The sequence below is a fragment of the Pseudoalteromonas sp. NBT06-2 genome (assembly GCF_002276045.1).
GTDB lineage: Bacteria > Pseudomonadota > Gammaproteobacteria > Enterobacterales > Alteromonadaceae > Pseudoalteromonas.
The window spans coordinates 1-43,428 of record NZ_NQMR01000075.1; the positions used below are offsets into that span (position 1 = coordinate 1).

Consider the following 43,428-nt stretch of genomic DNA (forward strand, 5'->3'; position numbering starts at 1 on the left):
ATTGTAAGGACGCTGATTTATTCTAGTTTTATTACTGTGTTATTAAAAAGGTTGATGGCCTATAGTACTGAAGCATTGAAATCGTTGTGGATATCAACTCAAAAAACAACAGGCACAGCACCAAACTGGTTGTCTTTCATGTTGAATAAAATAAGTCAGGGTGCTCAGGTAGAAAATGTGTTGCAGCAGTGCGTTGAAGTGATTTCCAAGCTATGTAAACGAGCCCACCCTAAACGGGATTTAAAGGACGGACTTTATCAATTTGGTGTTATTTCTTTGATTGATAATTATTCATATGGTTAATAAGTAAGCTTAAGAACCTACATATGAATTGGTATTAATCATTAAAAACAAAATATTATATCAGCGATAAAGATCTTGCTTTAACTATAGCGCTTGTTCTGTTTTTTACACCCAGTTTCTTATAAAGTTGATGTATATGCCATTTAACCGTTTGCTCTGAAATAAATAACTGGTCAGCTATACCATTATTAGTTTCTCCGGTTTTAATAAAATCTAACATTTGCCTTTCTCTCTTGGTCATTGGTTCAAGCAAAGTTTCAGCTAACATATCATGTGTGGTTTCACTTTGTTTTTTATTATTTTCTTTAAACAATAATTTATTTATTTTACCTAAAAACACAATTACAGATTCGGTTTGTTTACTCATATAATCTTTCACGATTAGACGCAACAGTTGATGTATTTCATCACCAGCATCAAGAAATAATCGATAAAAACCACCTTTGGAGGCAATTTCTAAAGCCTGTGATAAATCAGTAACCGCATCATCAGTTAGCTTTAGAGTGTAAAATGCTTTGGCACGGCTTAGTAAGAGTTTCATTAAATGACGATATCGTCCAACCTCTTTACACAGTTTAATCTGCGTATTTAATATACTCATCGCTTTTTTAGGTAAATGATTATACAGATTAAGTTCTACACGAACCTGTTCTCTTATTTCTTGAAAAACATGGCGTGAATCTTGATCGAATGCCGGCGCCCGTGATTCATCAAAACCACAATTTTTAGCAATTATTTGAGCATCTTTACCTCGGCCAGATTTTAATAAAAAATGAATTTCCAATGCATTAAGTAATGCTTTCAATCGCGGTAATTCTGCCCGGTCAGCTGACTCTTGCCCTAAATGAACAATTTCTAAAGCTTCATCAAGGCCTGTTTTTAAAAAGTGTAAGCTAGCCATTACTCTATAACCGATAAAAGCGACTTCCACCACAGCTTCACTATTGATATACTCAAAACGATTGTGTAATAGCTCTTCAGCTTTATCTATCTCATTTTGCTCAAAATAAACTTCAGCGAGTAATACGGTATTTAACGAGCCCATATACGAAAATTCATTTGCACCTTTGTTGTTAGAGTTTAGCCCCTTAATATATTGCTCTGCTGCTTTATTCAAGTTCCCCCGAATCCTATCTACCAATCCCGAAACTGTATATGTCCAAGAAACCAAGTAACCAATAGAGCATTGTTTCCCATATGCGATGGCCTTTTTCGCTGAATTTTCTGCCGCATTCAATTCAAGTGTAAATAATGAATTATAAGTCTGGAGTACATGGGTTATTAGTAATTCTTGATTCGTTGCAGAGGGATTTTCATGGATCCATTCTTTAAGTAATTCCCTAGCATAAATTGAGTTGTCACTGGCGGTTTCCATAAGGCATAACAGTAATTTTATACCACTGCTTATTTGAATTATTTTTTCCGGTTTGATCTTATCTTTATATTGTTCACAATATCGTTTTAGCATATCAACTTGTTCTCGTGCTAGACAATATTGTCGAGAAAATACTAATGACCAGATATAAGCGAGACTAATTCTTGGTTTATTCAATACAAACCCACATGGCAATTTTTGTATCCAATTCATTAGCGTCCAATTTTCACCAGATCCTAGTATCAGGTCCTCAGAAATTTGACCTATGAGTTCAAGTGCTAAATCGTAATTTTCTACTGATAGTGCATAATTAATAGCCTCGTGATTCAGGTCATGTTCAACACACCATGTGCATGCTCGTCGGCAAATTTTTTCTGCGATATTTGGATATTTTTTATTTAAGACATTTCGAAGAAAATCACCAAATAGGTGGTGATAACGATACCAAGTACGGGTTCTATCCAAAGGAATAATAAATAAGTTTCTATCTTCTACCTGTTCAAGCATCATCTGTCCTAACTCTATATTAAGGACATAGTTAACAAGATCAGAACACATACGTTCTAATACTGATGATAATAATAAAAACCTCCTAATTTCATCACTTTGCTGTGCAAGTATTACTTCACCGAGATAGTCGGTAACATCTCTGTCTGTTCCAGTAAATTCATTAACAAATGTTTCATAATCATCATTTCCTATCATAGCTAGCGAAGCCAGTTGTAATCCTGCAACCCAGCCCTCTGTTCTATTAGCCAATGCAAATACAAATTTATTATTAAGTCCTAATTGCTTTGAGGCATTAAGAAATTTTCCAGTTTCATCCAAATCAAAGGTCAAATCTTTCCTGGATAGTTGAAAAACCTCACCGCAGATCTTAACAGGATGCAGAGTCAAATCAGGTTTATTTCGACTTGCAATAACAAAAACGATTTGCTCCGATGAGTAAATAATTAACCGAGTAAGAATACTATGAACTTCAGGGTTATTGATAGCATGATAATCATCTATAAATATGGTGTGTTTAGATGTTTTTCTTTCTAAAACAGCAACTATATCAGCGATAATATAATCAATCGTCGCTTTACGTTCCGAGCCAAAATGGCGTGTAGTAAAATGACGTTCATGCAGAACTGGTGTGCATATCAAAGTAATTAAATGAGATAAAAAACGTAGGGGATCATTATCCTTATTATCAACACTTAGCCAATAACAATTATAATCTTTATTCGTCAAAACATCTGATGTTTGCGCTAAAAGTATAGATTTTCCATAACCTGCTGGCGCCACAACTAAAGCGGCTTTAATTCCCTGAATAATCTTAATGGATAATGTGGTGACAATTTCTCTTTGAACAAAGTTATCAAATACTCTAGGTTTTAGAAACTTCCCTCCAAAAATGGCAGGTTGACGTACAATTCTATCTTTTCTAGTTTTACTCATGAGCAACCACCTTTAATAAAAATTTAGCTACAACTATATTCTAGGTAATATTTGAGCACAGAAATCTTACGCTCAAATATTGCTTTTTCCAAAGTGGAACAATAATTATTTATCATCCCCATCCCACTGAGTAAAATTCATTCCATTATATGCTGTGTTTTTGAACTTAAAACATCTTTTTCCCCTACCGCATCACCGGTTAGAGCAAATCCAAGTTGCTTTCCTTCTGATGTGATGAAGCGCGCATGTACATTACAGCCATCCACTTTAACTAGCCATTCTCCATCAGAATATTTTGGTGGCGGTACAACAACCACTGGGCACAAAGTGGTTTTTATCATAATAGGCATAACACCATAATTCACTTGTGCTTGTTGACCACTGAGTACTTTTCCTAGCACTCTTGCACTTTCCATTAAGGGTGAAACATAAAATAATAAATTCCCATCAACCTCAGCACAGTCACCAAGCGCGTAGATATTTTCTGCACTCGTTTGTAATGAACGGTCGGTTAATATACCTTGGTTTGTTTTCAAATTAGCAACATTGGCTAATGTTAAGTCTGCTCGCACACCAATAGCAGATATTACAATATCTGCTTCAATAATTTTACCATTGGCTAAAGTCGCCTCTATTCCACCCCCAGCTTTATCTATTTTTTCAACAACACTACCGAAATTGTATTTCACCCCCGCTTTTTCAAGGCTTTCTTGAACTGCGAGTGATGCTTCTTGTGGTAATAGTGTGCCTAGAACAGTAGACATAGGTTCGACGACTTCAATAGAATAGCCTGACTTAACCAAATCGTTTGCATACTCAGAACCAATCAAGCCTGCGCCAATAATTAATACTTTTTTTCTACCAACAATTGCAGTACGAAAACGAGTATAATCTAATAAGTCATTTATATTATAAACACGACTTAGACCATCTCCCGAAATAGAAGATTCAACAAACTTAGCACCTGTTGCTAGTACCAGTTTTCCGTATTCAATAATTTCTCCATCAACCCTTAATAATTGGCGATCGGAATATATTTCCGTAACTTTGTTAAAAATTCTAATATCGGCTTGTAATTCATCAGCCATATCCGCAGCTGTAGCACTTGCAAGTTGATCAGGTTGTTTACCCTTAGAAAAAGCTACAGACATCATCGGTTTAGAATATAAACGGCCATCATCCGTGGTCACCATTATCAATGGTGTTTTTTGATCTTGTTTTCTAAATTCACGTGCCAAATTGTAACCAGACAACCCTGTTCCAATAATAACCACGGGCTTCCGATTCCAGTCACTTTCAGGTGGTTTTTCAACCACTGTTTCAATTACTGGTTCAGGTTTAACACTATCAATTACTTGTTCATTTACTGCGACTGCAATTCTGCTAATTGCTACCATTTCAAAGTCTGACTTCCCGACTCCACAATCTGGACACTCCCAATTTTCAGGAACATCTACCCAACGAGTTCCCGCAGGTATTCCTTCTTTGGGTAATCCTTTGCCTTCATCGTAGATAAAACCACAGACCATACATTCCAAAACGTTATAACTCATATTTTACCTCTAAATCTGTAGTACCCTAATAAATTAGTTGCTCTTTTGCTATTTCACTAAGACCTAAATTTTAATACTCTGGTACGTTATCACTTCTCAAGCCATTAAAGTGAAGAACTCAATAAATCACAGTGCTGCGATACATGTACCTACTGTAATTAATAAAAATCATGTCTGAAGATAAATAATGAAACAACAAACTAAAGTTGGATATAATTATGGATAGGTTTCAGAAAACAGCTTGAAAACAGACTTGCAGTTAAGACTATCTATAAAAGATATTCCATATGTACCACAGGCTTAATACTTTGTCCGCTTACCTGAGCTTTAACAGCTTCATTTAATGCGTTGAATGGAAAGTAATCAATAAGACGATTAAAAGGAAAGCGCCCCTCATTATAATATTTAATTAATTGAGGAATAAACACCTTAGGATCGGAATCACCTTCCACTATGCCAACAATTTTTTTTCCAGTAGAGAGCATTTCCATAATATTAATATTTACTTCGGCATCAGCTGGCGCTGCACCAACCAAAGCACAAGTTCCTAATGGTTTTAGTATGTCGATACACTGTTTGACTACTTCAGGAAACCCAGTCATCTCTAAACTGAAGTCGACACCACCCACAATATTTTTAATTTCTTCAACAATATTTTCTACCGAAAAAGGATCTATTACATAATCGGCACCAAGTTCTAACGCCAATACTCTTCTGTGGTGGAACGGTTCAATAACTAAGATTGGAGATGCGCCTACCAATTTTGCAGCCATCAAAGCACTTAAGCCAACAGCACCACCACCAAAAATAGCGATAGAATTAGCATCGGTAACAGATAGTGAATTCAGTACCGTTCCTGCACCAGTTTGTATGCCACAACCTAATGGTGCCAACATTTCGAGCGGTAGATCTTTGCTCACTTTTACTGTATTTCGAACATTGGCAATAGCCATTGTTGCGAAGGAAGATTGACCGAAAAAATTAGCATTCACTTGTTCGCCATTTTGTTCCATAGTACCTGAACCATCACTACGCCCACCGCTAAAATTATTAGCCATAAAATTATAACAATAAGAAGGCAATTCATGCTCACAGGACGGACATTCACCACAGGAATTAAACGATAAAACAACATGATCACCTGGCGATAAACCTTTTACCGCTCTTCCTGTTTCAACAATCACTCCAGCCCCTTCATGTCCTAATACGATAGGCATTGGGACGGGTAAAATCTGTTGCATGCAAACGAAATCGGTATGACAAAGACCAGATGCAACAATTTTTATCAATACCTCATCTTCTCTAAGAGGTTGCAATGTGATTTTTTCAAATGTTAATGGCTCAGAAGAGCCTCGGGCAATTGCTGCTGTCGCTTCATATTTATTATTTTTACTAATCATAATTAATCGCACCTATAGTTTGAGTCAAACTGACTGTAATTATTTAGGATAAGGAATATCTCCCTGGTACCAGCTATTACTACGTCCTGATAATAGTACTTAATGTTGTTATCACGACAATAGCCATTTACTGTAAAACCTATCCAAGCTTACAAGCCGATACAACCAACTTTCGTTGGTTTTCCCTAAGTAATTAATTCATTTAAAAAATTAATCTACTTTTATTTTGCAAATCCATCATTTTTAATTTCCCCAACTTTGGTTGGCTATTCAAGTAAAAAAGTATCCTTTAGGGTGATGTTATCCTATGCACTCAAAATTTGAATAACTGTAATTTTTACTGTTCAGGATAGGATTCAAAATAAATGAATATGTTGGTAATGCACAATAACTAAAAAATTTAATTTTCTGTTTAAGTAGACTAAATAATAAAAACTACAGGTAGAAGATAACTATGAATATTCTCGAAAAAACTATCGTTAAAGCACGTATCAAAAAGCCATCTTTAGCTGGACTTATACCCAAGCCACTTCAAAGTGCGAGTTTCAGTACTCCCCGCAGGGTTGGTTTATAAACGCTTTATGCTGCGTTATTAATTTTCAAAAGGGAGTAACCATTCTCTGCAATTAATGCCTTGTCTAAAGCGTTTATAACTCCAACTGAACCCTGCATCTTGAAGTGGTTTGGGTATATACACCAGCCTGTTATGGCTAGTTATTTACCAGCTGTAACTATTAACCAAGCGAATGCGTTGGAGTTGACGTTGACGTTAGATAATGGGGTTACATAGACTTAGATACTACTTTAACTTACGACGCTCAGTGGCGACTAGAAAGCATTGATAACACTATCCTCGATAATGGCGGTGGCGATCTCCCTAGCTTTTTGATTGATGATGGTAATAGAAGCTTTAAAGGAGGTGATGAAATAAATGGATACAACATGCTATTTATAACTCCTGTTCATAATATAACTTCTACGCAAGAAGGTCTTTTATTTACTAGTGGGGAGTTCGTAACACAAGATATTGCCTATACAAACCTCAGAAAATCTAACAGTTTAATCTTAACTTATAATTATTAATATTCTACAAAGAAAGTACTAAACCTAAAGATTATTACTAATAGATTTTGAAGCTGAATTTACATAGTTTTCTGTAAAAAATAGGTTAATAGAAAACGCTTTATAGAAAGGTTTCACTTTATTACTTTTCAATAAAATACGGATTACCTATTAATTAACCCGTAAATAAAGTTTGCAAATAAATAATGGATTATTCAAAAATAGATCGAGCAATGATCAACTTCATAATTTCTGAGGTTCCTGCAAATATTCGAGTAATTCGCGCATCTGTAAAGACGCGTGAGATTGGGTATTCGTCCATATATCCCGCGCCGCCATGTAATTGAACACCCTCATCGGCAGTATCACATAAAAGCTCACTGGTCAGTAATTTTGCTTCTGAGGCCGCAACAGAATCATTATCTCCACGATTAGTATTGGCGACTATGGTATCAATAAAAGCCTGCGCCATATCTATTCGAGCTCGCAATTCTGCCATTTTGAACTGTGTATTTTGCATGTATGAAAGCGGCTTACCAAACACTTTTCGATCAATCACAAAGTCCTTAGTTAAGTTAAAAGCATATTCTGCAGAGCCCGTGTTCCAAGCAGCGCAAATTAAACGTTCTTCAGCTAATCCATCCATTAAATAGTTAAAGCCTTGGTGCTCTTTACCTATCAAATTTTCTTTGGGTATTTTGACATTATCTAAAAACAGTTCGATAGTATCTTGAGATTTCATGCCCATTTTTTTTAGATTTGCACCGACTCGAACTCCTTGCCAATCACTTTCAACAACAAACAAACTAAGTGCTCTAGGCTGTTCAGGATTAGTCCGTGCAGCAACAATATAGATGTCGCCACAAATACCATTAGAGATATAGGTTTTATTACCATTTAATAGATAATGATCACCTTTATCTACCGCATTAGAACGTAAACCAGCCAAATCACTACCGGCATCAGGTTCGGTCATTGCTACAGATAGAATGCATTCACCGGTGATTGTCTTAGGAATATATTTTTCTTTAAGATAATCACTGCCATGATTTAAAATATACGGGGCGATAATGGTACTGTGAAGTTGAGGCATAAACCCTGTTTCACCACATCTACCAATCTCTTCAGCAACAATCTGCTGAAAACGAAAATCATTAATACCGAGACCGCCAAGATATTCTGGTGCTTGAGGAACCAAAAATCCGTTTTCACCCGCCTTTAAATAGACTTCTCTAGGCACAATCCCTGCTTCTCTCCATTCATCTTGAAAAGGAACTACTTCTTTCTGTAGAAACGCTCTGAACGCCTCTTGGAACATCAAATGCTCATGCTCGTAACAATAACGTTTCATCATTACTCCTTAATTTAAATTAGGCTTAAATATATAACGTAAGTTAATGGTGTTACTGTCTTTATAAGGCAATAACAGCTTCACCTATTAATGTTTGAGTGTTATCTTGTGTTACCGCTACAAGTTCTAATCGAGCACGTTGCTCGCCACTCTCTTCGAATAACTCAATTACCTTGCCACTGCAAGTAATCACAGTATGCAATTGAGTGATCGCGTTAAAGCGGTTACTAAACTTACGTAGCTGTGACTGAGGCTTCCAGTTAGTCAGAATTCGGCCCAAATAAGCCATAGATAACATGCCATGTGCGAATACATCAGCCATACCTGCTTTTTTAGCAAAATCACTATCAATATGTATCGGGTTATGGTCTCCAGAAGCGCCAGCGTAAAGCGCTAAGGTAAAACGAGAGATCGGCGGTAATGTTAATGATGGAATTTCAGTTCCTACTGTAATATCAGACATTATTATCTTCCTTTAACTTTTGGATTTCGATAAACCAGAGTGTTAGTTGCCTTTGCAACCAAGTCACTATTTTGATTTGTGTACGTGTTTTCCAACACAATAAATTCTAGCGCGCCAGATTTTTTATCAAACATATCTTTAATCTTGGAGGTTACTGTGATGTTATCACCCGAGTAAATCATGCCTAAGTATTCAAAATCCTGATTACCATGTAAAAGTCGACTAATATCCATATCCAAAAGGTTTAATACGGGTAATAATTCTGGTCCTTCCATATCCAGAATAAATGGAATGGTAGGTGCTGCTGGTATCGTTTTATAACCAGCATCACGTGCAGCCGATTCAGAAGAATACACAAGATTGGTTTCACCTATCGCCTTTGCGAAAAATTTCAGTTTACCCTTCTCAATATCAACATTAAATGAGTCAAATTCATGACCAACCTTACTACGATCTAACATAATGTAATCCTTCTTTTATACTTTACGATACATGGTCACAACTGCTGCACCACCTAGTCCTAAATTATGTTGTAATGCCACACGCGCACCGGGTACCTGTCTATCACCAGCTGTACCACGTAAATGCCAAACCAGTTCAGTGGCCTGTGCTAAACCAGAAGCCCCTATTGGATGACCTTTCGACATTAATCCACCTGAAGGGTTAACAACGAATTTACCGCCATAAGTATTATCAGCATCGTTTATAAACTTCTCCGCCTCTCCTTCGCCACATAAACCTAGCCCTTCATAAGTGATCACTTCATTAGGAGTAAAGCAGTCATGCAGTTCAACAACTTGAACATCGTTTGGACCCACACCAGCTTGTTCGTATGTTTCTTGAGCAGCTTTGGCTGTCATTTTGGCACCGATCAAATCGATTGGGTTATTCCAAGTATCAGCTAAATCGGTTGCCATCGACTGACCAATAATTTCAACTCCGGCCGCTATACTATGTTTTTTAGCAAATGCAGGACTACAAATGATAACTGCTGCTGCACCACACGTTGGAGGACATGCCATAAGTCTGGTTAAGTAGGGGGCAAAGATAACAGGAGCCGCCATGACTTCTTCAAGCGTCAATGGATTATTAAAAAGTGAATAAGGATTTCTCACTGCATGGCTTCGCGTTTTCACAGAAACTTTACCGAAAATATTTGGATTAGCACCGTATTTTTCAATGTAATGAGTACCCGCTTGCCCGAATAATCTTAAGGCTAACGGGCCTTTAGGTGATCTAGGTGCCGCTTTTTCTAACGCTCCAAGCATACTAGAAAAAGGTGATTCACGATCTTCCCAATGACTGCCTAATGCACCTGCTTGCATTTCTTCAAAACCAAACGCTAGCGCGCATTCAACAGCGCCAGAAGCAACCGCTTGACGAGCTAGAAACAACGCAGTCGAACCAGAAGAACAGTTATTATTAACATTGATCAGTGGAATACCTGTTTGACCAACATCATAAAGACCGTGTTGGCCACAAGTACTGTCACCATATATGTAGCTAGCGTAAGCCTGTTGTACTTTATCGTAGTTAATACCGGCATCAGTAAGCGCTAGCTTTATAGCTTTAGACGCCATTACACGATAAGGTTCTTGTTTTCCAGGTTTGGTAAACTTAATCATCCCAACACCAGCGATGCGTACATTTTTCATTTTATATACCCTAAAAAAATTTTTTTATTTCTTGGCATTCAAAAGGTCAATACCAACATATTTACTAACGGCGTTGAATGTATCAACAATTGAATCAGCCACATCTGCATCGGTAAAATCACAAATTTTGTTCCATTGTTGCGCAACTTGTTCGGCGCTTATTGTTTTTTTTGTACCTAATGCAAGGCCTTGTGAACGCTGATATCTAAGCTTGCTAAACCAGCCAGCGCCAACTTCAATTAAAGAACCATTTTCGGTACTGTCTTGTGCACACAGCTTTACTACTAAAGGCACGACAAAATTTGGACTTGTTGCTTTCAATACTTCTTCTGGCCAAATGGTTTCAGTTAATCTAGAACCAGCGATAGGAGCGATAATGTTTGATAAAATATTCTTACGTCCGCCTTCAATCGCTAGCGTGCGGCCCAAACCAGTCAATGCCGATTTAGCAGAACTGTAGTTCGCTTGACCAAAGTTGCCATAAATGCCTGCTGCTGAGGTGGTAAATATAATGCGACCAAAACTTTGTTTTTGCATATATGGCCATGCAGCTTTAGTTACTTTATAAGCGCCGTCAACATGCACTCTATAGATTAAGTCCCAGTCGCTATCTTGCATTTTGGCAAAACTAGCATCACGTAAAATACCGGCATTATTGATCAAAACATCTACACGACCGTAGTTATCAATTGCTGTTTTTACGATACTTTCTCCATTTTCCACAGAATCATAGTTAGCGACAGCTTGGCCACCAAATTCCTTGATTTCATCGACCACTTTATCTGCAGCCGCTGAGTTTGATCCTTCACCATTACCCGTACCACCAAGATCATTTACTACAATAGACGCACCGCGCTTGGCAAATTCAAGTGCATACGCACGGCCTAAGCCTCCGCCGGCACCAGTTACAATTACAACTTTTTTATCAAAACGGATATTAGTCACTTTTCTCTTCCTCTTATTACTAACTGAGTTATTCATTATTAAACTTATCTAGTTTCAGCTATAACTTTACTGAGAGACAATGATTGAAAATCATATTTAATTTCGTACTACTTGTTTAAAAGCATTAAGGAGCAAGTTTTAATTAACTAAGTATTTTCAACAAAGATTTTCGTTCATCTGATAAACTCAAACAACAAACTTTCGTTGGTTCTCTGCACTAACTTTAACTAGCAGGTTATTTTTACTGGCTATATTCAACTGATTTTAAATAAATTATTTTTATCTGGAATATATCGTAAATTTACAAAAATAGTTTTATGCAGAGAAAATAAGTTTACTAGAATAGTAATTACGATTTAATTCCTACATTAATTGAGTTTTTCAAAAAGATGTTCTATGACAGGGAGCTTTTCAAGATTTAGATTCTATAAAAGCTAATAGAATATCTGAGCTATAAGCAAATTTGCCATCGTTATTGTTAATATGAATACTCCAAACTTGAATCGCGTTGCTAGTATTAATGGGTATTTACCTCAAGTCCACACACTCTTTTTTTGACCGCACAAGTACCCGCTATACTGCCCAAGGTTTCAGCTAGAGTGACTGACACTCCTTCATACAGAAGACCAATTGGTTAACATATAATCATATTAGTATCTTAGTGCTCTGAAAACTTTTTAATGAGTTGTTGAGCTTGATCAGTTTGCACTAGCGCTCCCTGAATTTGAGCTTCGTACTCAAGAGATTCTGATAATGTAGCAGTGTCTGCAAATTTTATCTGAGCTTTAAGTGCCTTCAGAGCTGGAATTGACTGGCAGGCAATTTGACCAGCAAATTCTAACGTTCTTGTCATTAAATTATCATCAATTACTACTTCGTATGTAAGTCCCCATTGTTGCGATTTTTCCGCATTAAGAAAGTCAGCTGACATGGTTAATGCAGCCGTGCGCATAGATCCTATTCTTCGGTTAAGCATCCATGATGCGCCCATGTCCATAGCCATACCAATTTTAGCAAAACTAAGAAAATAACGAGCAGATTCAGCAGAAAAAATAATATCGCAGGCCAGCGCAAGACTAACGCCTGCACCAGCAGCAACACCATTAACAGCAGCGATTACCATTTTGGACATTGATTGTATAAACGTTACAATCGGGTTAGCGTATTGCCTAATCCAATCTTCCAGTTTATCTGCGTTTTCTTGTAATAAACCTCCGGTCAAGTCGGCACCCGAACAAAAGCCTCGACCAACACCAGTAAGTATAACTACGTGAACATCATCGTCACTTTCTACCTCCTTAAGTTTTGCTAACAATGCAACCATTAGATTAACATCAAGCGCGTTAAGTGTTTTGTTCTTAAGCATAGACAAAACAGCGACACCGTTAGGGTGACGCTCAAAACCAATTACCTTATTAAGTTGTGCCATTTAAAATATCCTCTTTAATTATGATTTTTATTTTTAACATGAGCTTTTATCAGCAGGCTAAACAGTCGATTCAAGTAAATTATTGACGCGTTCAAGACACCTGAACTTCACAATCTTTCCAATAAGGTTTACGTAACTCAGTTTTAAGTATTTTACCTGCACCAGAAATAGGCAAAGCATCAATGAAAGCAAAAGACCTAGGACATTTATATCCTGCAATATACTCTTTACAAAAACGGCGTAATTTTTCGATTGTCAAGCTATCATCCTTTTCAATATTAGGATCTGGTACGATAACAACGTGAACTGTTTCTCCCCACTCAGTAGAGGGAATACCTATTACCGCACATTGAGCAACATTTGGGTGTTGTGAAACAATTGTTTCCACTTCAGATGAATAGATATTTTCTCCGCCAGAGATGATCATATCTTTGACACGATCAACAACAAAGATATCTCCTTGTTCATCGATATATCCTCCATCTCCAGTGTGAAGCCAGCCATTAATAATAGTTTTTTGCGTCAATTCTGGTTTTCCCCAGTAACCCGCCATAACATTTGGCCCACGAACCGTAATTTCCCCAACCGTTCCAGCTGGTACCGAGCAGCCTTGCCCATCTACTATACGAACTTGTTGGACAATCCCTGGAATGCCAGCACTTCTTATTTTTCCTGATTCAATTGCTTCATAAATGTGATGGCTTTTCGATGAAATAGAAATTAAGCCACACTCAGTCATACCATAACCTTGAACAAAACCAACTTTAGGTAATTCTTCCAATGCTTTTTTAATCGTCCCCAGAGGCATAGGAGAAGCACCATAAATAATGTTTTGTACACTATTAAAATTATCTTTATTGAAAGCAGGATCATCCATCAACATTTGCAACATGGTAGGTATAAGTAACATATCGCTTACACGCTTTTCTTGAATAATTTTCATTACCTTAGCAGGAATAAACGCAGATAATATAATTTGACTGCCACCCAAAAGAAAAGACATCAACAACATGCCAAGGCCAGCTATATGAAACAGTGGAGCACAATTTAACCAACGAGGCTCATTAGACAATCCAGTCATTTGAGCACCTGTAATTGCAAATACCATTAAATTGGTATGACTTAACATAACGCCCTTAGGCGAACCTGTTGTGCCGCCTGTATAAAAAATTCCAGCAAGATCATCGCCATTGCGATACATATCCTCAATCGGATCTGATTCTGCCATCAAACCTTCATAACTGACCATACCTTCAGGACATTCATTATCCCCAGCATAAATTACACATTCTAACAGTGGTACTTTCTTTTTTATTTCTGTAACTATTGGCGAAAAAGTGTCATCAACAACAAGAAATCGAGCACCTGAATCAACTAATGAATAGGCAATTTCAGCAATACTCCAGCGAGTGTTGATTAAATTATACACACCTGCAGCCCAAGGGATTGCAAATATATATTCTAAATAGCGGCAAGAGTTCATTGATAATAAAGGTAAGCATTCTCCTTCTTTAAGGCCAATATTTCGTAGACCACCAGCCAAGCATGCGACTCGCTTCGTCAGCTCACGGTAAGTCAAAGATTGATTTTGATAACATATAGCTTCTTGCTCAGGTCGAAGCAATACATTACGGTGTAAAAGCTGTGTTAGGTTCATTTTATAACGCCTTTTTTGTTTTAAACTGAAGGCTGTAAAACCTTGTTCAGATCACAATCAGCCTAGCAAGAACATTGCTCTTTTCGCTTCAATTTTAAATAAGCATTAAGCAATGTATCGATATTTTTTTGCTACAGCACATCAATAAAACAGACGTACAAAACAAATTTATAATAGTAGATAGCTTGCCTAGCTAGAGGGAAATAATGAACAAACTAAAGTTTGTTTTTATAGCGGTTATAGTTAGCCGTGTGATTTATAGAGATCTTTTATGGTTTGATTATTACGAGGTACATAAAGATCTTTCACTTTGCCATAAAACTATTAAAGCTTTAGAACACAAAAATCATTTGAATTGAATGTCTGCTTTCGGTAATTTCAATCAAGATTAAATATTGATTTTTCAAACTTCACGTTGAGAAATTGAAATGACTTTATTGTATTCTTTACTGTTCAGAGCATTTATAGGGTTGTCGTGTAAGGACTGGTCTGTAGAGTAACAAAATTATAAGTAGAATTTCAGGGTAAATTATCTGGAGTATACTTATGAATACACGTACTGGTTTATTAGGTGGTAATGACAGCGGTTATTAAATACACACTCATTTATTTATCACATATATCATAAAAAACCCGCTAGTCAGCGGGTTTTTCTTTAAAGTTTATGTAAATAAAATCTTAATTAAAAGAAGTTAACTTTAAATTCAGCACCAACATAGCGAGGTTCATTAACCATACCTGAGTTATTGTTGAAGTCTACACCACCGATGATCACTTGTTCATCAGCTAAGTTACGTATAAAGGCTGATACTTGGTATTCGTTATTACCACTTTCCCAGTTGTAGCCTGTACGGAACCCACCTTCAAGTAATGCTTTACCGTTAAATTCTTCAGCATGATATAAGAAGAAGTTAATGTCGCTACGGTAAGACCAATCTGTGTAAGCAAAAAATTCGCCATCGGCTACTTCAGTTGCATAACGTAAGGTAAAGTTAGCAATCCACTCAGGTGAGTTAGGTAAGCTATTGCTATCAATATTAGCTCTGCCATCTGCATTTAATGCATTAGTCACAGTACAAGTACCTGAACCACAAGTTGCAACAGATAAGCTTTGATCTTGAATTTCTGTGCTGTTATAACTGATATTAAATGATGCATTGATTTCATCAGTTAATATCCATTGTGTATCTAGTTCAAATCCATAGCCAGTCGTTTTATCTGCATTTAGCAAGGTATTTGAGTTAGCGCCACCACCAACAGCTGTTAATTGCTGATCTTGCATCTCAAAGTAATAAACAGTGGCATTTACACGACCACGGCCATCGAATACATCAGATTTAATACCAGTTTCAAATGAATTGATAGTTTCTGAATCGGCAATACTTACCTTTTGATCGTATAAAATACGACCTTGAACACTTGGTGCACGGAAGCTATTAGCTAAACGTGCAAAAACGTTAACATCGTCATTCAGTTTATAAACACCGCTTACATCCCAGCTAACATGACTATCACTTGGGTTTGCTGATTCTTTAAAGTTAGTTTCTTCTTTATCGGTATTTGAAAATGGGTGATTTATTAACCTTGCAGTGAAGTCTTTTTCATCATGAGAATAACGAATACCCACAGTCATAGATAAGTCTTCAGATACATCATAATCTACAGAACCAAATACCGCATAGGCAGTAGTTTGTTGATCTTGAGTCGAATAACCTTTTTCATCACCATGGCTTAAATTAGGAAAGTCAGGGTTTTGGCCAGTTAAAAAATCATAAGAATCAATCGTTAAATCTTCGTAGTAATAAAATACACCGGTTTGGTAATTTAATGGACCATTTAAATTACTAGATAAACGAAGTTCTTGCGTATATTGGTTGTGATCTGGTATGGCATCAGCAGATTGAGCGCCCCACCAAACGGCATTTGAATCTTCAAGTGGATTACCTAAGTAACCACCATCAACATCGGCACGAGAATAAATCTCTGCGCTTTCCCATGCTGTAATTGCAGTTAAAGTATGTACATCACTTAAATCCCATTCAAGCTTTAAGTTAGCGCCCTGTGTTGTTACTTGTTGTGTAGCAAACTGAGCTGCATCTTGATAGACCACGTCAGCATCAAAGTCATCACGGATTTGGTTAGTGCCAGGCTTAGCGATATTTGTATGGAATACAATTGGCGTACCATCTAAATCACGGTAATGGTAGTTTAATAAAGCCGAGAAATCATTTGCTTCATATAAAAACTGAATACGCGTTGCGTTTTCTTCGTAACCACCTAAAACGTCATCTTGCTCAAAGCCTTCAGCACGGTTATCAATATAATCATCTTTTGTTTGATGAAGACCAGAAATTCGAACTGATAAATTATCAGTTAGCGAAGTACCAACAGCACCTTCAAAATCGATTGCACCTAAAGTACCGTAAGATAAAGCAGCATAACCACTTGTATCTTCAGATGGTTTTACTGAATCAAACTTAACTAAACCAGCAGGTGTATTACGACCAAATAAAGTCCCCTGTGGACCACGTAAAACTTCTACACGCGCCATATCAAATACAGGGAAACCTTTTAAAATTGGGTTTTCTTGAACAACTTCATCAACAACTAAAGAGACAGGTTGTGATGCATTTAAATCGAAATCGGTATTACCTAAACCACGAACATAAAAACGCGGAAAACTACGGCCAAAAGAAGACTCAACAGCTAAGCTTGGAATTTTGGCATTCATAAAACGAATATCCATACCTGCAGAGCTATATGCATCTAAGTTATCACCTTGTAATGCAGAAACTGATACTGGAATTTCTTGTGCATTTTCAACGCGTTTACGTGCTGTGACTGAGATAACTTCTAATTGATTAGCTTTTACTTGATTTTGCGTTTCAGCGTCAGCTGCATAACTGGCAGCAGAAAACAAAGTAGTATTGATCAATACTGCTAAGGTTGTCTTTTTCATTGCTTTCATTTCGGGTTTAACCTTTTTTCACTCTTAAATTTCAACGGTAATATGTAGCGCCATATTACATTGGCGGTGCAAGGTTCAATTTTGCGCAAATAATGCGGACCTAATGGGTAGAGTGGGTGACGCCGTTAGGTTGAACCTTACGGGAGGGAATTATAACACAAAAAAAGAACAAACAATGCAAAAAATGTAAACTTATTGATATTTTTAGCTTTATTGATAATATATTTGCATAAATAATACATTATGCATTAGAGTTTTTGCTCTATAAGCCTATGATTATAATATAAACTTTTTATGCCTTTTACTCACAGGACAAATGTCCGCTAATAATATTTTTTTTATTAACTATTAAATCCGAGATTTTTCAGCATTTTCAGGAGTAAATTTTCAGTTAGATGCTGCCCATCACTAATTGTTAATACATTAGTACGCTGAAAAAAAAGCATAGTTAAAGAGTGTTTGGGTTTTAGCGCGGTTTGTATTTTAAATTAGGAGAGTGGGCTGACAGATCCTTTAATGCTCTTCTGATTTTATACTCAATAGGGCGCTCTTTAAAGTATTGTGGATACCTGCACCAAATCTAAATGATCAAGATCCTTTGTAGAATACGATGCCATTATTTTTTATTTTTCGAAGGTTTGTAATAGATTAAATATAGAGATTTGCGCCCATCGATTTTTAATGCTACGCCCTAGAGGAAGATCGTACTTGCGTTGAAATTTGACTAAATATGGTCTACATATTGAACTCATACATATCAAATTGAGATGTATATTATAAATGCCGATTCATATGCAGAGAATTAACTTTATAGGAACAATATATGAATGTAATTAAAATATTAAAGCCAGCTATTTATTGTATGAATCAACTAAAATTTGTTTTTAAATTTCTCATTATCTGCTTTATATTTACGTTACCTTTATCTATTTTAGGCTGGGCCTTAGTTCTTGAAGTTAACAACAGCATCTCTACATCAAAAAATGAATTAAAGGGGCTAAACATTCTTAAAGAGACTTATCAAATACTTTTCACCGTAGCTGAATTTAGAGATTATTCAATGCTTCAACGGATTAATTTATCAGAAGATTTTGAAAATGAAATAGATAATAAAAAAAAAGTAATCACAAAATTTTTATCTGAATATACAACAAAAATAAAAAAATCGAGCATATCAAGTCCTGCTATTGAAAAACAAATTTATGAATTAATAGATCTATGGTTGATTCTTTCTGCCACTGGGGCAGGGGTGCAGGGGGCACCTGAAATACAATTTACTTATTATGACAAGATAGTTCAAAAAATAGAGCTTTTAGCTCATTTAATATCATATGAAAGTAAGTTGGCATATGACCCAGAGTTATCAAACTTTTTTTTAATAAAGTTATTGCTTGAAGATATTCAAACTCTAAATAGGGACTTTGGGAAATTACGCTCTTATGGTAGTTTCGCTTTAGCCTCGCCCACAATTGATAGTTACACCTATACATTATTAGAAAATATTTATGAGGAATTGCTTAAAACGACTTCCTCAGTGAAAATAAATCTACTTTATACAAACAGGCTTAATGTCGATATAACTTTAAAAGAGTATATAGAAAATATAATAATAAAATCCGATAATAGTTTAGATTTTTTTTATGATAAAGTAATAGAGGGGGAGGTAAGTAACAAAAAATTAACATGGCAAGCGTTTTTTCAATATACAAGTAAGCATATTAATTTAATAGAGGAGTTTAGTTTCGCAATTCTGCCAACCATCGAGCATAAGTTAAGAACAAAAATTAAAACGCAACAAACAAAGTTATTAATTTTCATTTCATTGTCAACATTTTTATATTTATTTGTCACTTATCTTATCATAGGCATGTATTACTCTTTAAAGAGTGCAACTGATGACTTCTTAGATAAAGCAGGTGAAATAGCTAAGGGTAATTTAGATGTGCAAATAAAAAAACATAGTCGTGATGAATTGTCTTATATAATTAAAGCTTTTAATAATATGGCACAACAATTAAAAGGTAAGCAAGAAAAGTTAATACATCGTACTCTTGAACTTAACAGAGAAAAACAATTTATCGTCTCTGTTATGGATACGCAAAATAATATGGTTATCACACAAGATAATTTAGAGATAAAAACAGCAAATAAAGCATTTTTTGATTTTTTCAAAGTAAGCAATGTAGCTGAGTTTAATACTAAGGTAACGGATAATATTGCAACATTATTTAAAAACCAAGAATTAGAAGGATATAATGCTGAGTTAAATGAAAAAACATGGGTAAATTATATCAATGAAAGAAAAGATACTTTGCATAAAAAAACAATTGAAATAGATGGCCAACAATATGTTTTTAGTATATTTATTGATAAATTTACTTTTCAAGATGAAAAGTTATTTACGATTGTTTTCAGTGATATTACCGAATTAGAGCAGATTAGAAATACAATAGAATTAATTAATAAAAATATTAAAGATTCTATTAGATATGCTTCTTTAATACAAAATTCAATAATACCTTCACCAAGTGATTATCAACACTTTGTAAAAGATAGTTTTGTATTTTGGCAACCGAAAGATATTGTTGGTGGTGATATTTATATTTTTGATACCATAAGAAGTAACGATGAATGTTTATTTATGGTAATTGATTGCACAGGTCACGGTGTGCCTGGTGCTTTTGTAACTATGCTAGTTAAAGCAATAGAACGACAAATTATCGCTAATATCTCTATGAATAACCAACAAGTAAAAGTTTCTGAAATTTTTTCAGCTTTTAATAAAGAATTAAAGAAAATTTTGAAACAAGGAGATAATAATTCTACTGTTTTATCTAATGTAGGTTTTGATGGAGGTATTGTATATTATAATAAAAATAAGAAAATTATTAAATATTCAGGTTCCAACACTTCATTATTTTATATCAAAGATAACAAATTAAATATCATCAAAGGTGATAAAGAATCTATCGGTTATAAAAGCTCTGATGTTAATTTTAAATTTCAGGAATATTCGATTGATACTCGTGGCGGTATGACTTTGTATATAACGAGTGATGGTTATTTAGATCAAAATGGAGGTGAGAAGCTGTTTCCCTTTGGTAAAACTAGATTTAAAAATATTATAAAAGAAAATCATGATAAACCACTACAGCAACAAAAGGACGTTTTTGTGAGTGAATTTAATGCTTATAAAGGGGACGAAGAGCAGACTGATGATATCACTTTATTAGCAATAAAATTCACAGATTAGTTTAAATTTAAGTAATATCACCGATAAGTGCTTGGTTTTTCTGCTCTGCTGTAAAGTATTGCAGTTGAGTAATCACATTGATTTTTCTTGGCGAGCACTGTTACTTTTAATCGGTGTACTGTTTTATGTGTAGCTTCAATCCGACATCGCTTGGCTAGTTAGTTTCATATCAATTCCAATTGTTACACAGCAGTACAAGTTAATTGTAATTAAACTGTATTATCATTATCTCAGAAATAAATATAATGAGGCCATCTTTTAGTCATAAGTTAAAGTTAGTTGAGTTGGTGATAGTGAGTAATAAATCACATGTTATAAAATTATTATTTACTATCAAAGGTTCTATTATCTCTTTAATAGCACCTCAAATTGTTTTATCACGCTAATAAGTGCCGCTATTGTTATATATCATGAATTTTATTGTGAAATTTTACTCGGTTATCCATTGGTACTTTTTGCATTACTGGAGGTTGCGCTTTCACTTTCACTCTGTTTAGGTTTTAGATATTTTGGATGAAAAAATTTACCTCAAGTGTTACAAGCAAAAATCATTTTTTAATTTAGACATTATATTTGTAGGAAAGGCAATGAAAAAAACATTCGATATATTAAGATTTACTAGCTGGATAGCCATCGTTTGCTCGCTAGTTGGTTCATTTTTATTATTTATAGTTGGTGCAATTAAAACCCACTATGCCTTAACAACAGTTTTGCTAGGTAGAGTACCTAATGAAAGTTTAGCCCATTTAGATTCTTCTGATATTGCAACGGCCTACTTAATTAAATCTTTAGATACTTTTTTAATTGCTTTAGTGTTATTTATATTTGCCCACGGGGTATATACTTTATTTATTTCTGATAAAAGTATTAAGAATCCAAAGCCAGTTTTAAAATGGATTAAAACACCTAATATTGGTCATTTGAAAAATATATTAGGTGAAGTCATTGTTATCATTTTATTTGTTAAATTTTTAGAAATTATTTTGATTAATTTAAACAGTTTAACTTGGGAAGTATTGATATTGCCTTTCTCCATTTTATTATTATCGCTGAGTCTAAAGTTCTTAGGATTAGGTCGTGAAAATCATGATTAAATAATCAGACTTTAAGCTAAATAAAATGCCCGCATTATGCGGACATTTTTACTTGATTGATAATGGACATGAATACATGCCCACTGTAAGGTTTATATAGACAAACTTTTATTTTTTGACTCAATTTTTGCCAACCATAATAAAGGTGCAATAATAAAAATAGTTCCTATTGCCATGGCTAAATCAGGTAGTTCATCAAACCAAATTATACCCACTGCAACGGCACATAATAGGCCACTGTATTCAGCGCTGGCTATTTTACTTGCATCACTTGAGCGATAAGCTACTATGCAAATACCTGCGTAGATTAAAATAAAACTACTTGAGCCCGCAGCTGTGATCATAGGTGTAAAATCCCATGGTTTTGCTTCATATAGCGCTAAGGAAAATGCAATTGGAATTCCTACAATGTTTGTCATAAAGAGCGTTTGAAATACATTTTGTTTATTTGGTAGCTTTCTAATTAATAAATTATTTAAAGCCATAGTAAATGCAACTATAAAAGCGGCAATGGCAGCCCAATCGATATGTGTAGGGCGAATAACAATTAAAACGCCTATAAAACCTAGAATTGCAACGCCAATAGCATGTTTAGATAAGGTTTCATTAAATAGCATCATGGCTAATGGCAACATTAATAATGGTGCAGCATAAAAAATAGCATTAACCGTAGCTAATGGCATAGCGCTTATTGCAATTACCATAAAAACAGCGCCGATGAGCCAGATATGACCCCGAATAACATGCCATTTTAAACCTTGACTAAATGAAGTTTTTTTACCAATAAAACACAAAGGTAATAATATTAATGCAGCTGTAATTTGTCGAAATAAAACAAATTGGTAAATGGCAATATCATCAGAAAGCGTTTTGATCAAAGCGTCAGAAAATACCGCAACTAAATTACCTATCACAAGTAAAGTCATGGCTAAGCCTACAGATATATTTTGCATTCGATCTCTCCTATATACTCGTGCTGTGATTTGAATACGAGAAGTGTATTGCAAATAGATTGATTATGTATAATGATTAAAATACTTTTAGTATGAACTAAACTAATAATGAAACTACCGCCGTTACGCGCATTACAATGTTTTGAAGCCGTTGCTAGACTGAATAGTTTTTCACAAGCAGCTGATCAGCTTAATGTCACACAAAGTGCTGTGAGCCATCAAGTAAAGCTATTGGAAGAATATTTAGGCGAAGCGATGTTTAGTCGACATGGTCGTTCATTTGCTTTAACTGAAGTGGGGGAGCGGTATTTTGAAGAAGTAAGTCACTCACTTAGTAATTTATCTAATGCTAGTCAATTAATTAGAGAGGGGCAGACGGGGAAAATCAGATTGGCTTTGTATAGCTCTGTTGCAGTGAAATGGTTGATCCCTCGGTTAGATGATTTAAAACAACAATATCCAGAAATTGAATTATCTTTAAATATGATGGCTGATGAACCTAACTGTAGCGATCAAGTGGCTGATTGTTTTATAACAGTTGCACCACCTAAAGCAAATTTTGTAGTTGAGTTTTTATATGCTGAGCGACTTTATCCGGTGTGTGGCCATAAGTTGTGGCAACACATAAAAAATAAACCTTTGCCTGAAGCTTTATGGAGCCAACCATTGTTGTCAGTTCAAAACTTGTTTCCTGATGATAAACAGGGGGAAGATTGGCGTCGTTGGTCGATACAAGGAGGCTTTGAAATGCCGAATAATACTAAAATAAATCACTTTAGCCATATGTTATTGGCTGCAGAAGCTGCAAGATATAATCAAGGTATAACATTAATTAACCATTATTTAATGTCAGATCAAGACAGACAACATAACTTTGTACGCATTCCTATGCATGAAGTAGTAACAGGTGATAATTTTTATTTTGTTTATAAAAAAGCCCGCGCGAAACAAACAGATATTGTAAAATTAGGACGTTGGCTGAAACAGCAATGTTTGGAGTAATCAGACTGTAAACTCAATAAAGTAAATATTGATTTATATGGATATAAAGCTGCTTTAGGAGTCTCTTTAAATCTACAAGTAAATTAATTAACATTATCAATTAAACCTCTTTTCGAGAATTACATTTTTTCACAATTAAAAACCTAAATGTTTATATTTTTATGTTACATTTCAATGCATTAATTTCAATTTTAATATTTGGTAACAATTCCCTATGAAATTCTTAATCAACAGCATTTTCTTAATATTAGCTACAATGTCTTGTTTTGCATTGAGTAATGAACAAAATACTTTTAGTTATTATGGTATTGCATTACAGAAAAGCAGTTTTGAAGATATTCAGTTTAAACAAAATCAAACTGAATTTAACGAGCCGCTTAAATACAACAAAAGTACTTCAGGAGTGGGTGCTCGCATTTTTACAGGTTTTAATTTTAATGAATATATAGCTGCTGAAGCTGGGTTATCTCAGTTTGCTAAGCCTGATTTTTCTGTGACTGAGAAAATTACCAATGCAGATCAAATAACTAAAATAACAACACATAATAAAGGAGATTTTAGTACTTTAGGGCTGGATATTCGCGCGATAGCTTCTTACTCATTGACTAATGATATATTTTTAAGAGCACAAGTTGGCGTTTTAGGTTGGGATAATAAATCTGAGTCATTAGTTTCATCAGAAAATGACACATTTACAACTATTGAAGCAAAAGATCGTGGTATTTCGCTATTAACAGGGTTAGGCATTGGTTATGGCATAAATAAGAAAATGGCTTTTACCTTTGATTATGAATCGACAGAAGTGGCAGATATTCCCGTAAAAACATTAACTTTAGGCTTTTCATTTAAGCTGTAACCGTTTGAGAAATAAAATAAATACAATGTATCAATGACTCATACAATTATTTCTTTTATTATCTTAAATATTATAATCAAAAGGTAAAAAATAATGTTTAAGATATTCCATGCTATGACATTAGTAGCGGTAGTTTTTATAAGCGGTTGTAGTGAACCAAGCCAAAATGGGCCGTCAGCTAAAAGCGAGCAAGTGGAATCGCGCTATGAGGAAGGTAAACATTACCGCATAGTGAATAATATCAATGTTGGAGCGCTTAAAACACCATTTTTAGTAGAATATTTTTGGTTAGGTTGCCCTCATTGTCAAAACTTCGAAAAACCATTACAGGACTTTAAGTCAGTTAATCCAGAAGTGGGATTCATCAGAAAACATGCTGTTTTATCTGAAAGTTGGGTAAACGATGGACGTATTTTTTACGCCCTTCAAGAAACAAAAAATATGGCACACTTCGCTGAATTATTTGATTTATATAAATCAGGCATTAATGATGAAGACTTTGATGCGTTTTTCACTAAAAATAACATCGATAAACACTCTTTTTTAGCAGTTGCAGGGAACAATGAAAATGTTATTAACAATATGAAAGAAAGTTATAAAGAAATGAGCGAAAATGAAATGACGAGTGTGCCATCAATAGTTGTTAATGGTAAATACCTGATCATAGCTTCAGAAGATACGAATAATAACGAAAAGTACTTTAAGCTTGTAAATTACTTACTCAAAAAGTAACAAATAAAGGGGTCAGAGTTAATTAATTTGGGTACATATATATGTACCCAAATTAATTAACTCTGACCCCTTTTTGAACTAGCTGATATTACTTATCTTTTATAAATGCTTGGGTGATTTTTTGATAAATCTGATCTAAGTTTGGACGTTCCTTTATATTATCAAATAAGCACGAATGCACTTGTGCTTGAACACGTTCTGTTTTTTCACATATCTCATAACATAAATTTACGGGCTTAATTAACTCATCTAATAAGGCGTCTATTAATATAAAAGCTTGCGCTAATACGACTTTACCTCCGCCTTTTTTAAGTATCACCCGCTGAGCTGTACCAGCTATTTTTCTACCATTTATATTGAGGTTATAGTCACCATCACAATATGAAAATTTAGTCGCATGGGCTTTACTTTTTAATCCAAAATCTGCAAAAAAAACATTTAAAATATCACACAAATCTTGATAAGCCTGGGTAATTGAATAAGGTTTATCGTCAGGCCAAACGTATATATGAGATAAATTGATAACACCTGGACATTGTGGAACAGGTGCGCCGCCTGTTTTTCTAGAAAGTAGTTGCCAGTTTTGTTTTGCCAATGCATTTGTAAGTTTATAAGATTCAGGCCATTTATTACCTGCGGGTAGCACTAGTGTAGGGTTTTTAGCTTGCCATAACATCAGGCATTGATCGAGTTGGCCATTTTGTATTTGTATTAATAGTTCAGCTTCTTTGTCAAAAGCGTTGCGTACTTCAATATGATTATAACGAATTAATTTATTGTGTGTTTTACTCATGTGTCGTTAGTGATATCTTAGTTACATATTTTTAATATACCAATACTATACCTTTAAACTTAAGTGAGGTTAAATGAGTTTTCTCATCAAAAAATAACTAAGGCACTATATTTGATTATTAAACTTTATTTATGAGTTCGTTAGTTATGTTAATAAATCGCTTTGAAAAGGAGCTTTGAGAACTTTCATTTTGTTGTGATATCCGTTCTAAATATTTCACTGATATATCTAGAATGATAAACCTCATAGAGTCTGAGCAGACATTTCGTTTCAGGGATTGCTATTGTTAAATGTAATCCTAAACTCAGCGCCTGATAACTCACTACATTCTCCAATTTCTATATTAGCGTCACGCCACAAAGCAATACGCGATACAATCGCAAGCCCCATTCCAAAGCCTTGTTTACCTTCTATATTGTCGCCTCATGATTGCTACCGATATTATGTTTAACTGAAACTTGTTTATTCAGCTGCCACCATAAAAAAGGGGCTGTTAGCGTTATTAAAATTATGGCATAAATCATTTGCCAGCCTAGGCCCCATGCAAGTATTACACAAAACAAACAGCCTAAAATAATGACAGGAACGTATTTTTTATTCAAGATTTTAAATGCTGCAAACATAGAGGCTAAATAAATAACAACAAATACCCCATTTACCAAGGAAATCAATTCTTCTATATTTTGATCTGTCACAAATACAGTTATTAGCACAACTCCCATAATAAGTAACACTCCTGATAAAGATCTAGCCGGTACTTGATAAGTATTTAATTTAGAAAAATAACTTGGAAGAACACCATCATTACTAAAACTCCATACCAAACGTGTAACACTTGCTGTATAAACATTGACAGTTGCAAGGCCTCCAGCAATACCTAAAATACCAATTACTTGGGCGCCGCTGTTGCCTATAAATTCTCCCAATAACTTATTAAATATACCCACCATGGCAAGATCTGTATTTGTAGGCACCTCAATCATAATGTGCGTACACGCTAAGTAAATTAAGCCAACTAAAATAGTGCCAATCATCATAGCAGGTATGAGATCTTTTTTTGGGTTATCAAAGTCATTAGCTAAGTGACTCATCGCTTCAACTCCTAAAAAGCTCCAAAATGCTATACCCGCAGCGGACATTACTAAATTAAAATCAGTATGAGGCAAAGTGGTATTTAAATGTGTGTTTGTTTGCAATTGACTTGCACCGAATAAAATAACAACGACCGATACAATTGCTAAAGTAAGTATAAATTGCAATTTGGCTGAAACTTGAATACCACGATAATTTAAAATAAAGAGTAAAACTAATACGCTTAACTCTGTTAGTAATAATATAAAACCAGCTAACTCAATGAGTGTGCCGACAAATTGAAAGGTCATTAAAATAGCTGCTGTAGCACCTAATGGTACAACAAATAAAAAAATAAGCCCAATAGTTCTACCAGCAACAGGACCAAAAGCTTGTTCTACAAAAAAAGCAGGGCCAGCACTATGCGGAAGTTTTGCTGACAACTTTGCAAAAATTAACGTTAAGGGAATAATCGCTATTGTGAGCATAAACCAAGCAAAAATGGCACCTTGCCCCGCTATTGTGAGTGTCATTTGTGGCAATATAAATACGCCAGTGCCAAGTAATGTGGTTGCCATTAAACCTGCGCCTTGCCAACGACCTATTTTTTTACAGTGATGATTCATCTTGATTTCCATTGTAATATTAATAGGGGTATTATACGTATCAATTAAATGGCAATGTGTCATGCTTCTAATACAAAAAGGAATATTGACCGACAAAATGACGGTAAATAGACTTAAGTCCGACATTATGATTTTAAGGGGAGTTAATGGATAAATTTGATGAAGCTATAATCGCGCAGTTAAGAGTAAATGCGCGGGAAAGTATCTCTAATATCGCGCAATCAGTAAGCTTATCTCGATCTGCTGTATCAGAACGTATAAAAAAATTAGAGCAAAAAGGCATCATTCGCGGATATCAAGTGCTATTGAGCGAATCTCAAAAAGAAGGGGTATCTGTATATTTTGAAATTCAACACCGATGTGCTCTATGTTCTGATGTGGTTCATGTATTTAAGACGATACCTGAAGTTATTACCTGTAGTAGTATAACGGGAGATATGGATTTATTAGTACATGTGCAAGCTGACTCTATGCGCAGAATTCATGAAATAAGAGAACAATTAGATGCACAAATTGACATAGTAAAAATTAAAACACATGTCGTAATGAGTGAGTGGATAGATAATCAGCGCAGATAAACTATAAAAAATAAAAGATTAGATAATTTACTTATTACTGAGAGCAACTTTTATTTGCAGATTTTTGTACCATTAAAGTTATTACCCCTGCAATTATCCCCCATAATGCAGAACCAATATTAAATAGTACTAAATCAGATGCAGTGACCAAAAATGTAATGATAGTTGCTTCAGATAATGCAGGTTGAGATAATGCTTGGTTTAAACTTGATGCAATTGTAGAAAATAAAGCAATGCCAGCTAAAGCTAAAATAAATGCAGTAGGCAGCGCGTCAAATATATTGATTAAACTTGCTGCGCATAAGCCCATGATAATGTAAAACACCCCCGCAAAAATGGTTGCGTAATATCGCTTGTTTTTATTTTTATCTACTTGCGTACTCATACATATGGCTGCTGTGATTGCAGCTAAGTTGATGGCATAACCACCAAAAGGTGCTATTAAAATATTACTAAAACCAGTAATGCTGATAATTTCGGAAATTTTAGGTTGATAATTATGGGCGTATAATACAGCGACCCCAGGGACATTTTGTGAAGCCATAGTGACAATAAATAAAGGTACAGAAATACTAATAATGGCAGACATAGAGAATTGAGGTGCAATATAGTTCAATTGACTCATTTGCCATTGAAAACCAGAAAAATCAACTAAATCGCCAAAATATGCAAAACTAGCACCTGTTATTAAAACAATTAACATGGAAAATTTTGGTATGAAAACTTTAGTTATTAGATAGCTCACTAACATAGAGGCAATTATTAATAAGTTGTGTTCAAACAAATTAAATACTTCAATACCAAAATTTACCAGAATACCTGCAAGCATTGCATTGGCGATAGGTTGAGGTATTTGGTTGATTACTCTTTCAAATATTCCGCTAATACCAGAGAAAAAAATAAAGACTGCGCAAATAATAAATGCCCCTATGGCTTCATTGATATTAAAGCCTTGTGTACTAGTGATAAGCAATGCTGCACCTGGAGTTGACCAAGCAATTAAGATAGGAATTTTATAATATAAAGAAAGCCCTATAGATGTAATGCCCATAGCTAAACCTAAAACTAAAAGCCAGCTAGATACGATGGCAGAGTCGCCACCTAAATTAATAACCATTTGATAAATCAAAGCAATAGAACTCGTCATGCCAATTAATACGGCAACAAATCCAGGGGTCGCCCAGTTTAAAAAGTTTTGGATCTTTAGCATAGCTGTCTCAATATTATTAGTGAACTCTACATTCGTGCGTTAAAACGCACGAGACTAAATTAACATTGTATGTTATAACGCACAAGAGATTTCAATTTATAATTTGAAGATATGTCTGAGACTAAAATTATTACTGATGTAAATGTACATTTAGCTAAAAATCTAAAATATGCTAGAGCTAAAAAAGGGTGGAGTTTGGATACCTGTGCTAAAAATACAGGCGTATCAAAAGCCATGTTAGGACAAATCGAGAGAGAGGAATCAAGTCCTACAATCTCAAAATTATGGCAAATCGCCAGCGGATTTGAATTACCTTTATCTTATTTTTTGACTGAACAAGTCTTGTTTGATTCAGTATCTGAAGCTTTAATTAATGAAGCTGAGAACCCTAAAAGTATCAGCATAAAAACGGTTTTTGAGTTTGATGAAATAACAAAAATGGAAACTTTTGAAATAACTTTGAATCCACAACATGAACACATGTCTGAGCCGCACAATAAAAATGTATTTGAGCATATTATTGTGCTAAAAGGAGAAATGGCTTTTTTTATTGATGATCATTGGACTAATCTAAAAGTGGGAGATAGCACTAAGTTTAGGGGTAACCAAATACATGGATACCAAAATGCAAATAAAGTACCTGCTATTTTTCACAATATTATTTGTTATTTATAAGCTATTTTGGCAATTTTTTTCCCATTGAATTGCCCAATCTCTGAGTGGATCTAGTGTTTGCATAAGAGATGAACCCAAAATTGTTAGCTCATAACCTGATGATTGTGAGGAAACTAATTTTGCTGTTGTTAGTTGTTTTATTCTAGTATTGAGCACTGATGGAGACATACCTCCACATTTTTCTTGTAATCCTCTAAAACTTAATGATGTATCGCGTAATTCCCACATAATTCTCATATTCCATTTTCGACCAAGCAGATCAAAAAGAGCCATGATCGCGATACCTGAAGTTGAGCCTTTAACTGGGTTATTTGGGAGTGGAGTTATCATAAATGTTGCGCTTCTAAAAAAGTAGCGGTATGCTACGAAATAAGTAGCGATATTATATCAATTAATTAAAAAAGCGAGAAAAATATGTTTTTAGTAGATATGACTTTTACGGATATCAATAAAATAACACCAGAGTTAACGAGTAATCATAAACGTTATCTTGAACAAGAATATCAATCTAATAAATTAATGTTTGGTGGTCGAAAAGTGCCAAGAAATGGCGGGATTTTAGTATCACAACACACTAATAAAGAAGAGTTACAGTTAGTTCTAAATTCAGATCCTTTTATAGCAAGTGGTGCCGTTACTTATTCGATTACCGAATTTATTCCTGTTATGGCTTCAAAAGAATATGAAAAAATATTAGCCTAAAACATCTTGTGCACGGGCTATATTACTTACTACAAAGGGGTCGTATAAAGGGGTCGGAGTCAATTAATTTGATCTTCCCTTTAAGAACACCACATCTGCACTATACTTGTTTTTATGGAGATATTATCTGGAATGAGTCATGCCAAGGAAAGTCAGGTTTTACACTGCAGGGATCCCAAGCCATATTGTACAGCGGGGCAATAATAAACAAGTATGTTTTTTTTGTGATGACGACTATGGCTTTTATATGAAAGTATTAAATGAAGCATTAATCGCAAATAATGTAAAACTTCATGCTTTTGTTTTAATGACTAATCATGTACACCTTTTAATGACTCCAAGTGATCATGAAGGGATCTCAAAAGTAATGCAAAATGTTGGTCGTAAATACGTTCGATATATAAACCGTATTTATAATCGCACAGGCACTTTATGGGAGGGAAGACATAAAGCTAGCCTTATAGATAGTGGGCGTTATTTTTTGATTTGTCAGCGCTATATTGAACTTAATCCTGTTAGAGCTAAAATGGTCGATTTACCACAAGAATATAATTGGTCTAGCTATCAGCATAATGGGGTAGGTAAAATTATCGAATGTATTACACCTCATGATGAATATTTAAAATTGGGTCAATCGAAGCAAAGTCGGTTAAATAATTATCGAGATTTATTTTTACATCATATTTCATCTGAGCAAATTCAACATATAAGAGAGTGTTTAATTCATAATTATCCGTTTGGTGATGAAAAATTTAAAACACAATTAGAGCAAACATTAGAGGTTAAAGTTGGTCAATTTAAGCAAGGACGGCCAGTAAATAATGACAACAAACTGGTTAATTGACTCCGACCCCTTTTTACCTTTTTATTAGGAATGTTATGTTAGAGCCAAGAATGGTACAAACAAATGCTGATGCTAAAAAAATTGTTGAGCAACGAGAATTGTCTTATATCAAGGTTGGGTTGTTTGATATTGATGGTGTGATGCGTGGTAAATATATGAGTAAAGAGAAATTTTTTTCATCTTTAGATCATGGTTTTGCTTTTTGTGATGTGGTATTAGGTTGGGATTCGAATGATCAGCTTTATGATAATACATCTTATACTGGTTGGCATTCTGGCTATCCTGATGCACAAGTTGAGATCATTCCAAATACATGCCGTGAATTACCTCTTGAAGATAATATGCTGTTATTTATAGCAAAATTTAGAGGACCAGCTGCAAGTATCTGCCCTAAAAACTTACTTAATAAAGTGATATCTCAAGCAAAAGAAATGGGCTTTAGCGCTAATGCTGCTTTTGAATATGAATTTTTCATGTTTAATGAAACACCAGAGTCTGTAAGAGAAAAAGGCTTTAGAAATTTAACTCCCTTAACTCCTGGAAACTTTGGTTATTCTGTGTTGCGAAATAGTACTCATGCTGATATTTATCAGCAAATTTTGCAACTCGGTGAAGCGATGGATTTCCCAATTGAAGGTTTGCATGCAGAAACAGGGCCTGGCGTCTTAGAAGCCGCGATTAATCATGATATAGCTGAAAATGCCGCAGACAAAGCTGCTTTATTTAAGACTTTTATAAAAGTGTGGGCACAACAAAACCATTTAATGGCAACATTTATGGCTAAATGGTCAAACAAATTACCTGGGCAGAGTGGCCATATTCATATCTCCTTAAAAAACCTAGAGGGTGAGCTTATCTTTTATGACTCAACCAAAGCATTTAACATGAGTGATATACAAAAGCATTTTTTAGCTGGTCAGCAAAAATATATGCCTGAATTTTTAGCGATGATCGCACCTACAGTTAATAGCTATAGCCGAATCGTGCCAGGGCTTTGGGCGCCTTTAGATGCGACTTGGGGCGTTGAAAATCGTACTACGGCATTACGTTTAATTCCTGGCAGTAAAAAATCTCAAAGAATTGAATATCGTTTAGGTGCTGCAGATGCAAACCCATATATTGCTTTGGCTGCTGCTTTAGGTTCAGGTTTATTAGGTATCAAAGACAAGTTAGAGCCCCATGAACAAGTAAAAGGTAATGCTTATGAACAACAGCATCATAAATCTTTAACTTTACCTCAGTCCCTGCGTGAAGCTGCAAACAAGCTTAAGAATTCAAAATCAGCCAATGCATTATTTGGAAAAGAGTTTATTGATCATTTTGTGAAAACTCGATTATGGGAAGAAAGAGAGTATCGTAAACACGTTTCTGATTGGGAACTTGAACGATACTTTGAAATTATTTGAGGGAGTACCTTATGTTGTTAAATACAGATGAAGACCTTCAAATAACGCGCACTCCAATTGATAACTCAATATATGTAGAACGAGTTTTAGCAAATGCTCAAAATATTAATCAAACGCTTAAACTTGCTAAATCAGCTCAATTAAAATGGAAAAAAACAACTTTAAACCAACGTAAAAAAATGTGCCTCGCTATGGTGAATGCTTTTATCGAAAACAGTGATGAAATTGCCTTGCAATTAAGTTATATGATGGGCCGACCAATAAAATATGCTTTAAGTGAAGTGTTAGGTATGGCACAGCGTGCTCGGCATATGATCAGTATTGCAAAGGATAGCTTAAAAACGATAAAGGTTTCATCAAATAGAAATATGACTACCTATATAAAGCGAGAGCCACTAGGTATTGTATTTGTTATTGCTCCTTGGAATTATCCTTATTTAACAGCTATAAATAGTCTTATTCCGGCAATAATGGCGGGAAATAGCGTTATATTGAAACATTCAGCACAAACGCCTCTATGTGCGGAGCAATTTGAAAAAGCATTTGAGCAGGCAAACTTCCCCAAAGGTGTTTTTCAATATTTACATTTAAGTCACGAAAGTACTGAAGCGATTATTAAGCACAAACAAGTTGATTATGTGTCGTTTACTGGCTCTGTTGCAGGGGGAAAGGCGATTGAAAATGCCTGCAATGGCCATTTTATGGGATTAGGTCTAGAGCTTGGTGGAAAAGATCCAGCTTATGTATGTGACGATGCTGATCTTAAATATGCTGTTGAAACTTGTATAGAGGGTGCCTTTTTTAACTCAGGCCAATCATGTTGCAGTATTGAGCGAATATATGTTGCTGAACAGGTTTTTGATGAATTTGTTGTAACTGCAACAGAACTTGTTAATAAATATAAATTAGGCTCTCCTCTTGATGTCGATACCACACTCGGTCCTATGGTAAATGCCAAACCTGCAGATTTTATTCGTGATCAAATACATCATGCGGTTAATGCGGGTGCAAAAACACATATTAAGCCTGAAAACTATCCATTAGATAAAGAAGGCAGTGCCTATTTAGCGCCGCAAATATTAACAAATGTTGATCATTCAATGGATATCATGACTAAAGAAAGCTTTGGCCCAGTTGTTGGCATAATGAAAGTCCATAGTGATAAACAAGCAATTGACTTAATGAATGATTCTGAATTTGGTTTAACCGCATGTGTATTTACTAAAAATGTAAATAGAGCAATTACAATTGGCGAACAGCTAGAAACAGGCACCTTTTTCATGAACCGATGTGACTACTTAGACCCCGCACTCGCTTGGACAGGTGTTAAAAACTCAGGTCGAGGATGTACGTTATCTATTTTAGGTTATGGCGCATTAACTCGACCAAAATCATTTCACTTAAAAACTAAAACTTAAATTATACAGGTGGAACTATGAAGCTTGATCATTTAAAAGCCGATTGGAATTACCCAACCAATATTAAACAAGGTATAGGGCGAGTTACTGAGTTACCTGAATTATGTAAAAATATCGAAATGAAAAAACCTTTATTAATTACAGACCCTTATTTAGCCCAACAACCTATGGTGAGTAAGATATTAACTCATTGTCGTGAGCAGGGTTTAAATTGTGATATTTTTAGCAAAATTGTCAGTAATCCCACAGAGCAAAATATAATAGATGGCGTAATGGCATTTAATAATAGTAATCATGATGGGGTAATTGCATTGGGTGGTGGCTCTGCGATCGATGCTGCCAAGTCAGTTGCTTTAATGGCGGGGCAAACTTTACCATTATGGAGTTTTGAAGATAAAGAAGATAATTGGAGTCGTGTCAATACAAGTGAAATGGTATCTGTCATTGCTGTTCCTACAACATCAGGTACTGGCTCAGAAGTAGGCCGTGTTGCAGTGATCACAGATGTTGAAGCTAAAATAAAGCGGCTTATTTATCATCCTAATATGTTGCCTAAAGTTGTTATCTTAGATCCAGAACTTACGCTTGATTTACCAGCCCATTTAACTGCAGCAACAGGAATGGATGCATTTTCACATGCATTAGAGGCTTATTGTGCACCAAGTTATCACCCTATGGCGCAAGGCATCGCTTTAGAGGCTATTAGATTAATAAAAGATAATTTATTAAAGGCAACACTTAATGGGCAAAACCTAGAGGCAAGAGCACATGTTATGGTGGCGTCAACTATGGGCGCAACGGCATTTCAGCGAGGATTAGGTGGCATGCACGCGTTAGCGCATTCTTTAGGGGCGCTTTATAATTGCCATCATGGTTTATTAAACGCGATATTGATGCCATATGTGCTAAAAGCAAATCGCTCTGAAATTGAAGGCCGAATAAGAAGATTAACGCGTTATATTGGATTAAAAGATGCGTGTTTTGACAGTTTTATAGCGTGGGTGATCAACTTACGTCATGAGTTGAATATGCCTCATACTTTAAGTGATATCGATATAACAGTCAAAGATGCCAGTTTAATTGGTGAAATGGCTTTTAAAGACCCTTGTGCTGGTTCCAATCCAATTCAATTTAGCAAAAATCAATATACTGACATTTTTATGAATGCCTTAAACGGTGAAATATAAATATTTATGAAATTAGGTATTTTAATATGTGACCACGTTCAAACACACTTACAACATGAGTTTGGTGATTACCAAAATATGTTTATTAACACTATCATTAAGTCTAACTCAGGCATTAAAAACCTTAAGTTATCATTTTATGATGTTCAAAAGGAGCAATATCCTATTGATATCAATGAGTGTGATGCCTATATGAGTACAGGCAGTCAATATAGTGTTTATGAAAAACAAGTATGGATCATTCAATTATTATCTTTTATTAAAACGCTCTATTTAGCCAAAAAACCTTTTGTAGGCATTTGTTTTGGCCATCAATTAATTGCACACGCTTTAGGAGGATTAGTTGAAAAATCAGATAAAGGCTGGGGATTAGGTGTAACTTGCGCAAATGTATTACAAAAAAAAACTTGGATGAAACCCAATTTAATTTCAGTTAAATTAGTTGTAAGCCATCAAGATCAAGTTATAAAACTACCAAAAAATTGTCAAATATTAATCGGAAGTGAGTTTTGTCCAAATTATATGATTCAAATTGACAAACACTTTTTAGGCATACAAGGGCATCCAGAGTTTGCTCGAGAATATTCAAAAGCTTTAATGCTTTCGAGAAAAGATAGGATCCCTAAATGTGTATTAGATACAGGTATTAAATCATTAAACTATGTTCCTGATGGGCTCATTATTATGCATTGGATTTTATGCTTTTTGAAGAAGAGCATAAATTAAGATTCTGTCGTTATTTAGTCTCACATTCTTATTTTTTAGAAACATATTGACTGATAGATGACGCTTAACTTCGTAAATAAACAGGTTGTATCTTAGATAAACCGGGAGCAGAGGTAATGATCGCGGGAATTGAAATATGGTAAATACTCAGAAATGGTCAAATGGAACAACCCAGATACATGACTCTTAAGAAACAATTTTATTCATTAGTGGCTTAACTGTGTTTGAAAGAAGGTGTTTTGACTTTAATTCTAAGATGCGACAGAGTAAAAAATACTAAATGTAGTATGGTTCTCCAACTACAGCATTTTATTAGCTGAAGATAATTGGACTCCCCTACACCTAAAAGCGTAGGGTAATATATCATTACCGCGTAATTTGATTAAAAAGAGTCCTTAAAATGAATAAAACTATAGTTGGCGTTGATTTAGCAAAAAAAGTTATTCAAGTTTGTATACCCAAACCACTTCAAGATGCAGGATTCAGTTGGAATTAGAAATACTTTAGGCAAGGCATTGATTGAAGAACATGGTTATTCCCTTTTCAAAATCAATAACGCTGCATAAAGTATTTATAAACCAACCTTACAGGGACTTCTGAGCAAATCATGCTCGTTGTTGCCTGCATGGATGTAGGTACTAGAGCAATGCAGGAGCATATTGCCGGTCCATCTTTTTTTAAGGGAGTAACCATTAATGCAAAGATGCGCCTAGATCATGAATTGCTCAGCAGTCCTGAACCTCACATCTTGAAGTGGCTTGGGTATATATACAAAAACAAAAAGGTGCAGTCTAATACTGAAATGACACCGGATGAATTTCTTTGTTGGCTTGTCACTTCAAAAGCGGTTTTAATTGTATTTGAGGCATGTGGAATTACTGGAAACAAAGAGCTATTGAAGCTGGGCATGATGCTCGTTTAATATCAGCTAAATTAGTCTCTGCTGTAAGGCAAAATCAAAAAACAGATAAGAATGATGCCCTCGCAATTGTGCAAGCTTCTTTATTACCTGAAGTCAGGTTTATTTCAGGGAAAAGTGTTAAGCAACAGCAGCTACAATCTATAAAACGCTTACGAGAATTAGCCATAAAGCATCGAGACGCACTTAAAAAACAGATATTGGCACTTTTGTTAGAGTTAAACATTGGCTGCCAAATGGAAGTGCCCGTTTAATCAATAAAATAGATGACATATTGGAAGATGCTGAAAATGAATTGTCGGCCGAATTCAGGCAAGTTCTTCAGGTTGGACAACAACAATTAAGTGCAGCGATCAAATCCGTTTTGATTTACGACGACTGTTCGGAAAAATTAAAAACAGTACACTCAGGAGCCAACTAATTTCAGGCGCAATGTCAGTAGTAAAGCAAATCGTTAAGCGAGAAGCTAGAACGAAAAAAGAAGTTTGGCTTAAAAGCTTGATCGAACGCAGGGGAAACAAGTGTGCAGCGGTTGCACTGGCAAATAAAACAGTGAGAACAGCTTTCGTCATGCTTACCCAAGGTACATAATACAAAGCTGAGTTACTTGCAGCTTAATAACGAGTTCAGACAATAAAAATGCACTAACGAAGATAAAAATCAGCAAACTAAGTCAGCTAGCCACATAGAGCAATAAGCTCGCTTTGAAGATTTGACAGTTTGTTCGCGTAAATATCATGGAGCCTGAGTTCGCTACTCAATTAGAGCTCGTACATAAGTACGCATTTATTTCTTTGACTAAGTCATTTTGTTGTTGACACTGGGGAGTCCACATAAGTGGCATAGTATTGCGAAGCAATCGATTTGCCCCCTTTGTTCTTTGTTTCACTTAATAACTGGAACAATGAAAAATTTCAGGTTTTAAAACCTGCACTTTGAATGGAGATGGGTATACACCCCTTTGTTTACCTTAATACTACTGATATCGAAACTTTTTACAGAAAAGCTAAAAAATTAAAGAATACTTAGAATATATTTAATCCAAGACATGATTTCTAGATTAAATATGAATTTATTGAGGCATAAAATTCTAAATCAAAAAATCGGCATATGAAATAAATATTTAGATTAAGGTATTGATTTTAAATTCACTTATTGAAAATATAATTTTACATCACTAAGTTATTCTACTATCCTACCACCGCAAAATTATTTAAATATTACAAAATTTAATTAATAGTGATTTTATCACGGCAAGAGCATTACGAATTTTATACAAGTTTAGTTTGAAATTTAATCTAAACAGACTTGTGTGGAGCTTAAATCTGTAGATTTTTTTGAACCAGCATATAAAAACAGTTTATTTGATTTGTTTTTTTCAAAAAGGCGATGTCAATACCATTTATAATGCTCTTGCCCTGGTGATTTTATATCTAGCAGGGAGAACTTTGTTTTTCAGGATCCCTTCGTACTTTTTAAATGGCTTTTTGATGAGAGTATTTTTTATTGCTTCTGCTTTTATATATCAAGACATTTTCAGCAGTAAAAAATTAAGCGCTTAAATATTGTTACTGGTGTGGTACATTTTTTCGATTGTAGAGTCAAAAAAATTATAGCCCAAGTTGTGTGGTTGCTAAAACACGTTAATTTTTGTTATTACGCTCAGTACATCAGAAGGGCGAGCTATGTATTCACTCTTAACTTCTGTATTGGCGGGTAATTTAAATCATCAGAAGATTTAAGTGCTTGTAGTGATTTTGGCTTAGCGATTGAAGTTCTCTGTATGATATTGATTTTAATTATGAGGACGAAACTATGTGGCAGTTCACCTTGTATTATCAAAGCAGAATAAATTTCCAAAAAATAAAGGAATGCATCTTAGTGAAAAAACGATTAACTATACCTCTATTACTTACCTGTTTTCATATATCTGCAGCAGCAAAAGTGGATTACTTAAATGTTGATGGTGATATTGTTTATTTTACAACCACTGAAGGTAAGGCGACAGCTAGCCCTAGTTGCGTAGTGAATGATACGCAAAAACAGTGGAGCGTATCATTAAATTCAGGTAGTGGACGAGCCTTGTATTCATTATTGGCTACTGCGTTGGCGGGTGAGTTAGCTGTTACAGTTACAAGTGCTCAAGATTGTGGTGATACACCTGGAATAGAAAGGGCGTCAAGCATTGCTATTGCAGCAAATTCAAATGTTACAACTGGCGCCAAATCGTTTTACTTGTATAAAGGAGATGGTACTACGCAACTGGGGAGAATTATTTCAGTTGCAAATGGTGCTGTAGTCTATTTATCATCAGGAGATAATACTAGATTCCATTATTATAGAAAAAATGCAGGTGTCCCACACTTAAGGTATTTAGAGGCAAATTGTCAAGGAACTGCATTTACAGGTTCTCCAAACGAAGTATCTGTTCATCCATTGGTCAATAATGGCCACTACATGAAAGCAGAAAATTATTCAAATCAGAGAAGAATACTATCCAATAGAAGTATTTCAGGGGAAAAAGATACATGCTATAACATGGATGCTTATTTTGATGTTTACAATCTAAATTTAAATCATGAAGATAAACTATGCGGTACAAAACCTTGTATGATCAAAGATGAATAACTTATTTATTAGCAGGTGCTTAATTTACATTTTAGCTAGTTGGTACAGGTGAGATACCCTTGGCTTGACGTTAAAAACAATGCATTCATAAGTATATTAATTAAAAGGATTTTAAAGTGAAAAATTTAATGACTATGTTTTTATGTAGCTGCGTGGCTGCATCTCAAACACTTATGGCAGCCAGTCAATTAACTGAAATAAAAATTGAAGATGATATTGTATATTTTACGACTAAAGAAATATTAACCACCACAGTAACGTGTGTACTAACTGAAAATATAGGTCGATGGGCTTTTACTCTTCGTTCTACTAATGGCAAAGGTATACATTTAGCATTAATGACAGCTGCGACTTCAGGGCAAAAAATATCCGTTACATCCGCCAATGATTGCCATGATAAAAATGGTTTTGAACGACCACTCTCTGTCAGTGTTTTTAACCATTAATTAAAATATATAAAAGGAAAATAAATGAAGTTGTTAGTTAAGCTTAACTTTATCCTAATCAGTGTTTATATGCTGTTTTTACCTGTCGCTAATTCAGCTGAAATACAAGGGTATATTGAATTTATAAAGCTGGAGGATAATGTTGTTACTTTTAAAACAGATTCAACAGCAGCTTATACTCAGCCTGATTGTGCTCTAGCTGAAAATAAAGGGTTATTTACTCTAACTTTAGATACAACTATGGGGCGCGCTATGTATGCCGCTTTAATGAGTGCATCGTCAATTAAAAAGCCTATTTTAATGAATTCAAGTGGCAGTTGCATTGAGTTACAAGGGGTTGAAACGGTAACAGGGCTCACTGTCACTGAATTAAATTTAACAGATACTCCAAGCCAATCTGCTGCAGCTAAAAGTTTAAAATTAGTTGGAAAGGCGTTTAGTTATTATGGTAGTAATGGCTACGACTGTCGCATAACTATTAGTGCGCGCAATTCATCTGGTCAGCCTTATATATTTAATGAAAACGGTAATTGCAGATGTCGTGATAGTAAGCCAGCTCATATTAATTTAGTTGATCCACAACGAAACAGAAACGTAGGTCCAGCGGGAAATGGGACAGAAATAAGTTGTTACATTGAAGAATAAATCAAAGGATAAAAAATGAAAAAAATAATGTTATGTATCATAGGTATGTTGAGTACAATATCAAGTAGTGTTCACGCAGGTGAGAAGTTATGTAAAGGTGTGTATATAGATACAGTGGCAATTGAAGCCCGCCGTGTTGATGGTGCAAGTCAAATCGGTCAAAGTTTACTTGTCAGCTTTAAAGATGCTTCAGGGAATTTTTATAACTGCGGTGGCGCAATGGATAGATATGTATATTTAAAAGCGGCTGCCAATGAAGCTGTTTTTAATGCCATGGTATCAATGGCATTTATGGCTAAAGCTAATAATTATAAAGTTAACTTCACGATAAATGAAGGTTCTCGCATATATAGTGCTGATGAACTCGCTTTTATTCATATAGTTGAAAATGCAGCGTTACCAAACGTAAATTAGTATTTTTACTTTACTGTCACACATGGACGTGTAAACGCCTTTTTATATAACAACTGGTTTATTTATGTTTCGTACTTATATATTTCGTTCTTTATTTTTTATTTTTATTACATTATTCAGCACAGTACTTTTAGCATCTCACTCAGCTTTGCCTGTGCTAATTCACTATATATTAGAAGAGGTAGAAGTCGAATCAAACGGTAATATTTATGTTCCAAAAAAGAGTGATAGTGGTAAATACCGAATTTCTTGGCACTTCGAAGAGCAAGGCGGCGAATTTTCAGTTGAAGAACTTATTTTAGGGTCGGTTCAAGCGCAATGGCAATCAATTTATTCGGGCACAGAAACAGAATTAGAACTAAATAAAATAACCAAGGGTTATTATAGATATAGAGTGAAGTATTGTACTGGGGATGTATGTAGTCGCTTTTTAGTTTCGGATTATATTGAGGTTGATATCCCGCCAATCGGGCCTCGAAATGTGGTTGCAACACAAGTTGAAAAAATAAATACGGTTGTTTGGGATGCTGTTTCATTGGAGCAAGCAATTGCACCTCAATCAAAAAATATGCAACGCAATGTAGCTCAAGCAAATACGAACACGACATACCTTATTGATGTAAGTATTAATGGCAGTAGCTTTGTTAGTTTAGATGAAACCCAGGGAACACAATATATACATAATGTTAATGATGAAAAAACACGCAGTTACCGTGTCAAAGGCTGTGATTCAGAGTATTGTACTGAACCATCACTACCGTCGGTTCCTATTGGTGGCATTAGAGCGCCAGATAGTTTTTATGGCGCATTAGATAATCAGGGTAATATTCTCTTTAATTGGCACGAGGTTGCTACTGCTTCATTCTATAAAATAGAAATCAGTATTGATGGTGGTTCATGGATTACATTAACGACAACTGATTTGAATGAATACTTATTAGAAAATCCACCTGAAGGCGAACTAAACTTTCGTATTAGTAGTTGTACACCTAATGATTGTGAGTCATCCGCAGGGTTATCTATCTTGTCATTTACTGTGCCAGTTTCAACTGAGTGTAAAAACTTAGTAAAAAAACTAAATGTTTATCATAATGATAGTGACTACTTCTTTGAAAATATAAAATATGTAATCGGCATCATTCCAGGTGTTTCTCTATTCTCTATTGGGCCCAAGGAGGTGTCGATTGAACAATATTGGAAGCTCACATCTCAACAAATGTACCTTGAAAATTCAAATGCAATAGATTTCAAGCACGCAGATGTTGTGAGTGGTGGACTATTTGGTTTTTGTAATAAAAATAAAGTAGATAACTCTGTTGATATAACTTACCGTAATATAGATAGCAGCATTTCTTTTGTTCTTAATGTGAAACCTGATGGTGATCATAAGCTGAAATTAACTTTATTGGAGCAACAACCATTAGTGTATGCCGATACCGCAGGTAATTTATACCTTAAAATAGATAATACCTATTTAAAACTTCAAAAAGATGCTTCCAACAACTGGTCTGTAACCACACTTACAAGCGCAGAGTGGAATGAATTAACACTAATACCCAGTGAATTTAGTCTTGAGGTAGGTGATTTTAACAGTGATGGTTTAGATGACTTTAAGCTTATTAGTAAAGATAAAAATGTAACATTGA

At 34.9% G+C, this 43,428-nt stretch carries 35 protein-coding genes and 1 pseudogene; 20 read left to right on the forward strand and 16 right to left on the reverse strand.

Annotated elements, in window-relative coordinates:
* The coding region (locus tag CJF42_RS14970; protein ID WP_212668825.1) for a hypothetical protein at nt 1-303 on the forward strand (303 nt) is incomplete at its 5' end.
* Between the two features lie 55 nt (nt 304-358).
* Here the strand turns inward: CJF42_RS14970 and CJF42_RS14975 are convergent.
* The 11 genes from CJF42_RS14975 to CJF42_RS15030 all read right to left on the reverse strand — a co-directional run bounded on the left by CJF42_RS14975 (nt 359) and on the right by CJF42_RS15030 (nt 17,604).
* Complete coding sequence (locus CJF42_RS14975; protein ID WP_095367468.1) at nt 359-3,121, reverse strand: winged helix-turn-helix domain-containing protein; 2,763 nt, start codon at nt 3,119-3,121, stop codon at nt 359-361.
* A gap of 137 nt (nt 3,122-3,258) precedes the next feature.
* Nucleotides 3,259-4,674, reverse strand: a complete 1,416-nt coding sequence (locus tag CJF42_RS14980; protein WP_095367469.1) for an FAD-dependent oxidoreductase — start codon at nt 4,672-4,674, stop codon at nt 3,259-3,261.
* 269 nt (nt 4,675-4,943) lie between these two features.
* Entirely contained in the window at nt 4,944-6,074 is a 1,131-nt protein-coding gene (locus tag CJF42_RS14985; protein ID WP_095367470.1) for an NAD(P)-dependent alcohol dehydrogenase, read from the reverse strand.
* Nucleotides 6,075-7,347: 1,273 nt separating this feature from the next.
* A complete protein-coding gene (locus tag CJF42_RS14995; RefSeq protein WP_252097621.1) occupies nt 7,348-8,454 on the reverse strand; it encodes an acyl-CoA dehydrogenase family protein in 1,107 nt (368 codons plus the stop codon).
* A 94-nt stretch (nt 8,455-8,548) separates the two neighbouring features.
* Nucleotides 8,549-8,950, reverse strand: a complete 402-nt coding sequence (locus tag CJF42_RS15000) for a MaoC family dehydratase (RefSeq protein ID WP_095367473.1) — start codon at nt 8,948-8,950, stop codon at nt 8,549-8,551.
* A gap of 2 nt (nt 8,951-8,952) precedes the next feature.
* On the reverse strand, nt 8,953-9,411 hold the full coding sequence (locus CJF42_RS15005; RefSeq protein ID WP_095367474.1) for a MaoC family dehydratase N-terminal domain-containing protein: 459 nt from the start codon (nt 9,409-9,411) through the stop codon (nt 8,953-8,955).
* A 15-nt stretch (nt 9,412-9,426) separates the two neighbouring features.
* Nucleotides 9,427-10,605, reverse strand: a complete 1,179-nt coding sequence (locus CJF42_RS15010; protein WP_095367475.1) for a lipid-transfer protein — start codon at nt 10,603-10,605, stop codon at nt 9,427-9,429.
* Nucleotides 10,606-10,629: 24 nt separating this feature from the next.
* A complete protein-coding gene (locus CJF42_RS15015; RefSeq protein ID WP_212668827.1) occupies nt 10,630-11,550 on the reverse strand; it encodes an SDR family oxidoreductase in 921 nt (306 codons plus the stop codon).
* 658 nt (nt 11,551-12,208) lie between these two features.
* Entirely contained in the window at nt 12,209-12,979 is a 771-nt protein-coding gene (locus CJF42_RS15020; protein WP_095367477.1) for an enoyl-CoA hydratase/isomerase family protein, read from the reverse strand.
* Between the two features lie 91 nt (nt 12,980-13,070).
* Complete coding sequence (locus tag CJF42_RS15025) at nt 13,071-14,636, reverse strand: long-chain-fatty-acid--CoA ligase (protein WP_095367478.1); 1,566 nt, start codon at nt 14,634-14,636, stop codon at nt 13,071-13,073.
* A gap of 682 nt (nt 14,637-15,318) precedes the next feature.
* The gene (locus CJF42_RS15030; protein ID WP_095367479.1) at nt 15,319-17,604 is read right to left on the reverse strand and encodes a TonB-dependent receptor; all 2,286 of its coding nucleotides are present in this window, start codon (nt 17,602-17,604) and stop codon (nt 15,319-15,321) included.
* An 823-nt stretch (nt 17,605-18,427) separates the two neighbouring features.
* Between CJF42_RS15030 and CJF42_RS15035 the strand changes: the two genes are divergently transcribed.
* Nucleotides 18,428-20,857 carry a SpoIIE family protein phosphatase gene (locus CJF42_RS15035; protein WP_095367480.1) on the forward strand — a complete coding sequence of 810 codons (2,430 nt, stop codon included), beginning with the start codon at nt 18,428-18,430 and terminating at the stop codon, nt 20,855-20,857.
* Nucleotides 20,858-21,366: 509 nt separating this feature from the next.
* Complete coding sequence (locus CJF42_RS15040; protein WP_252097622.1) at nt 21,367-21,951, forward strand: YqhA family protein; 585 nt, start codon at nt 21,367-21,369, stop codon at nt 21,949-21,951.
* 92 nt (nt 21,952-22,043) lie between these two features.
* Here CJF42_RS15040 and CJF42_RS15045 read toward each other — a convergent pair whose 3' ends face one another.
* Nucleotides 22,044-22,904, reverse strand: a complete 861-nt coding sequence (locus tag CJF42_RS15045) for a DMT family transporter (protein ID WP_095367482.1) — start codon at nt 22,902-22,904, stop codon at nt 22,044-22,046.
* A gap of 108 nt (nt 22,905-23,012) precedes the next feature.
* On the opposite strand from CJF42_RS15045, the gene CJF42_RS15050 reads away from it, so the two are divergent.
* The 3 genes from CJF42_RS15050 (at nt 23,013) to CJF42_RS15060 (ending at nt 25,494) form a co-directional block, all read left to right on the forward strand.
* The gene (locus CJF42_RS15050) at nt 23,013-23,906 is read left to right on the forward strand and encodes a LysR family transcriptional regulator (protein WP_095367483.1); all 894 of its coding nucleotides are present in this window, start codon (nt 23,013-23,015) and stop codon (nt 23,904-23,906) included.
* 214 nt (nt 23,907-24,120) lie between these two features.
* On the forward strand, nt 24,121-24,762 hold the full coding sequence (locus tag CJF42_RS15055; protein ID WP_095367484.1) for an outer membrane beta-barrel protein: 642 nt from the start codon (nt 24,121-24,123) through the stop codon (nt 24,760-24,762).
* A 93-nt stretch (nt 24,763-24,855) separates the two neighbouring features.
* Entirely contained in the window at nt 24,856-25,494 is a 639-nt protein-coding gene (locus CJF42_RS15060; RefSeq protein WP_095367485.1) for a thioredoxin domain-containing protein, read from the forward strand.
* Between the two features lie 88 nt (nt 25,495-25,582).
* Here the strand turns inward: CJF42_RS15060 and CJF42_RS15065 are convergent, their stop codons facing one another.
* Complete coding sequence (locus CJF42_RS15065; protein WP_095367486.1) at nt 25,583-26,287, reverse strand: lipoate--protein ligase family protein; 705 nt, start codon at nt 26,285-26,287, stop codon at nt 25,583-25,585.
* A gap of 410 nt (nt 26,288-26,697) precedes the next feature.
* A complete protein-coding gene (gene yjeH, locus CJF42_RS15070; protein ID WP_252097623.1) occupies nt 26,698-27,984 on the reverse strand; it encodes an L-methionine/branched-chain amino acid transporter in 1,287 nt (428 codons plus the stop codon).
* Between the two features lie 146 nt (nt 27,985-28,130).
* Between yjeH and CJF42_RS15075 the strand changes: the two genes are divergently transcribed.
* Nucleotides 28,131-28,562, forward strand: coding sequence for an Lrp/AsnC family transcriptional regulator (locus tag CJF42_RS15075; RefSeq protein WP_095367487.1), 432 nt, complete (start codon nt 28,131-28,133; stop codon nt 28,560-28,562).
* A gap of 34 nt (nt 28,563-28,596) precedes the next feature.
* Here CJF42_RS15075 and CJF42_RS15080 read toward each other — a convergent pair whose 3' ends face one another.
* Complete coding sequence (locus CJF42_RS15080; RefSeq protein WP_095367488.1) at nt 28,597-29,772, reverse strand: benzoate/H(+) symporter BenE family transporter; 1,176 nt, start codon at nt 29,770-29,772, stop codon at nt 28,597-28,599.
* 111 nt (nt 29,773-29,883) lie between these two features.
* Between CJF42_RS15080 and CJF42_RS15085 the strand changes: the two genes are divergently transcribed.
* Nucleotides 29,884-30,447 (forward strand): helix-turn-helix domain-containing protein, encoded by a 564-nt coding sequence (locus tag CJF42_RS15085; protein ID WP_095367489.1) that lies wholly within the window; start codon nt 29,884-29,886, stop codon nt 30,445-30,447.
* Here the strand turns inward: CJF42_RS15085 and CJF42_RS15090 are convergent.
* Nucleotides 30,442-30,777, reverse strand: a complete 336-nt coding sequence (locus CJF42_RS15090) for a winged helix-turn-helix transcriptional regulator (RefSeq protein WP_095367490.1) — start codon at nt 30,775-30,777, stop codon at nt 30,442-30,444. The two genes, CJF42_RS15085 and CJF42_RS15090, sit on opposite strands and share 6 nt — an antisense overlap.
* A gap of 84 nt (nt 30,778-30,861) precedes the next feature.
* Here CJF42_RS15090 and CJF42_RS15095 point away from each other — a divergent pair, with 84 nt between their 5' ends.
* The 12 genes and pseudogenes from CJF42_RS15095 to CJF42_RS15155 form a co-directional block, all read left to right on the forward strand.
* Nucleotides 30,862-31,149 carry a YciI family protein gene (locus CJF42_RS15095; RefSeq protein ID WP_095367491.1) on the forward strand — a complete coding sequence of 96 codons (288 nt, stop codon included), beginning with the start codon at nt 30,862-30,864 and terminating at the stop codon, nt 31,147-31,149.
* Nucleotides 31,150-31,288: 139 nt separating this feature from the next.
* Complete coding sequence (locus tag CJF42_RS15100) at nt 31,289-31,993, forward strand: transposase (protein WP_095367492.1); 705 nt, start codon at nt 31,289-31,291, stop codon at nt 31,991-31,993.
* A gap of 35 nt (nt 31,994-32,028) precedes the next feature.
* Nucleotides 32,029-33,399 (forward strand): glutamine synthetase family protein, encoded by a 1,371-nt coding sequence (locus CJF42_RS15105; RefSeq protein ID WP_095367493.1) that lies wholly within the window; start codon nt 32,029-32,031, stop codon nt 33,397-33,399.
* An 11-nt stretch (nt 33,400-33,410) separates the two neighbouring features.
* Entirely contained in the window at nt 33,411-34,817 is a 1,407-nt protein-coding gene (locus CJF42_RS15110; protein WP_095367494.1) for an aldehyde dehydrogenase family protein, read from the forward strand.
* 17 nt (nt 34,818-34,834) lie between these two features.
* Nucleotides 34,835-36,004, forward strand: a complete 1,170-nt coding sequence (locus tag CJF42_RS15115; protein WP_095367495.1) for an iron-containing alcohol dehydrogenase — start codon at nt 34,835-34,837, stop codon at nt 36,002-36,004.
* Nucleotides 36,005-36,010: 6 nt separating this feature from the next.
* Nucleotides 36,011-36,730 (forward strand): glutamine amidotransferase-related protein, encoded by a 720-nt coding sequence (locus CJF42_RS15120; RefSeq protein WP_095367496.1) that lies wholly within the window; start codon nt 36,011-36,013, stop codon nt 36,728-36,730.
* 721 nt (nt 36,731-37,451) lie between these two features.
* Nucleotides 37,452-38,240 (forward strand): annotated as a pseudogene (locus tag CJF42_RS15130) (IS110 family transposase).
* A 1,290-nt stretch (nt 38,241-39,530) separates the two neighbouring features.
* The gene (locus CJF42_RS15135; protein ID WP_095367497.1) at nt 39,531-40,277 is read left to right on the forward strand and encodes a hypothetical protein; all 747 of its coding nucleotides are present in this window, start codon (nt 39,531-39,533) and stop codon (nt 40,275-40,277) included.
* A gap of 116 nt (nt 40,278-40,393) precedes the next feature.
* Nucleotides 40,394-40,723 (forward strand): hypothetical protein, encoded by a 330-nt coding sequence (locus CJF42_RS15140; protein WP_095367498.1) that lies wholly within the window; start codon nt 40,394-40,396, stop codon nt 40,721-40,723.
* 24 nt (nt 40,724-40,747) lie between these two features.
* Nucleotides 40,748-41,368 (forward strand): hypothetical protein, encoded by a 621-nt coding sequence (locus CJF42_RS15145; protein WP_095367499.1) that lies wholly within the window; start codon nt 40,748-40,750, stop codon nt 41,366-41,368.
* A gap of 15 nt (nt 41,369-41,383) precedes the next feature.
* Complete coding sequence (locus CJF42_RS15150) at nt 41,384-41,782, forward strand: hypothetical protein (protein ID WP_095367500.1); 399 nt, start codon at nt 41,384-41,386, stop codon at nt 41,780-41,782.
* Between the two features lie 64 nt (nt 41,783-41,846).
* The coding region (locus tag CJF42_RS15155; RefSeq protein WP_141235568.1) for a hypothetical protein at nt 41,847-43,428 on the forward strand (1,582 nt) is incomplete at its 3' end.

Coding starts and splice junctions, on each gene's coding strand:
- CJF42_RS14975 (WP_095367468.1), bottom strand. CDS start 3,121: ATGAGTAAAACTAGAAAAGATAGAATTGTACGTCAACCTGCCATTTTT.
- CJF42_RS14980 (WP_095367469.1), bottom strand. CDS start 4,674: ATGAGTTATAACGTTTTGGAATGTATGGTCTGTGGTTTTATCTACGAT.
- CJF42_RS14985 (WP_095367470.1), bottom strand. CDS start 6,074: ATGATTAGTAAAAATAATAAATATGAAGCGACAGCAGCAATTGCCCGA.
- CJF42_RS14995 (WP_252097621.1), bottom strand. CDS start 8,454: ATGTTCCAAGAGGCGTTCAGAGCGTTTCTACAGAAAGAAGTAGTTCCT.
- CJF42_RS15000 (WP_095367473.1), bottom strand. CDS start 8,950: ATGTCTGATATTACAGTAGGAACTGAAATTCCATCATTAACATTACCG.
- CJF42_RS15005 (WP_095367474.1), bottom strand. CDS start 9,411: ATGTTAGATCGTAGTAAGGTTGGTCATGAATTTGACTCATTTAATGTT.
- CJF42_RS15010 (WP_095367475.1), bottom strand. CDS start 10,605: ATGAAAAATGTACGCATCGCTGGTGTTGGGATGATTAAGTTTACCAAA.
- CJF42_RS15020 (WP_095367477.1), bottom strand. CDS start 12,979: ATGGCACAACTTAATAAGGTAATTGGTTTTGAGCGTCACCCTAACGGT.
- CJF42_RS15025 (WP_095367478.1), bottom strand. CDS start 14,636: ATGAACCTAACACAGCTTTTACACCGTAATGTATTGCTTCGACCTGAG.
- CJF42_RS15030 (WP_095367479.1), bottom strand. CDS start 17,604: ATGAAAGCAATGAAAAAGACAACCTTAGCAGTATTGATCAATACTACT.
- CJF42_RS15035 (WP_095367480.1), top strand. CDS start 18,428: ATGAATGTAATTAAAATATTAAAGCCAGCTATTTATTGTATGAATCAA.
- CJF42_RS15045 (WP_095367482.1), bottom strand. CDS start 22,904: ATGCAAAATATATCTGTAGGCTTAGCCATGACTTTACTTGTGATAGGT.
- CJF42_RS15050 (WP_095367483.1), top strand. CDS start 23,013: ATGAAACTACCGCCGTTACGCGCATTACAATGTTTTGAAGCCGTTGCT.
- CJF42_RS15055 (WP_095367484.1), top strand. CDS start 24,121: ATGAAATTCTTAATCAACAGCATTTTCTTAATATTAGCTACAATGTCT.
- CJF42_RS15060 (WP_095367485.1), top strand. CDS start 24,856: ATGTTTAAGATATTCCATGCTATGACATTAGTAGCGGTAGTTTTTATA.
- CJF42_RS15065 (WP_095367486.1), bottom strand. CDS start 26,287: ATGAGTAAAACACACAATAAATTAATTCGTTATAATCATATTGAAGTA.
- yjeH (WP_252097623.1), bottom strand. CDS start 27,984: ATGAATCATCACTGTAAAAAAATAGGTCGTTGGCAAGGCGCAGGTTTA.
- CJF42_RS15075 (WP_095367487.1), top strand. CDS start 28,131: ATGGATAAATTTGATGAAGCTATAATCGCGCAGTTAAGAGTAAATGCG.
- CJF42_RS15080 (WP_095367488.1), bottom strand. CDS start 29,772: ATGCTAAAGATCCAAAACTTTTTAAACTGGGCGACCCCTGGATTTGTT.
- CJF42_RS15085 (WP_095367489.1), top strand. CDS start 29,884: ATGTCTGAGACTAAAATTATTACTGATGTAAATGTACATTTAGCTAAA.
- CJF42_RS15090 (WP_095367490.1), bottom strand. CDS start 30,777: ATGATAACTCCACTCCCAAATAACCCAGTTAAAGGCTCAACTTCAGGT.
- CJF42_RS15095 (WP_095367491.1), top strand. CDS start 30,862: ATGTTTTTAGTAGATATGACTTTTACGGATATCAATAAAATAACACCA.
- CJF42_RS15100 (WP_095367492.1), top strand. CDS start 31,289: ATGCCAAGGAAAGTCAGGTTTTACACTGCAGGGATCCCAAGCCATATT.
- CJF42_RS15105 (WP_095367493.1), top strand. CDS start 32,029: ATGTTAGAGCCAAGAATGGTACAAACAAATGCTGATGCTAAAAAAATT.
- CJF42_RS15110 (WP_095367494.1), top strand. CDS start 33,411: ATGTTGTTAAATACAGATGAAGACCTTCAAATAACGCGCACTCCAATT.
- CJF42_RS15115 (WP_095367495.1), top strand. CDS start 34,835: ATGAAGCTTGATCATTTAAAAGCCGATTGGAATTACCCAACCAATATT.
- CJF42_RS15120 (WP_095367496.1), top strand. CDS start 36,011: ATGAAATTAGGTATTTTAATATGTGACCACGTTCAAACACACTTACAA.
- CJF42_RS15145 (WP_095367499.1), top strand. CDS start 40,748: ATGAAGTTGTTAGTTAAGCTTAACTTTATCCTAATCAGTGTTTATATG.
- CJF42_RS15150 (WP_095367500.1), top strand. CDS start 41,384: ATGAAAAAAATAATGTTATGTATCATAGGTATGTTGAGTACAATATCA.